Origin of the sequence: Paenibacillus sp. YN15 (genome assembly GCF_003285005.1) — a bacterium.
Taxonomy (GTDB): domain Bacteria; phylum Bacillota; class Bacilli; order Paenibacillales; family NBRC-103111; genus Paenibacillus_AR.
This window is the reverse complement of record NZ_QMFA01000010.1, coordinates 1-57,671: the sequence shown is the minus strand read 5'-3', so window position 1 is coordinate 57,671 and position 57,671 is coordinate 1. Positions and strand designations below refer to the sequence as shown.

The 57,671-nt window shown below is 56.8% G+C and carries 49 protein-coding genes and 1 riboswitch; of the genes, 20 read left to right on the top strand and 29 right to left on the bottom strand.

Features of this window, described 5'->3' with window-relative positions; genetic code table 11:
* Nucleotides 1-128 precede the first annotated feature (128 nt).
* From DQG13_RS10720 to DQG13_RS10690, 7 genes are all read right to left on the bottom strand, one after another.
* Nucleotides 129-1,217, bottom strand: coding sequence for a sensor histidine kinase (locus DQG13_RS10720; RefSeq protein ID WP_258525619.1), 1,089 nt, complete (start codon nucleotides 1,215-1,217; stop codon nucleotides 129-131).
* Nucleotides 1,214-1,894: a response regulator transcription factor gene (locus DQG13_RS10715; protein WP_113019750.1), complete on the bottom strand. Its 681-nt coding sequence runs from the start codon at nucleotides 1,892-1,894 to the stop codon at nucleotides 1,214-1,216. The genes DQG13_RS10720 and DQG13_RS10715 overlap by 4 nt, the downstream gene beginning before the upstream one ends.
* Nucleotides 1,895-1,954: 60 nt before the next feature.
* Entirely contained in the window at nucleotides 1,955-2,770 is an 816-nt protein-coding gene (locus DQG13_RS10710; RefSeq protein ID WP_113019749.1) for an ABC transporter permease, read from the bottom strand.
* Entirely contained in the window at nucleotides 2,767-3,795 is a 1,029-nt protein-coding gene (locus DQG13_RS10705) for an ATP-binding cassette domain-containing protein (protein ID WP_113019748.1), read from the bottom strand. The genes DQG13_RS10710 and DQG13_RS10705 overlap by 4 nt, the downstream gene beginning before the upstream one ends.
* 120 nt (nucleotides 3,796-3,915) lie before the next feature.
* A complete protein-coding gene (locus tag DQG13_RS10700) occupies nucleotides 3,916-4,230 on the bottom strand; it encodes a DMT family transporter (RefSeq protein ID WP_113019747.1) in 315 nt (104 codons plus the stop codon).
* Nucleotides 4,231-4,233: 3 nt separating this feature from the next.
* A complete protein-coding gene (locus DQG13_RS10695) occupies nucleotides 4,234-4,569 on the bottom strand; it encodes a DMT family transporter (protein WP_113019746.1) in 336 nt (111 codons plus the stop codon).
* An 83-nt stretch (nucleotides 4,570-4,652) separates the two neighbouring features.
* Nucleotides 4,653-4,752, bottom strand: a riboswitch (guanidine-I (ykkC/yxkD leader).
* Nucleotides 4,753-5,088: 336 nt separating this feature from the next.
* Nucleotides 5,089-5,742, bottom strand: coding sequence for a universal stress protein (locus DQG13_RS10690; protein ID WP_113019745.1), 654 nt, complete (start codon nucleotides 5,740-5,742; stop codon nucleotides 5,089-5,091).
* Between the two features lie 265 nt (nucleotides 5,743-6,007).
* On the opposite strand from DQG13_RS10690, the gene DQG13_RS10685 reads away from it, so the two are divergent.
* The 14 genes from DQG13_RS10685 to DQG13_RS10620 all read left to right on the top strand — a co-directional run bounded on the left by DQG13_RS10685 (nucleotide 6,008) and on the right by DQG13_RS10620 (nucleotide 24,500).
* On the top strand, nucleotides 6,008-8,401 hold the full coding sequence (locus DQG13_RS10685) for a Na+/H+ antiporter subunit A (protein WP_113019744.1): 2,394 nt from the start codon (nucleotides 6,008-6,010) through the stop codon (nucleotides 8,399-8,401).
* Entirely contained in the window at nucleotides 8,398-8,829 is a 432-nt protein-coding gene (locus DQG13_RS10680) for a Na(+)/H(+) antiporter subunit B (RefSeq protein ID WP_309472228.1), read from the top strand. Before DQG13_RS10685 ends, DQG13_RS10680 begins: the two co-directional genes overlap by 4 nt.
* Complete coding sequence (locus DQG13_RS10675; RefSeq protein WP_113019743.1) at nucleotides 8,829-9,167, top strand: Na(+)/H(+) antiporter subunit C; 339 nt, start codon at nucleotides 8,829-8,831, stop codon at nucleotides 9,165-9,167. Before DQG13_RS10680 ends, DQG13_RS10675 begins: the two co-directional genes overlap by 1 nt.
* A complete protein-coding gene (locus DQG13_RS10670; protein ID WP_113019742.1) occupies nucleotides 9,160-10,638 on the top strand; it encodes a Na+/H+ antiporter subunit D in 1,479 nt (492 codons plus the stop codon). Before DQG13_RS10675 ends, DQG13_RS10670 begins: the two co-directional genes overlap by 8 nt.
* An 80-nt stretch (nucleotides 10,639-10,718) precedes the next feature.
* Nucleotides 10,719-11,201, top strand: coding sequence for a Na+/H+ antiporter subunit E (locus DQG13_RS10665; protein ID WP_113019741.1), 483 nt, complete (start codon nucleotides 10,719-10,721; stop codon nucleotides 11,199-11,201).
* Nucleotides 11,201-11,485, top strand: a complete 285-nt coding sequence (locus tag DQG13_RS10660; RefSeq protein ID WP_113019740.1) for a Na(+)/H(+) antiporter subunit F1 — start codon at nucleotides 11,201-11,203, stop codon at nucleotides 11,483-11,485. Before DQG13_RS10665 ends, DQG13_RS10660 begins: the two co-directional genes overlap by 1 nt.
* Nucleotides 11,463-11,903 carry a monovalent cation/H(+) antiporter subunit G gene (gene mnhG / locus DQG13_RS10655; protein ID WP_113019739.1) on the top strand — a complete coding sequence of 147 codons (441 nt, stop codon included), beginning with the start codon at nucleotides 11,463-11,465 and terminating at the stop codon, nucleotides 11,901-11,903. Before DQG13_RS10660 ends, mnhG begins: the two co-directional genes overlap by 23 nt.
* A gap of 381 nt (nucleotides 11,904-12,284) precedes the next feature.
* The gene (locus tag DQG13_RS10650) at nucleotides 12,285-12,941 is read left to right on the top strand and encodes a transcriptional regulator (protein ID WP_113019738.1); all 657 of its coding nucleotides are present in this window, start codon (nucleotides 12,285-12,287) and stop codon (nucleotides 12,939-12,941) included.
* Nucleotides 12,942-13,526: 585 nt separating this feature from the next.
* Nucleotides 13,527-14,963 (top strand): SWIM zinc finger family protein, encoded by a 1,437-nt coding sequence (locus tag DQG13_RS10645; protein WP_113019737.1) that lies wholly within the window; start codon nucleotides 13,527-13,529, stop codon nucleotides 14,961-14,963.
* A 23-nt stretch (nucleotides 14,964-14,986) separates the two neighbouring features.
* Nucleotides 14,987-16,828: a HEAT repeat domain-containing protein gene (locus tag DQG13_RS10640; protein WP_113019736.1), complete on the top strand. Its 1,842-nt coding sequence runs from the start codon at nucleotides 14,987-14,989 to the stop codon at nucleotides 16,826-16,828.
* On the top strand, nucleotides 16,825-17,949 hold the full coding sequence (locus tag DQG13_RS10635; RefSeq protein ID WP_113019735.1) for an AAA family ATPase: 1,125 nt from the start codon (nucleotides 16,825-16,827) through the stop codon (nucleotides 17,947-17,949). The genes DQG13_RS10640 and DQG13_RS10635 overlap by 4 nt, the downstream gene beginning before the upstream one ends.
* Nucleotides 17,946-20,333 (top strand): DUF5682 family protein, encoded by a 2,388-nt coding sequence (locus DQG13_RS10630; protein WP_220094359.1) that lies wholly within the window; start codon nucleotides 17,946-17,948, stop codon nucleotides 20,331-20,333. The genes DQG13_RS10635 and DQG13_RS10630 overlap by 4 nt, the downstream gene beginning before the upstream one ends.
* Complete coding sequence (locus tag DQG13_RS10625) at nucleotides 20,333-21,538, top strand: VWA domain-containing protein (RefSeq protein ID WP_113019734.1); 1,206 nt, start codon at nucleotides 20,333-20,335, stop codon at nucleotides 21,536-21,538. The genes DQG13_RS10630 and DQG13_RS10625 overlap by 1 nt, the downstream gene beginning before the upstream one ends.
* An 877-nt stretch (nucleotides 21,539-22,415) precedes the next feature.
* Nucleotides 22,416-24,500: a CBM96 family carbohydrate-binding protein gene (locus DQG13_RS10620; protein WP_181592690.1), complete on the top strand. Its 2,085-nt coding sequence runs from the start codon at nucleotides 22,416-22,418 to the stop codon at nucleotides 24,498-24,500.
* A gap of 91 nt (nucleotides 24,501-24,591) precedes the next feature.
* On the opposite strand, the gene DQG13_RS10615 is transcribed toward DQG13_RS10620, so the two are convergent.
* From DQG13_RS10615 to DQG13_RS10590, 6 genes are all read right to left on the bottom strand, one after another.
* A complete protein-coding gene (locus tag DQG13_RS10615) occupies nucleotides 24,592-26,154 on the bottom strand; it encodes a glycoside hydrolase family 3 protein (RefSeq protein WP_113019732.1) in 1,563 nt (520 codons plus the stop codon).
* A 19-nt stretch (nucleotides 26,155-26,173) separates the two neighbouring features.
* Nucleotides 26,174-28,009, bottom strand: coding sequence for a heparinase II/III family protein (locus DQG13_RS10610; protein WP_113019731.1), 1,836 nt, complete (start codon nucleotides 28,007-28,009; stop codon nucleotides 26,174-26,176).
* Between the two features lie 20 nt (nucleotides 28,010-28,029).
* Nucleotides 28,030-29,700 (bottom strand): extracellular solute-binding protein, encoded by a 1,671-nt coding sequence (locus DQG13_RS10605; protein ID WP_181592689.1) that lies wholly within the window; start codon nucleotides 29,698-29,700, stop codon nucleotides 28,030-28,032.
* A 32-nt stretch (nucleotides 29,701-29,732) separates the two neighbouring features.
* The gene (locus DQG13_RS10600) at nucleotides 29,733-30,608 is read right to left on the bottom strand and encodes a carbohydrate ABC transporter permease (RefSeq protein WP_113019729.1); all 876 of its coding nucleotides are present in this window, start codon (nucleotides 30,606-30,608) and stop codon (nucleotides 29,733-29,735) included.
* 15 nt (nucleotides 30,609-30,623) lie between these two features.
* On the bottom strand, nucleotides 30,624-31,583 hold the full coding sequence (locus tag DQG13_RS10595; protein ID WP_113019728.1) for an ABC transporter permease: 960 nt from the start codon (nucleotides 31,581-31,583) through the stop codon (nucleotides 30,624-30,626).
* 157 nt (nucleotides 31,584-31,740) lie between these two features.
* Nucleotides 31,741-33,972, bottom strand: coding sequence for a helix-turn-helix domain-containing protein (locus DQG13_RS10590; protein WP_113019727.1), 2,232 nt, complete (start codon nucleotides 33,970-33,972; stop codon nucleotides 31,741-31,743).
* A gap of 296 nt (nucleotides 33,973-34,268) precedes the next feature.
* On the opposite strand from DQG13_RS10590, the gene DQG13_RS10585 reads away from it, so the two are divergent.
* The 3 genes from DQG13_RS10585 to DQG13_RS10575 are packed head-to-tail and all read left to right on the top strand — an operon-like array spanning nucleotide 34,269 to nucleotide 35,932.
* Nucleotides 34,269-34,583, top strand: a complete 315-nt coding sequence (locus DQG13_RS10585; RefSeq protein WP_113019726.1) for a PadR family transcriptional regulator — start codon at nucleotides 34,269-34,271, stop codon at nucleotides 34,581-34,583.
* Between the two features lie 12 nt (nucleotides 34,584-34,595).
* Nucleotides 34,596-35,240: a hypothetical protein gene (locus DQG13_RS10580; protein ID WP_113019725.1), complete on the top strand. Its 645-nt coding sequence runs from the start codon at nucleotides 34,596-34,598 to the stop codon at nucleotides 35,238-35,240.
* 59 nt (nucleotides 35,241-35,299) lie between these two features.
* Entirely contained in the window at nucleotides 35,300-35,932 is a 633-nt protein-coding gene (locus DQG13_RS10575) for a DedA family protein (RefSeq protein ID WP_113019724.1), read from the top strand.
* A 69-nt stretch (nucleotides 35,933-36,001) separates the two neighbouring features.
* On the opposite strand, the gene DQG13_RS10570 is transcribed toward DQG13_RS10575, so the two are convergent.
* The 10 genes from DQG13_RS10570 to DQG13_RS10525 all read right to left on the bottom strand — a co-directional run bounded on the left by DQG13_RS10570 (nucleotide 36,002) and on the right by DQG13_RS10525 (nucleotide 47,416).
* Complete coding sequence (locus tag DQG13_RS10570) at nucleotides 36,002-37,549, bottom strand: FAD-dependent oxidoreductase (RefSeq protein WP_113019723.1); 1,548 nt, start codon at nucleotides 37,547-37,549, stop codon at nucleotides 36,002-36,004.
* 414 nt (nucleotides 37,550-37,963) lie between these two features.
* Nucleotides 37,964-38,548, bottom strand: coding sequence for a GrpB family protein (locus DQG13_RS10565; protein WP_113019722.1), 585 nt, complete (start codon nucleotides 38,546-38,548; stop codon nucleotides 37,964-37,966).
* Between the two features lie 53 nt (nucleotides 38,549-38,601).
* A complete protein-coding gene (locus DQG13_RS10560) occupies nucleotides 38,602-39,477 on the bottom strand; it encodes an SDR family oxidoreductase (protein WP_113019721.1) in 876 nt (291 codons plus the stop codon).
* 28 nt (nucleotides 39,478-39,505) lie between these two features.
* Complete coding sequence (locus DQG13_RS10555) at nucleotides 39,506-40,660, bottom strand: GNAT family N-acetyltransferase (protein ID WP_258525617.1); 1,155 nt, start codon at nucleotides 40,658-40,660, stop codon at nucleotides 39,506-39,508.
* On the bottom strand, nucleotides 40,635-42,005 hold the full coding sequence (locus DQG13_RS10550; protein ID WP_309472227.1) for a F390 synthetase-related protein: 1,371 nt from the start codon (nucleotides 42,003-42,005) through the stop codon (nucleotides 40,635-40,637). Before DQG13_RS10550 ends, DQG13_RS10555 begins: the two co-directional genes overlap by 26 nt.
* Nucleotides 42,002-42,898 (bottom strand): MBL fold metallo-hydrolase, encoded by an 897-nt coding sequence (locus DQG13_RS10545; protein WP_258525616.1) that lies wholly within the window; start codon nucleotides 42,896-42,898, stop codon nucleotides 42,002-42,004. Before DQG13_RS10545 ends, DQG13_RS10550 begins: the two co-directional genes overlap by 4 nt.
* A 74-nt stretch (nucleotides 42,899-42,972) precedes the next feature.
* Nucleotides 42,973-43,980: an NAD-dependent epimerase/dehydratase family protein gene (locus DQG13_RS10540; RefSeq protein ID WP_113019719.1), complete on the bottom strand. Its 1,008-nt coding sequence runs from the start codon at nucleotides 43,978-43,980 to the stop codon at nucleotides 42,973-42,975.
* On the bottom strand, nucleotides 43,977-45,206 hold the full coding sequence (locus tag DQG13_RS10535; protein WP_113019718.1) for an ATP-grasp domain-containing protein: 1,230 nt from the start codon (nucleotides 45,204-45,206) through the stop codon (nucleotides 43,977-43,979). Before DQG13_RS10535 ends, DQG13_RS10540 begins: the two co-directional genes overlap by 4 nt.
* Nucleotides 45,196-46,191, bottom strand: coding sequence for a beta-ketoacyl-ACP synthase III (locus DQG13_RS10530; protein WP_113019836.1), 996 nt, complete (start codon nucleotides 46,189-46,191; stop codon nucleotides 45,196-45,198). The genes DQG13_RS10535 and DQG13_RS10530 overlap by 11 nt, the downstream gene beginning before the upstream one ends.
* Nucleotides 46,192-46,564: 373 nt before the next feature.
* A complete protein-coding gene (locus tag DQG13_RS10525; protein WP_113019717.1) occupies nucleotides 46,565-47,416 on the bottom strand; it encodes a helix-turn-helix transcriptional regulator in 852 nt (283 codons plus the stop codon).
* Between the two features lie 135 nt (nucleotides 47,417-47,551).
* Here DQG13_RS10525 and fabF point away from each other — a divergent pair, with 135 nt between their 5' ends.
* Complete coding sequence (gene fabF, locus DQG13_RS10520) at nucleotides 47,552-48,790, top strand: beta-ketoacyl-ACP synthase II (protein ID WP_113019716.1); 1,239 nt, start codon at nucleotides 47,552-47,554, stop codon at nucleotides 48,788-48,790.
* Between the two features lie 153 nt (nucleotides 48,791-48,943).
* Here fabF and DQG13_RS10515 read toward each other — a convergent pair whose 3' ends face one another.
* Both DQG13_RS10515 and DQG13_RS10510 read right to left on the bottom strand, forming a co-directional pair.
* On the bottom strand, nucleotides 48,944-50,593 hold the full coding sequence (locus DQG13_RS10515; RefSeq protein WP_113019715.1) for a DUF4179 domain-containing protein: 1,650 nt from the start codon (nucleotides 50,591-50,593) through the stop codon (nucleotides 48,944-48,946).
* On the bottom strand, nucleotides 50,550-51,110 hold the full coding sequence (locus DQG13_RS10510) for an RNA polymerase sigma factor (RefSeq protein ID WP_113019835.1): 561 nt from the start codon (nucleotides 51,108-51,110) through the stop codon (nucleotides 50,550-50,552). The genes DQG13_RS10515 and DQG13_RS10510 overlap by 44 nt, the downstream gene beginning before the upstream one ends.
* Nucleotides 51,111-51,448: 338 nt before the next feature.
* On the opposite strand from DQG13_RS10510, the gene DQG13_RS10505 reads away from it, so the two are divergent.
* A complete protein-coding gene (locus DQG13_RS10505) occupies nucleotides 51,449-52,249 on the top strand; it encodes a class I SAM-dependent methyltransferase (RefSeq protein ID WP_113019714.1) in 801 nt (266 codons plus the stop codon).
* Between the two features lie 258 nt (nucleotides 52,250-52,507).
* On the opposite strand, the gene DQG13_RS10500 is transcribed toward DQG13_RS10505, so the two are convergent.
* From DQG13_RS10500 to DQG13_RS10485, 4 genes are all read right to left on the bottom strand, one after another.
* Complete coding sequence (locus DQG13_RS10500; RefSeq protein WP_258525624.1) at nucleotides 52,508-52,837, bottom strand: ABC transporter permease; 330 nt, start codon at nucleotides 52,835-52,837, stop codon at nucleotides 52,508-52,510.
* 173 nt (nucleotides 52,838-53,010) lie between these two features.
* The gene (locus tag DQG13_RS10495) at nucleotides 53,011-53,640 is read right to left on the bottom strand and encodes a TetR/AcrR family transcriptional regulator (RefSeq protein WP_113019712.1); all 630 of its coding nucleotides are present in this window, start codon (nucleotides 53,638-53,640) and stop codon (nucleotides 53,011-53,013) included.
* Between the two features lie 152 nt (nucleotides 53,641-53,792).
* Nucleotides 53,793-56,174, bottom strand: a complete 2,382-nt coding sequence (locus DQG13_RS10490; RefSeq protein ID WP_113019711.1) for an ABC transporter permease — start codon at nucleotides 56,172-56,174, stop codon at nucleotides 53,793-53,795.
* Nucleotides 56,175-56,178: 4 nt separating this feature from the next.
* Entirely contained in the window at nucleotides 56,179-56,880 is a 702-nt protein-coding gene (locus DQG13_RS10485; protein WP_113019710.1) for an ABC transporter ATP-binding protein, read from the bottom strand.
* Nucleotides 56,881-57,048: 168 nt separating this feature from the next.
* On the opposite strand from DQG13_RS10485, the gene DQG13_RS10480 reads away from it, so the two are divergent.
* Nucleotides 57,049-57,603: a TetR/AcrR family transcriptional regulator gene (locus DQG13_RS10480; RefSeq protein ID WP_113019709.1), complete on the top strand. Its 555-nt coding sequence runs from the start codon at nucleotides 57,049-57,051 to the stop codon at nucleotides 57,601-57,603.
* The last annotated feature ends 68 nt before the right edge of the window (nucleotides 57,604-57,671 follow it).

Below are 57,671 nucleotides of genomic sequence, written 5' to 3'. Positions count from 1 at the left end.
ATTACAGCCCATCGGCCGGCCTCGGGCCCAATTAAGCGCCGCTCAGTTCCGCAATATGCCGAAATGGTCAAATTATCGCGTTTAAGGGTCGCTGAGTTCCGCTATGCTTTCTCCTCCCCCGCCTCCGATCAGGACTTGCCCTCCCCGCCCGCTGCCGGAATCAAAACGGTAAACGCCGCTCCCTCCCCCGGCTTGCTGGCCACGGTGATGGAGCCGCCGTGCATCTCCACAATTTTGTGGGCGATGGATAGTCCCAGCCCGCTGCCTCCGCCGGACCGGGTGCGGGACCTGTCCGCCTTGTAGAACCGCTCGAAAATGCGGGCCTGGTCCTCCTCGGCAATGCCCGGCCCGTTGTCCGCAATCCACACCGCCGCCTGACCGCCCTCCCGGGCAACAGAGACCGTGATCCGCCCTCCCGCCGGGGTAAATTTAATCGCATTATGCAGCAGATTCAGCCACACCTGGCTCATCAAATCCTCATCCGCGGCAACCTCCACCGCCTCCGGCTCCAGGTTCATATCGATTTCCTTGGCTTCCCATTGCGGCTCACAAGCCAGAATCAGGGAAATCAGCTGCTTATCCAACCTGTAGATGCCGGGGTGCACAGAGGACTGCGCCGAATCCAGCACCGCCAGCTTCATCAGATTGTCGCTGAGCTTGGAGAGGCGGACGCATTCCGTCTCGATAATATCCAGATACCGTTCCCGCTCCTCGGTATCCAGAGCGCCGCTTCTGAGCGCTTTGGCAAAGCCCATAATCGAGGTCAGAGGCGACCCGATCTCATGGGAGACATTGGAGATAAACTCCTGGCGCAGCTCCTCCATCTCCTTCAGATTGGCGGCCATGTCATCAATGCTGGTCACCAGCTGCGCAAAAGGATGCCGCTCCCGCTCATGCTTTCCCATTTGGCCCAATATCGGAGCCAGCTCCACCTGGAAGTCTCCCCGGGATATCTGGCGCATGGCCTCAATAAGCTCGGTAAACAGCTTATGCTCATTGGGCCGCAGGAACGGACCGATAATGCCGATGGCCACCCCGAACAGCATAAACCCCAGAACCGCATTGATGAGAAAAGCCAGCAGCCCGTGGGGCTCCCAGCCTAATGCGGCATAAATCCTCTCCGAGGCCATGTATGCCCCTGACCAGCACAGCAACAGAAAAGCGATGACCATGAGCACATTCAGGGCAATATGAAGGAAGCCGGGACGGTCTCTCACGGCTGAACCACCTCCAGCCGGTAGCCCAGGCCGCGGATCGTGCTGATCCGGAAGGTATGGCTGCTCTCCGGGAACCGCTCCCGCAGCCGCTTGATATGCACATCCACCGTCCGCTCATCCCCTTCGTAATCATAACCCCAGATTTGCTCAATGAGCTGGTCCCGGGTAAAGGTTTTGCCCGGATAACCCGCCAGCTTGAACAGCAGCTCAAACTCCTTGCGGGGCAGGGTAATCTCCTCCGCCCCGTCCATACATTGAAAGGTATCCCGCCGCAGAACCAGATTCCCCAGCTGCACCGTCTGGGAGGACAGGATGCGGTAGCGCTTCAGCAGCGCCTTGACCCGGGCTACCAGCACCATAGGATCGAAGGGCTTGGCGATATAGTCGTCGGTGCCCAAGGCAAACCCCTTCACAACCTGGGAGGCCTCTCCCTTGGCGGTCAGCATCAGCAGCGGAAGATTCTCCTGCTGCTCCCTTAATTCGCGGCACAGCTCCCAGCCGTCCATCCCCGGCATCATAATATCCAAAATGACCAGGTCCGCGGGAGTATCGGCCAAAACGGCCAAAGCCTCCCGGCCATCCGAAGCCTCCAGCACCTCCCAGCCCTCCAGCTTGAGAAAATGCCGGACCATCTCGCGTATATGCATATCGTCATCCACTACCAGTATCCGGGTCATGCAGCCACCTCCATTGAAACCTTGCCTGATGCGCTCCCGTTTGTCAAGCCCGCGGATAAACTATGCTTTGCGCATGTATGCCCGCACCGTCATAGGGGCAAAGATAGCCACAATCACGGCTGCGCCCACAAGGGAGATGACCAGATCGCTGCCCACGCTTCCGGTATTGGTCAGCTCGCGGACGGCGCTCACCAGATGGGAGATAGGATTGATATTGGCGAACCACTGCAGCCATTTGGGCATGGTTTCCACGGGCACATACGCATTGGACAAAAAGGTCAGGGGAAACAGGATGATCATGGACATCCCCTGTACGCTGGAGGCAGTCCGGGCAATAACGCCAAAGAAGGCAAAGATCCAGCTGATGGCCCAAGAGCAGCCGATGACCAAAAGCCCGGCCAGCACCACATGCTCAATGCCCCCGGCGGGACGGTAGCCCATCAAATACCCCATCACAAAGGTCAGCACAGTGGCGATGGTATAGCGGATCGTATCCGCCAGCAGAGCTCCCGCCAGCGGCGCAATGCGGGCAATGGGCAGGGACTTGAAGCGGTCGAACACCCCTTTGTCCATATCCTCCCTCAGTTGAACGCCGGTAACCACAGAGGTAGTGATCACCGTCTGGACCAATATCCCGGGAATAATAATGGGCAAATAGCTGGCCACATCACCCGAGATGGCTCCGCCGAAGATATACGTAAACATCAAGGTGAAAATAATGGGCTGAAGGGTGACGTCAAACAGTTGCTCCGGCGTATGCCGGATTTTGAGCAATCCCCGGTAGGCCATCGTCAGGGAATTGCGGATCGTTTGCCTAAGGCTGGTACGGTTTTTCAACTGCCGGATGGCTCCTGGCGTAATGGTGGTCTGGCTCATACATTTGCCCCCTCCAATTGATGTGATATTGCGGGCTGTCCGGAAGGCTGAGCGGCGGTTGCATCCCCGGTAATAGTCAGGAACACTTCATCCAGCGTCGGCTTCTGCACGCTCATTTCCGCCAGATGGATGCCTTCCTCCCGCAGGGCAATCAGCAAATCCGTTACTCTGTCGGGGTCGGACATGGGCGCGGTTATTCTTCCGGCCTCTGCGGAGATGGCGGCCCGTACCTGCAGCACCTGCTCCACTCTCCGCCGCGCGCGCTCGGTTTCCGCCGAATCCACTACCCGCAGCTGCAGGGATGCGGTGCCCACCGACATTTTCAACTCGTCAACCGTTCCTTCGGCAACCACATGGCCCCGGTCAATAACGGCAATCCGGTCTGCCAGCTGATCCGCTTCATCCAGATATTGTGTGGTCAAAAGAACAGTGGAGCCCGTTTTCACCAGACGCCGGATGGTTTCCCACATTTGGGCCCGGGTCCGGGGGTCCAGCCCGGTGGTGGGTTCGTCCAGGAAGATCAGCGGCGGCTGGGCAATCAGACTGGCCGCCAAATCCAGACGCCGCCGCATCCCGCCGGAGAAATTCTTCAGCGGCCGTTTTGCCGCCTCCGTCAGGCCAAACTCCTCCAGCAGCTCCGCCGCCTTCCGTTTGGCATCCGCGCGGGACAGCCCCAGCAGCCGGGAGAAAATCACCAGATTTTCCGTAGCGCTCAAGGAATCGTCCACGGAAGCATATTGCCCCGTCACTCCGATAAGCTGCCGCACAATCTGCGGCTCCTTACCCACATCATGCCCAAAAACCTGCGCCGACCCGGCGTCCGGCGCCAGCAGCGTCGCCAGCATCCGGATGGTGGTGGTTTTGCCGGCTCCATTGGGCCCCAGCACCCCGTAAATACTGCCGGTTTTCACCCGCAGATCCACTCCGTCTACGGCCCGGTTCGCCCCGAAGACCTTGACCAGTCCGTTGGCCTCAACAGCCCAATCCCCGATGCCGGGGTTTGCTTCTCTCCTCTTTCTATCCATGCCAATTCCTCCTTGATCCGTTGATATTGGCATGGTAACGCAGGTTTATGAACTGAGTATGAACAACGTCTAAGCTTCCGGCAGCTCTGTCAGCCGTTCAGTGTAAAACCGGCGGCGCGTTTAGCCAACCAGCTTTAACCCTACTGCGGAAGCCAGAACGGTGGCGATGCAAAGGATTCGCGGCAAGCTTCTGGGCTCTCCGTAGAGCAGCATTCCCGCCGCGGCGCCGCCGGAAGCCCCGATTCCGGTCCACACCGCATAGGCTGTGCCCATAGGCAATTCCTTCATGGCCTGGGACAGGAAGAGGAAGCTCAGTCCAAATCCGCCCGCCATAAGCAGAAACGCCCTCCAGCCCCGCTCCTTGTTCAGCTTATTAATCATAGCTACGCCCGCCATCTCAAATAATCCGGCGAATATCAGGAAAATCCATGCCATGGTTTATCCCGCCTCCTTTTTTGTTTTGGGGCTCAGCAGCTTTAATCCGGTCACTCCGGCCAGCAAAGTGCCGATCAGGAGGATTTTCAGCACATTGGCAGGCGCATCGAATAATACCAGCTCCGCTACCACCGTACCTGCGGTTCCCAGCCCGACAAATACCGCGTAGACGGTTCCCACCGGAAGCGCCCGGGAGGCGCGGATCATCAAATAGAAGCTGACGATGATGGCAATGACGGTGCCGCCAATCTCCAACACTCCCTCCGCATGCTTCATGCCGATGACCCAGCCCACCTCGAACAGCGCCGCCAATCCGACGGATGCCCAATTTTTGTCCATGGTTTCTCCTCCTTATGATGTCCATCCTTGACCGCGCCCCGGAACACAGAAAAACCCGGAAGAATAAACTGCGGATGCAGCTATTCTCCCGGGCTTTTGTCCCTCCGTGGAAGCAGTCCGAAGACTGCCGCTTTCTCTCGGACCAGACCAGCAGACTGCTGCGGAACCCTAGAAAGCTATTATGCGGTTGATGTCCATTATACATAGCGGGGGAGGGGTGTCAAGGGTTTTGTTATCCACTGAGGACAAGCAGAATCTGGCTAACGAATCTCTCTCACGCTATTTCACGAAAACGGGCATGAAAAAAAATCTAACGAATCTCTATCGCCTTATTCGCCGGTTTGAACGCATTTCGGCGCACATTCGGACAAATAGCGATCCTACGATTCGTTAGATTTCAAACAGGCTCACCTATAGGCAAATAGCGATACCCAGATTCGTTAGAGCTTCTCCCATTTGACTTTTCGCACAGCCTCTCCCCGAATCTCCGCGGCTGGCGCGAAGCATCCCTATATCTCTTTATTTGACGCGCTCGTTAATATCCCTTACATAATCATCGACCACAAGGACTTCAACGGTTTCATTGTCCTTCAGGAATTTAAAGATTCCGTTATTGAAGTCGGTGCCCACCTCTTTATAGAAAATGCCCTCATACTTGTCCAGGTGCGTGTGGTTGAAGCAGAGCCTGAAGCCCTCAGGCCCCTCCTGGAGATAGGCGCGGACCCCTTTTTCGTAGAAGCCCTCCTGAACGTTCAGCTCCCGGGAAACGGATACAATATGAAGATCAACGAAGGAGATATCATGCAGCAGCAGGTTTACAATGGAGCCCTTCGTGATTTCCTCCCACCTGCTCTGGGCAGTCTGCCCCAGTACGATCTGTGTAACATTTTTTTGCTTGGCTACCTCGCTAATCACTTTTACCACAGGACGTTTTTCATTGTACTTGATAATGAACTCCTCCGCCCCAAGCTCCTCGGCAATCTTCTTCCATGCGGAAATGTAGTGGCTTTTTTCAATATCCCACTCGTCTTCGGGTTGCCGGTCAACGGTCAGCACATATAGCGGACAGTTCAGCATTTTGGCAATTTTGCCGCCTCTGCGGATGAGCCGTTCGCCATTTGGTCCATAATAAACACAGACAAGTATGCATTCATCCATACTTCCAGTCTTCATGGTTTTAAACTCACCTCTGCCTAAAGATAGCACTAGACTACACATAAAGTTTGATGGTGTCAACTCACATAGGGTATAATTAATCCTACAATGCATCAATACGTAGTATGATTAAATATGGAGATCATAAAGGAGAGGAAGATACATGTTGCCAAAGCAATGGATTTTATCAGGAGAGCCATCTCCAAAAGACCTGTCAGGGGCCGGCGAAGCTGCCCCCGTAACCATTTACAACAAAACTTAAAGAATAAGGAGCGGCTTATAGTTGAACCTACTGCATATCGCGATTCTGATCCCTTTTTTTTGCGTCCCGTTCGTCCCTCTTTTGGCTAAATATGCGCACCGCATACATACCGGCTGGTTTGTTATGGCTGTCCCCGTGGTTCTGCTCGTCTTTTTTGCAAGCTATTATTCCTCCGGCCACCCTCTTGAGCCTGTGCTTTACACGGTCTCGTGGATACCGTCTCTTGGCATTGACTTCTCCGTCTATCTGGATAGTCTCTCCCTCCTTTTTGCTCTGTTGATAACGGGCATTGGCGCTCTGGTTGTGTTCTATTCCATCTTCTATATGTCCAAAACCCGGGAGAAGCTGCATCTCTTTTATGCCTATCTGATGCTGTTCATGGGAGCTATGCTGGGCTCCGTGCTTTCCGACAACCTGCTGACCCTGTATGCATTTTGGGAGCTGACCAGCGTTTCCTCCTTCCTGCTCATCGCCTTTTGGTACCACCGCAAGCGGTCGCGCTACGGGGCCCAAAAGTCCATGTTTATCACCATGACCGGCGGCTTCTTCATGCTTCTCGGGTTCATCATCCTGTCATCCGCCGGCGGAACCCTCAGTATCCGCGAGCTGATTGCCTCTAGCGGCCAACTGGCGCAGCATCCTTATTTTCTCCCGGCTATGTTCTTCATCCTGCTGGGCGCTTTTACCAAGTCGGCCCAATTTCCGTTTCACATCTGGCTGCCTGACGCCATGGAGGCTCCTACTCCCATCAGCGCCTATCTGCACTCCGCAACCATGGTCAAGGCAGGCGTCTATCTGGTAGCCCGTCTGACCCCCATCTTCGGCGGACATATGGAATGGTTCTGGACCATTACCATTGTAGGGCTGATTACTCTCTTGATCGGCTCCATGAAGGCCATCCGCCAAAGCGACCTGAAGGCGCTCCTCGCCTTCTCCACCATCAGCCAAATCGGTCTGATTATGTGTTTGCTGGGCATCGGCTCCATCGCCCTTAACAGCCAATACAGCGATAGCTCCCTGATGTTTGCAGGCGCCGTACTGGCAGGTGTGTTCCATCTGATCAACCACTCCATCTTCAAAGGCTGTCTCTTTATGATGATTGGCATCCTTGACCATGAGACAGGCACGCGGGATATACGCCGCTTAAGCGGATTGATTCATGTAATGCCCGTTTCCTTCACTCTGACCATGATTGGCGCATTCTCCATGGCAGGGCTTCCTCCTTTTGGCGGTTTCTTAAGCAAGGAAATGTTCTTCAGCGGTGTGCTGACCGCTTCCCGCACCATGAATGGCTGGTTTATATTTATTCCCGTCATTGCCTGGCTGGCAAGCGTCCTGACGTTTGTTTATTGTATGATCCTGATCTTCAGGGTGTTTATGGGCCCTCACCAGCCCAAAGAAGGGGAGCGCATTCCCCATGAGGCCCCTCTGGGTATGCTCATCTCGCCGATGATCCTGGCGGCATTCGTTCTGATCCTGTTCTTCTTTCCGAATATTATTGCATCCTCCCTGTTGGAGCCTACGGTTAAGGCAATCCTGCCGCAGGTCTTCGCCAATGGAGCGGAGTGGCATGTACATATTTCCGCTTGGCACGGCTTTAACACCGAAATTATGATGACGCTGGGAATTATCCTACTGGGTACTCTACTGTACCGATATATAACCCGATTTATTGATATCTACGACAGCATCCCGCTTAGGTTCAGCCTTAACCAGGCATATGACAGCGGCCTTACCGGAATGGAGCGTCTTGCCGGGAAGATTACCGGCTTCTACATAACCGGCTCCACCACCCATTATTTATCCTATCTGTTCGTGTTCATCATTGTTATGGCGGGAGGCTCCTTGTTTGTGCAGGGCGCGTGGAGTCTGGACCTGTCAGGCAACGCGCCGATCCAGATGTATGAATATTTGCTGGGCTTTACCACAGTTGCGGCAGCAATCCACATGCTGTTCACGAGATCCAGGCTGATCTCCATTATTGCGGTCAGTGTAATCGGCTATATTGTTTCCCTGTTCTTCATCATCTTCCGGGCTCCGGATTTGGCTCTGACACAGCTTGTGGTGGAAACCATCTCCACCACCTTGTTCCTGCTGTGCTTCTACTTTCTGCCGAAGATCAGCAAGTATATTACACCCATGAAATTCCGCGTCACCAACGCCATTATTGCCGTCGGCGTAGGCATGACACTGACATTGATCGGGCTTTCCACGCAAAGCCATCATATGTTCGAGTCCATTGCCGAGTTTTACAAGGATTCCTACAAGCTCGCCGGCGCCCGCAATATGGTCAACGCCATTCTGGTTGATTTCCGCGGCTTCGATACCATGCTGGAGAGCGTTGTGCTCTTCACGGCGGGAATCGGCATCTTCACGATGATTAAACTTCGCCAGGCAGGGAGGAAACAGCCATGAAATTGAAATTTACGGATGTCTTTCTGCAAACGGCCGCCAAAATATTGGTGTTCATCATTTTGATCTTCTCCGTGTACGTGCTGTTCGCAGGACACCATAATCCCGGCGGCGGCTTCATCGGAGGCCTGATCACTTCTTCGGCGCTGGTGCTGCTTTATCTGGCATTCGACCTTCAGTCCGTGCGGAACATCATCCCTTTCCCGTTCAACCGGATTGCCGCCGCGGGTGTGATTACCTCCGTGCTGACCGGCACGGTTTCCATGCTGCTGGATCTTCCCTTCCTGTTCCAGTCCTTCACCTATGTGAATCTTCCGCTTCTCGGCAAAACGGAGATTGCTTCCGCCCTGGCCTTTGATCTGGGGGTATACATGACCGTTGTGGGAACAACAATGACGATAATCACGAGTATAAGCGAGGACAAAAAATAATGGAGACGTTCATTATCATTATTTCCGGCATTCTGTTTACTGTCGGAACCTATCTTATTCTGAACAAAAACCTGCTGCGGATCATTCTGGGGCTTACGGTCTTTTCCCATGCCACCCATCTGATGCTGATGGCCATCAACGGCTTGAAGAAGGGAGCGGCCCCTCTTTTGGGCGAAGGGGCTTCCAGCTATACCGACCCTGTGCCCCATGCGCTGATCCTTACCTCCATCGTCATCAGCTTTGCCCTGACCGCATTTCTTCTGGTGCTTGGCTACCGCACATACGTGGAGCTGGGTACTGACAATTTGAAGCAATTGAGAGGTAGCATGCATGACTAATGTTTTAATTCTGCCGATTATTATTCCCCTCCTCACCGGCATGACCATGATCTTCTTCCGCCGCCGCATCCGTCTGCAGCAAGGGCTGGCTGTCATCGGTTTGCTCCTGACCATCGGGGTGTCCGTCTTCATCATCCACCGGGTCTCCGCCCACGGCATCCTTGTTTTGGATGTGGGAGGCTGGGAGGCTCCTTATGGCATCAATCTGGTGGCAGACATGTTATCGTCCCTGCTTGTCCTCGCCGCCACCACCGTCAGTCTGATGTGCATGCTGTACACCTTCGGCTCCATCTCCCATGAGCATAAGCTTCATTTTATTTATCCTTTTATGCTCATCCTGCTTTGCGGTGTGAACGGTTCTTTTTTGACCGGCGATATCTTCAACCTGTTCGTCTTTTTCGAGGTCATGCTGATTTCTTCTTATGTCCTGCTGTCTCTGGGCGGCAAAAGGCTTCAGCTCCGTGAATCCATCAAATATGTCATTATTAATGTTGTTTCCTCCACTATGTTCGTCATTTCCATTGCCTACCTGTATTCCATTACGGGAACGCTGAATATGGCCCATCTCTCCGAACGGATCGCCGCCATTGGACAAGACGGATTGCTGACCACGGTCAGCTTCCTGTTCCTCTCCGTATTCGGCCTCAAATCAGGCTTATTGCTGTTCTTCTGGCTGCCCGGCTCGTATAGTGCACCCCCGCCTGCCGTTTCGGCGCTGTTCGCGGCGCTTCTCACCAAGGTAGGCATTTACGCCATTATCCGCACATTCACGCTGCTGTTCTATCATAAGCCGGAGATTACCCATACGGCAATTCTTTACATGTCGGTGCTTACCATGATATTGGGTGCGCTTGGCGCCGTCTTTCATTGGGAGATCAAAAAAATTCTCGCCTACAACGTGGTTGTTGCCGTTGGCTTCATCCTCTTCGGGGTGGGGATGGCCACCACGGACTCCATGACCGGCGCTATCTTCTATCTGATTCACGATATGCTGGCCAAGGGGCTGATCTTCATCCTGGGCGGAGCGATTATTTCCATCTTCGGCTCGGATAAGCTCAAGGATTTCAGCGGACTGCTGCTCTTCCGGCCGGTGCTGGGTTGGCTGTTCTTTATTGCCGCCCTTGCCCTTGCAGGCGTTCCCCCGCTAAGCGGCTTTGTGGGCAAGGTTATGATTCTCAAGGGCGGGATTGCCGAGGGACATCTCGCCATGTCGGTTGTGGCGATTCTGACCAGTCTGATGGTGCTGTATTCCGTTGTAAAAATCTTTATCCACAGCTTCTGGGGCGAGACCCTCATGAGCGAAGGAGACCAGAAGGAAACTGGCAACAGCGCCTTATTGCCCGGCTTCATATTGGTGTTCCTCATCGTGGTAATGGGCTTGAGGGCCGAGTGGGTGCTTTCTTATGTGGAGCAAGCTGTCGACACCGTGATGAACCCCTCCGTTTATATCGATGCCGTTTTCAAGCGGTAGCTGAAGATACAACCTAAAGAGACTGCGGCGAAATAAGGCACCGCTCATTTTTGCGCAGCTCCTAAGCAGTAAAGGACGTGATGGAGATAACGACTCAACTTTTACTCAACCTGTTGATCGCTTTTGTGTATATGCTGCTTAATGAATCCTGGAATGTGGTGGTTTTTGGCATAGGCTACGCCATCGGCTTCATCATTATTTTTCTGATGCGGCGCTTTTTTCCCGAATCCTTCTACGGCAAAAAGATCATCTCCATTGCCAAGCTGATTGGCCTGTTCATTGTGGAGCTGTTCAAATCCACCGTGGTGGTGGCTTTGCTGGTGACGCGGCCGAAGCTGAACATCCAGCCGGGGATATTCCGCTCCGAGACCATTCTGAAAACGAACTTCGAAATTACCCTCTTGTCGGCATTGGTAACCCTGACGCCAGGCTCTGTGATCATGGAGATCGACCCCAAGGCGGGCGTCTTGTTCATTCACGCTATGGATGCCAACGACTACCGCAACAATATAACCAAAACCATGCGCAAGTTCGAAAACGCCATTATTGAGGTGATGCGGTAATGTTTGATAACATTATGCTTTTGTCCATGTTTCTGCTGTCCATTTCTCTTGTCGCCGCTTTATACCGGGTAATTGTGGGACCCTCCATACATGACCGCATATTGGCCCTTGACACCATGGGCTATATCGTTATCGGCATTATTGCGGTTCTCTCGATTATGCTGAGCTCCCATGCTTATCTGGAAGCGATCCTGCTTATCGGCATATTGGCATTCTTGAGTACCATTGCCCTGAGCAAATATATGGAAGGCGGGGCTGTCATTGAACGCAACAACGATCATTGAAATTATCGTCTCGATCCTGGTCATTACCGGAACCCTGATGAGTCTGATCAGCTCCCTGGGGATTCTCCGCCTTCCGGACGTATACAACCGTGCTCACGCCTCAACCAAAAGCGCAACCCTCGGCATCCTTAGCATTCTATTGGGCACCTTCTTCTATTTTCTGTTTACGCATGGCGTTTCCAGCATCCGATTGCTGCTGGGGATCGCCTTCGTCTTCCTGACTGCCCCTGTAGGGGGACATATCATTATCCGGTCGGCGCACCGCTCCAAGGTGCCATTGGCGGACACCAGCGTTCAGGACGATCTCCAGGATTATCTGGACAGCCAGCAGGCAGCCGAAGAGCAGGCCGAGATTGCCCGCGGCAAGGAACAGGGGTTGGAGACGGGCGGGGGAGGAGGCGGAGGAGGGGGAATCTAACGGCGGGGAGAGCCGTTATTTCTGCGAAAAAGCCACCCCGGAAATTCTAACGGCGGCCAGAGCCGTTATTTGAAGGCATTCGCCTGCGCGGCGCCCATTTCAGGCAAAATAACGGCTTCTGCCGCCGTTAAAAATCCGGAAGCCCTGTTTTGGGGCAAATAAGGGCCCCCACTTCCGTTAGCCTTCGCTTCGCCCCGCGCGGATGTTATTGCCCTGTAACTTGCTGATGCTTACCAGCCCATTTATGCTATAATACCTGTATCGACTTTTCAAAAAAAACTATTGATGGCGTGAAGCACATGCCGCTTTGGTACGGCCGGTTGAACAAACGGGCTGGTATTAAGGCGGCTTTTTCGCGTCCAGGGAGGCTGAAGAGGTGTGATGAGCAGCGCATTTCAATTGATGTATGAGCAATGGCTGGCCAAACAGATCAGGGAGGAGCCCAACCCCCGCAGAAGAGAGCTGCTGGCGAAGGGGTTAAGCCATGGAACAGAGACATTTTTGCGTGCTGTCTGGTTTCCTGCCATTGGAAATTTCGATTTCTTATATCCGGAATATGAAGTCCGGGATATGAATAACGGCTGCCGTTATCTTGATCTGGCTTATCTGCCGGGAGCCGGGGCGAAGGGCTGCATTGAGATTCAGGACTACCGGACTCATGCACGGGATATCGACACAGGCCGGTTTAAGGACCTGTGTTTGAAGCACGCCCTGCTGGCTTTGGATGACTGGCTCATTCTGCCTGTAGCCTACCTGTCCATCAGGGATGACCCGGCGGTGTGCAGGCAGCTGACGCTGGCGTTTGCCGGCAGGTTTCTTTCCACATCCGCGCCGCCCGGATTGGGATGGAGCGAAGCGGAGACTGTGCGTTTTGCCCGCAGGCTGGCACGTCCGTTTATGCCCAAGGAGCTTTCTTCGCATCTGCAAATGTCGGAGCGCCAAACCAGACATCTTCTCCACCGGCTGGTTGAGCACGGGGCTCTGGCCGTGGCCAGCGGCAACCAGCGTTACCGCTCGTATAAGCTGCGGCAGCAATAAGCCGGGTGGTGCGGCGCATTTTCTAAGGGGGGTAACGGCGCATATTTTTGCGGGGGAATCTAACGGCGGGGAGAGCCGTTATTTCGGCGAAAAAGCCGTCCCGGAAATTCTAACGGCGGCCACGGCCGTTATTGGAGACATTTCGCCTGCGCGGCGCCCATTCCAGGCAAAATAACGGCCTCTGCCTCCGTTAGAAATCCGGAAGCCCTCTTTTGGAGCAAATAGGGGCTCCCACTTCCGTTAGGGCGTGTCTGATAACTCCGAGGGGAGCAGATTTTGCCGAATTTTCGTTCCAGGCAAGACACTTTCGCGAAGGCGTACCGGGGGTACGTCAAGCGGAAGTAACGAAGCATGGGGCGAAAAGGCGGTAAACGATGCCCTCAAGCGGGTTTTCAGACACGCCCTAGCCTCCGCTTCGTCCTGTCCCGCGCCGCCTCTCGCCCCCTCGCCCGTCATGTTTGGAGGGCCTATTATATGAGTCTTGCGTCCGAATTGATAGAATTTTGGAACAGTGTTACACTTTTTAATAGGCAAGCACTGGAAATTCCACTTTTTTTAAGCTGATTGACGATTGGAGGCATCCATGTGATTGAAGTTACTGCGGCGTATGCCGACTCGCTGGCCCCCAACAGCGCCACCATCAAGAATGCCCAGGGGCTGGTGCAAAAGAAAAAATTCGTCGGACTGTACAAGTCCGATACCGGCGACCTGCTGTTCGGCGAATGCCAGGGCAGCGGCAGCTCCAACTACTCCACCTCCGCCGACTTTGCCCAACCGGAAAAGCCGGTCTTCCGCTGTACCTGCCCCAGCCGTCAATTCCCCTGCAAGCATTCCCTCGGTCTTTTATATGCGTATATCAACGGTCAAACCTTCACGGAAGCGCCGGTTCCCGAGGAGCTGGCAGCCAAGCGGGAAAAAGCCGAGAAGCGCGCCGAGAAAAAGGAACAGGAAGCGGCCAATCCCGCCCCGCCGAAACCCAAAAAGACCAACACCTCCGCTCTTTTGAAAAAAATCAACGCCCAGTTGGAAGGGCTGGAGCGGCTGGACAAGCTGCTCGCCAACCTTATCGGAGGCGGACTGGGCACCGTGGACCAGAAAACACTGGCCCTGATTCAGGGGCAGGTAAAGGAACTGGGCAACTACTATCTTTCCGGGGCGCAGAATGAACTCCGCCGCCTGGCCCTGCTGCTTGAGGACAGCAGCCGCTCCGGCTATGAATATGCCATCGAGCAGTTGGCCTCCATGCATGCGCTGATCAAAAAAGGCCGCTCCTACCTGCAAGCGAGAGCGGACAGCAAGGGCGAAGCTCCCCCCGATACCGAAACAGAGCTGGAGGAATGGCTGGGACGCGCCTGGCAGTTGGCCGAATTAAAGGAGTTGGGATTGGTCCGGGAAAAAGCCGAGCTGATGCAGCTGGCATTTGCCAGTTGGGATGATGTTGGCCGTCAGGAATTTGTGGACACCGGCTTCTGGCTAGAGCTCTCCACCGCCAATATCCACCGTACCGTCCAGTACCGGCCCTACAAGGCCGCCCGGCACATCCGCGAGGACGACAGCTTTATGGAAGTGGTCAAATCCAAGGAGCTGTATGTCTATCCCGGCGGACTGAACCGGCGGGTCCGCTTCGAGGAATGGACCTCCCGGCCGCCTGAAGCGGCCGACTGGCAGGCTGTGGCCGACGGGGCGTGCCGCTCCTACGGCGAAGCCCTGAAGACAGTGCGGAACCAACTGAAAAATCCGCTGGCCCAACGCTCTCCCGCCCTGCTCCTGCACGTGGCTGAAACCAGAGCCACCGGTCAGGGCGGTTATGTTATCCGCGACGGCAGCGGGGCGGAGCTGGCGCTGGAGAATACAGGCGAGCTGGGACGCGGAACAGTGGAGCTGCTGCCTTTTGTCCCGGTGGAACTGCTGCAGGATGCCTATCTGCTGGTGCTGTTCCGCCACCGTCCGGAGCTGGGACGGCTGGCCGTGCAGCCCCTGACCGTAATCCACCGGGACCGTATGGTCCGGCTGCTGTACTAATCGGAGGGACAGGAGGAAACACAATGAGCAACGCGTTACTGATTGAGCTGAAGCAGGAGACCGACCGGCTTTACATTGCCGGGAGCGAGCTGGCGGCCGGCGACTTCCGGCTGAAGCGGCTGCTGCCCCGTTTTGAGGCTCTGGCAGCCCAGGCGCCGGTTTTCGGCAAGCTGGCCGAGCTGATTCGTCAGCTGGCAGAGGAGCAGCCCGGCGGCGGCCAAGGGCCGGGTTCGGCCTGGAGGCTTCAGGAGCTGGGGCTTCTGCTCGGCTCCATTCTCGCCACCCAAAGCGGCGCCCAGCCCCTGGAGGAGACCGCTCCGCTTCCCGCCGCAGCCGGCCTGAAGCTGGACTCGAAGCTTACCTGCCGCCAACTGGCCCCCATCGAGCAGGCCCTCACCGAAAGCGGCGGCGGCCGCTACGAAATTGTCACCGAGGCCTTCCAGCAGGGGCATTTTTCCGATATCCGCCTGTTCCCCCTGGCCATCAATGCCCTTGGCGATCCGTACCCGGAGCTGGCGGATTATGTGGAGAAGCATATCATTCCGCTGTATGGGGCGGAAGCCATCCCTTACCTGGCTGACGGCTTCGATCCCCAGGGCGGCAAGCGTGAGGCCCGCAAGCTGCAGCTGCTGGCCCGGCTGGGCGGACGGCCGGAGCTGATCCTGGCCGCAGCGGAGGAGGGCAGCGATGAGGTGCGCGCCGCCGCCGTCAGAGCCTTGGGCAGCCTGCCCGGCCAGACGGCGCTTCTTATCAGCTATACCCGGGACCGGAAAAAGAGTATCCGGGAGGCGGCTTATCTGGCGCTGGCGGAGGCCGGGGGTCAGGAAGGGGCGGAGACGCTGTACGGGGCTTTTTCCGGCAAGGACAGCGAGTTGGCGGCCCAGGCCCTATCGCGGCATCCGTGGCCGGAATTAAACCGCCGCCTCATTCCCCTGCTGCGCGTGGATGTGGAGAAGGCAATCGCCAGCAACTGGAGCGCCGAGGACAAGGAGCGGGCCGCAGCATGGGGCCGCATCGAAAACTATCTGGCGGCGCTGGGCGACAGCCGGGAGCCGGAGCTTGAGGAGGTTTTTGCCCAGGTGGTCCGCAGCAGCAAGGCCTTCCAGATTCCGGTCTGGGAGAGGCTGCTGGAGCGGGCGGCGGAATATCTCGTCCATTCCCGCACGGCGGAGACGCTGGAGCTGTTGTTCGGCCTGGAGGAGCGGTATCCCGCGGGCTTGCGCTTTGCCTTCCGGGCGGCGGCAGAGCTGTTGGCGCCCAAGGAGCTGTTCGACCGTTACGGGGACACCTGGACCGACAAGCTGAAGGAAGCCGTCGGCCGCAAGAAATCCGCTCCCCGCACCGCCCAGATTATCCGGGTTATGGAGAGCCTGGTCAGCCACCGGGAGCAGCATACGTACCGGACACTCCTGGCCGACGGCAGCCTCCGGGAGTACACCCGGATGGAAATGTCCGCTTCCCCGGACATCGCCGCCGCATGGGACTCCCGCTGGCTGGATTGGGCCATCCGCCATGACGCCCCTGAGCTGGTTGCCGCTTTTGCCAGACCGGGGCATAAGAGCTGCCGGGATTATCTGACAGGCAAGCTGCTGGCCAAGCCGGACCGCCATTCGCGGGGCGATGCCACGGTGCTCCTGCAAGGGCTGGAGCGGGCAAACGAGGACCCGGAGGTATTCCGGGAGCTCTTGATGCAGCTTCTTGAGCAAAAAAACATGCAAACCTACTATTCCCTGGACGGATATATCTTCGAGCAGCTGCTGAAGCTGCCTCCGTCTTACGCCGAGCGGCTCGCCAAGCTGCGTCCCGCTTACCGCTACGAAAGCGCAAAACAAATTGAATATGTCCTGGAGGAGATGGCAAAATGACCAAACCGGCGGCAAATCCGAATACAGCGGCAAACAGCGGCGCCGAACTGCTGCGGCAGCCTGCGGAAACCCTTTACGCGGAGGAACTGGAGGAGCTGCGCAAAACAGACGGGGGCAAAGCCCCGGCCGGCTGGAGCATGTCCCCCCGGGCGGTGCTGACCTTTATCACCGGCGGCAAAGCCGGGAAGAAAATCATCACCCCCAAGTACATGGGCAATAACCGTCTGGTGGAAATGGCCATCGCCACTCTGGTGACGGACCGGGCTCTCCTGCTCATCGGCGAACCCGGTACAGCCAAGTCCTGGCTGTCGGAGAATCTGGCCGCCGCCGTCAGCGGCAGCTCCGGCCTCATCGTGCAGGGCACCGCCGGGACAACGGAGGAGCATGTGCGGTACTCCTGGAACTACGCCATGCTGCTGGCCAACGGCCCCTCCCCGGAGGCGCTGGTGAAAAGCCCGGTGATGCGGGCCATGGAGGACGGGCGGCTGGCCCGGTTCGAGGAAATTTCCCGCTGCGCCTCGGAGGTGCAGGACGCCCTGATCTCCATCCTGTCGGAGAAAACCATCTCCGTTCCCGAGCTTGGCGTGGAGACGGGCGCCCGCAAGGGCTTTTCCATCATCGCCACCGCCAATACCCGGGACAAAGGGGTCAATGAAATGTCGGCGGCCCTGAAGCGCCGCTTCAACATCATTGTGCTGCCCGCTCCGGCGGATATGGAGACGGAGGTGGAAATCGTCCGCAAGCGGGTGGCGGAAATCTCCGCTTCCTACGAGCTGCAAGCTTCTCTGCCTGCGGAGGAGGCGCTGGTGAAGGTAGTGACCATTTTCCGGGAGCTAAGGAGCGGCATGACTCTGGATAAAAAGGAAAAGGTCAAGTCCCCGGGCGGCGCTATCTCCACCGCCGAGGCCATCTCCCTGCTGACAGGCAGCATGGCGCTGGCGGCCAGCTTCGGCAACGGCGAGCTGCGGGACGAGGATCTGGCCGCCGGGCTTCAGGGGGCCATTGTCAAGGATGACGATAAGGACCGGCTGGTCTGGAAGGAGTATCTGGACCAGATTATGAAGAAGCGCGGCAGCAGCTGGCGCGGGCTTTACCAGGCCTGCATGGAGCTGAACGGATGAGCGCCGGGCCCCAACTGAACAGGACAACGGCGGCGTCTGTGCCGGAAGCGGAGGCCCCCCATCTGTTTGGGGTCAGACATCTTTCCCCCGGCGGAGCCTTTCATCTGCTCCGCACACTGGAGGCTGTCCGGCCCACTCTGGTGCTGATCGAAGGGCCCTCCGACGCCTCGGCCTTTATTCCCCATCTGGTTTCCTCTGCCGCCCGGCCTCCTGTGGCCATATTGGCTTACACGGAGGAGCTGCCGGTGCGGACGGTAATGTGGCCGTTGGCGGAATATTCCCCGGAATACCAGGCCATGAAATGGGCCTGCGACCGGGGGGTGGAGGTCCGTTTTATGGATTTGCCGTCGGATGTGACCCTGGGTCTTCAGGAGCCTTCCGCTCCCCGGGAGGGCATCACTCCGCCGCTTGCTGAGCCTGCGGGGGGCGGGGAGCCTTCCGAAAACAGCGACGGCCCCGCCGTTCCCCGCCGGAACCTGTATGAGGAGCTGGCCGCTCTGGCCGGGGAGCCCAGCTATGACACCTACTGGGAGCGGCACTTCGAGCATAATCTGAACCCGGAAGCGTACCGCAGCTCCATGCTCACCTTCTCCCGCCACATGCGGGAGCTGACCGAGGACGGGGAGCGCCGGGAGCGCAGCGGGGAATTTGCCTACAATGCGGTGCGGGAAGCCTACATGAACCGTTGTCTCCGGCAGGTTGCGGCGGAAGGGTATAAACCGTCGCAGACGGTGGTGGTTTGCGGCGCGTACCATGCCTCCGCGCTGACGGCGGAGGCTCCCGCTATGACGGACAGGGAGCTGGCGCAGCTGCCCCGCCGTTCCGCCAAGCTGGCCTTGATGCCCTACTCCTACTACCGGCTGTCCAGCATGTCGGGCTACGGGGCGGGCAATGCCGCTCCCAATTATTTCGCCATGATGTGGCAGGCCATGCAGGAGGGCACCCTCTCCCAGCTGCCCTACCGCTACCTGGCGGAGGCCGCCCGGCAGCTGCGCCGGGCGGGCACCCACCGCTCCACCGCCGAGGTGATCGAGGCGGTGCGGCTGGCCGAGGCGCTGGCCTCCCTCCACGAGGGCAGCGCGCCGGTGCTGGCGGACCTGCGGGATGCGGCGCGGACGCTCTTGGGCCAGGGCGACCTGGGCACGGTGGCCGAGGCTTTGGCCCGGCTGGATGTGGGCACCGCCATCGGCCGATTGCCGGAGGGGGTGGGGCAGACGCCCATCCAGGATGATTTTTCCCGGCAGCTGCGGGAGCTGAAGCTGGATAAATACCGGAGCACCGTTGCCGCCGGACTCACCCTGGACCTGCGGGAGAACCGCAGAGTAACCACGGAGGAGGCCGCTCTGCTGGACATGCGGCGCTCCCGGTTCCTGCACCGGCTGGCCTGGCTGGATATCGGCTTTGCCCAGCATAAGCCCAGCGGCCAGCAGGACGCCTCCTGGAAGGAGGAGTGGGCGCTGCAATGGACCCCGGAGAGCGAGATCCGCCTGGTGGAGGCGGTGCTGCTGGGGGAAAGCGTGGAGCTGGCCGCCGCCTTCAAGCTGCGGCAGAGCATGGAGGCTTGCAGCAGCATCGGCGAAGCGTCGCAGCTGATCAACATGGCCAGCTTATGCGGCCTGACCGCCCAGATGGAGACGGGCCTGGGCGTGCTCCAACGGCTGGCGGCCGACAGCCGCGATGTGGCCGGAATGGCCGCCGCCGCTGCGGAGCTGGCGGTGATCCTTGGTTATGGCACCCTGCGCCGGGTGGAAACCGGGCATCTGGGTCCCATGATGCGGCAGCTCTTCGTGCGCAGCTGCCTGTACCTGCCCGACGCGGCAGGCTGCAGCGACGAGGCTGCGGCGGGGATGGCCCAGGCCATGGGCCAGTTGGATGCGTTGGCCCGGGAGCATGAGGAGTGGGCCGACGGTGAGCTGTGGTATGCCGAGCTGCGGAAGCTGGCGGACCGGGATGACCGCAACCCCAAGCTCTCCGGCCTGGCCTGCGCCATTCTGCTGGAGAGAAGCCTCATCACAGCCGAAGAGGCCGGGGCGGAAATGTCCCGCCGGCTGTCGCCGGGCATTCCGGCAGAGCTGGGAGCCGGTTGGTTCGAGGGGCTGTCCATGCGCAACCGCTACGCCCTTTTGTCCCGGCCGTATCTGTGGGAGCAGTTGGATGCTTATATTGCCGGGCTGGACGAGGAGCAGTTCCGCCGCGCCCTGGTTTTCCTGCGGCGGGCCTTCAGCACCTTTTCCCATAAGGAGAAAACCATGGCCGCAGAGCTGCTGGGCGAGCTGTGGCGGACGGATACGGAGCAAACCGCCGAGGTGGTAACGGGAGAACTGGGAGAGGAGGAGAAGTCGATGCTGCAAAGCTTGAATGATTTTGACTTCGGGGATTTCTGATGGCGGCCCCCGAGGATAAGCTGCCGATTACCCGCTGGAGGCTGATTCTGGGCAGCGGCGGCGAGGAGCGGCTGGCCGAATATGCAGGCGGCGCCATTCCCCTCACCGAGGAAGAGCGGATCATGGATCAGGCCCTGGCGGCCATCTATGATGATACGGGAGGCGAAAGCGCAAGCTCCGGCTCCTCCGGCGGTTCATCCCGCCGGGGAGCAGGCTCGGGCCGCTCCGCTCCGGTGCTGGCCAAATGGCTGGGGGATGTGCGCTCCCTTTTTGCCGAGGACACGGTATCCATCATCCAGAATGACGCCATGGAGCGCAAGGGCTGGAAGCAGCTGCTGTTTGAGCCGGAGCTTCTGGCCACTGTCAAGCCGGATATTCAGATGGTGGGCACCCTGATGACCCTGAAGGGCAAAATCCCCGAAAAAACCAAGGACACCGCCCGCCTGCTGGTAAAGGCGGTGGTGGATGAGCTGGTCCGCCGGATGGAGAATGATATCCGCCGCGCGGTAACCGGCGCCCTGAACCGGAGGAAGCATACGCCCCTTCCCTCCCTGTCGGGCATCGACTGGAAGCGGACCATCCGCCGCAATCTGAAGCATTATGACCGGTCGCGCGGCATCCTGGTGCCGGAGAAGTTCTATTACTTCGACCGGGCCCGCCGCAGCAAGGAATGGACGGTTATTCTGGATATCGACCAAAGCGGCTCCATGGCCGATTCCGTCATTTGGGCCTCTGTGGTGGGCTCTATCTTCGCCTCCATTCCGGCTCTGTCCACCCGGGTGGTGGTATTCGACACGGAGGTGGTGGACCTGACGGAGGCCTGCGCCAATGATCCCGTGGATATGCTGTTCGGCATCCAGCTGGGCGGCGGCACGGACATTCACAAGTCCGTCCGGTATTGCGAACAGTTTGTGGAGGAGCCGAAGAAAACCCTGTTTATTCTCATTTCCGACCTGCTCGAGGGCGGCAGCCAAGCCGGGCTGATCCGGCGGATGCGGGAAATGCGGGAATCCGGCGTCCGCACTCTCTGCCTGCTGGCCCTCTCCGACAGCGGCAAGCCCTACTACGATGAGCAGGTGGCCCGGCAATTTGCCCGGGACGGCACTCCCTGCTTCGCCTGCACCCCCGCCATGCTGCCCGCCCTGGTGGAGGGCGCCTTGAAGGGGGCGGACTTGGGCGAGCTGGCCAAGAACCTGAACGCTTAAGCAGGCATAGCCTGCCCGGCTAAACGCCGATTGCAGGGTCATATCCGGTCCAAAGAAGCCGTTCTCCACAGCAGCACTGCTGCGGGAGAGCGGCTTTTTTCGGTGTATCCACTTTAACAGGAGATTTGGAGGAGCCTCGTCCTGCTTTCTCTTTTATGTAAGCGCCAACAAAAGTCTGCTAACGGGACATTTGCGGAAAATTTGCCCATTTAGCAGACATAAAATGTATGTTATTGTGTGAATTTATCTGTTATTTGCTTATTTGGCGTAACTTAGAAGAAAAATCATGTACGCTATTTTGGAAAAAAGCAACCATTGGCTCCAATAGCGTACATTTGCTGCCCGCTATCATCACCGTCAGTTGCGAGCCCAGCGGACGAAAGGCGTCCGGCTTCCCAGCGCCGCACACCAGATTCAATCGCCCGCGGAACGTCGCGGAGACCTCAGACAATGGAGCCAATTCAAAGAAACTCCATCCGATTACTTTACTCTTTTCCGGCCCGGCACAGTGTATAGGCAAAACTGGAATAATACACCACATCCACACCAAACAGGAAGCACATTGCACTGTTAGGTAATTTGTCATTTCAAGTATAGACCTGTGCTCAAATACGGCAACAGGGCGCCTGCCTCCGCCATAACGGAGGATTGGTGTTTTCGATTATGGAGTTAAGTAATGGATATTGCTATGGATAACATATTCCACTAGGATAAACATGTCTGCCAATGGTTCGCCTGCAGCGGCATGGCGGATCAGCTATGCGGCTCTGCCGTGATTGGAGAAGGGAGGTTTGGATGCAACCATTTTGAATGGCAGCCGGAGGACCCGGCGCCGGTTTTGGGATTCAATCACATGAAGGAGAGGATGATTATGGTTATGGGATTTCAGTTTTGGAAACAAACAGCCGCTCTTGCAGCCGCTTCCTTCCTGGCACTTGCCATAGGTGGAGAGGCTTTGGCTTGGGAATCCACCAAGGTGTACTACAATAACCAGGGGCAGCTTCAATACGCCGTGGATTCGGACGCCAACAGGATAGTGGACTTCAGCTATGCAGGGTATCACCGGGGCGAGAGGGATATTCCCGACAGCTCGGCTATTTCTCCGGTTCTTAACGTATCCCCGGTAACGGGAGACAATACAACCGCTCTTCAGCAAGCTCTTAACACAGTGGCTGCCTGGCCTCTGAACGCCAATGGCATTCGGGGAGTGGTCCTCCTTGCAGCAGGGGATTATCCGGTACATGGCACTCTGCGAATAAATGCAAGCGGTGTCATTTTGAAGGGTGCGGGCTTTGACGATGATCCGGCATTAAATACTGTGCTCCGCCGTCCTCTTCTCACCACCACCAACAAAAATCCTGTGCTTGTGGCAGGAGGAAACCTGTCGTCCAACTGGAGTGGAGGCGATACGCCGCAAAACCGCAGAGACATTACGAGCAGCATCGTCTCTGTTTGCAACCGCAGCTTCACGGTGGCCAGTACGGCCGGGCTTGCCGCAGGAGACAATATCATTATCAAGCACCCTTCCACCCAGGCCTGGATCGATTCCGTGGGCGGAGGAGGCACAGCCGGTGATCCCTCCTGGACAGTAGACTCCTTGCCTCTTGTGTTCAACCGGTATATCACCGGCATCTCGGGGAATACGGTGACGATTGACGCTCCGCTGACCAACAAGCTGAACCGGTCGCTGTCCCAATCGTATCTGTACAAATACGACCGGGCAGGACTGCTTACGGAAATTGGGGTGGAGAATCTCCAGATCACCATCGATACCGCATCCCCCACTAGCGAGAATCACGCCGAGGATGCTCTGGTGTTCAATACGGTTGAGGACAGCTGGGTGAACCGGGTGAAGGTAAAGCACTTTGTCAATAAAGGCATTGTCCTCCAAACCTCCTCCCGTGTTACGGTTCAGAATTCCTATTCCGTTGAGCCCCATTCCAAGGATGAAGGAGGGCGGCGCTATAATTTTGGGGTGGAATCGGGACAATTAAACCTGTTCGTCAACAATTTGGCCCAGCAGGGCAGACATTCCTACTTCGGCAACGGGGCAACCTGGGATTCGGGAAATGTATTCCTGGACAATACGGCCAAGGATTCGTATGATGTCAGCGAGCCGCACCGCAAATGGGGCCACGGCTTCCTGTATGACAACCACAAGGAGCTGGACCTCCGGGGCACCAACAAAATTGTCCTGGGCTTGTACAACCGGGGGGATTACGGCACCTCCCACGGCTGGTCCGCAGCCAATTCCGTCCTGTGGAATTGCGATGTGGGCAAGGGCAAGGCGATCATTGAGCATCCGCCTACAGCGGAGAATTACGCCATCGGCTGCAAAGGCAACATCTCCGGCACAGGCGGCCCCTTCCGATCCGTTATTCCCACCACAACGGGCTTTATCGAGGGGACAGGCCAGACTCAGCTGTCCATTCCGTCTCTTTACCGCGTCCAACTGGCGGAGAGACTGGGATATACGTATCCCGCTGTGGCCGATGCCTTCGTCCGGGCGGGAAGCTTCTCCGCCACCAATTACGGCAGTGCGGCAAGCATGGAGCTGAAGAACTCGGACAACTCCAAATATGACCGGGATATCTACCTCAAGCTTGACTATACAGGCTATTCCCGCGGACAAATCGGTAAAGCCTACCTTATGTTTTATGTGGACTACAGCGAGCCGAAGCAGCCCTTATCCTTCTACGGACTGGCAAATGACAATTGGTCCGAGGATACCATTACGTGGGATACCGCACCAAGCGCTGCCGGCGCAATAGTTACCGGCACAGTGGAGGTATCCGCAACGGGGTGGTACAGCGTCGATGTGACGGATTACATCAAGAGCCAGACCGACAAAATGGCCTCCTTCAAGGTTACGGACAGATCACAGGCGAATGTGCTGGCCCGTATCTCCAGCAAGGAGTCCACTGCTTACGGCAAACCGTTCTTAGTCATCAGCCCGCAATAGTGGAAAAAGAAACAGCCATCCGGTAACCGCTCTGCAAGCGGCAGCCGGATGGCTCTTTTGATGGGCAGATGGAGAGTTTAATCCGCTTATCCTAATACCGGATAGGCAGCTTCCCTTCCGGCCTCAACCGGCCGGAAAGCACCTCCACACATGCCTCAATCCACAGATAGCCTCCATAGCAGAACAACAGCTGGGGCAGCGCAGGAAGGTCCTTGGCGGCGGCCGGATTGCCGAAGACAACGAAGGTGCCGATCTTGGTCTGCATGGCGCGCACCATAGACAACAGCGGGTCCTGGTAATGGGCGATGCCGGAGTAAGCCCGTTTAACGGCATTGGCTACGATATGCACCTGCTCATAGGCCAGGGATTTATGCAGCAGCTCTTCGTTCTGCGAGGCTGAGGGGAAGATGGGCAAAAATGCAATATCGCTGTTGGGGAAGCGTTCCTTCAGCTTGTCCGCCAGCATTTCCACCGGCGTATGGGCTGCCGACAATTCCCCCTCCACCTGGGTGAATTCCTGTGAGACAATGACAAATAAAGATTTCCATGAGGGGTTAATAGCTTGGAAGGCTTCTCCGTCAGAGCGCAAGGCAGTCATGGAGCGTTGGCTCATGGAGCTAAACAGGGAGGCCGCCTTGGCAACATCCAGCTCCCGGAGAGGCACCTGCTCCAGATACTCCTTCATCTGCAGAATGCGGATGACCCTGCGCTCAATTTCAGCCAAGGGAATCCTGCCATCCTCCACCGTCCGGACCACATACTCAAGCCCAAGCTCATCCGGCAGCCGGTTATTGGCCAGAATCATATCGTGGCCGCTCAGGATGGCTCCGGGATAGAGGATCTCATCCTGATACAGATATTGAATCCCCTTCATGCTCAGAGAATCGGTAATGGTGAGGCCGTTGAAGCCAATTTCCTTCAATAATTCCATCTGTTTGGATGAAAGCGGCATAGGCAGCTCGGAATCAATCTCGTCAATACGAATATGCCCGGTCATGATTCCCGCCAGCGATGCCTCTTGAATGGCCTGCCGATAGGGGAGCAGGTCTTCCTTCAGGAGGGTTTGCTTATCCGCTTTATACTTGGACAGCTCCAGATGCACATCCTGATTCCCCCGGCCGAATCCCGGGAAATGCTTGGCAAAGGGCAGCAGCCCTGCATCCTGATAGCCCTTCACTACTGCTGCGGCCAGTCTGGCGGCCTGCTGCGGATCTCCGCTCAGCGGGCGTGTGGAGGTGGCTTGGCTTTCCGGGTTGAGAGCAACGTCCAGCACAGGTCCGAATACGGCATTAACGCCCTGACGCCGGGCATCCAAGGCCTGGTAATAAGCCCAGTTGTACGCTGTCTCTTCATCGTCAATGGCCCCCAAAGCCATGGCCGAGGGCCAGCTCAATGCACCCGAGCAGTGGCCTACCTCCAGGTCCTGGGCCACCAGCAGAGGCGTCTTTGACAGGCTTTTCAGTTTCGTGATCCGTTCCCCGCTCACATGGTTGGCGGCATAAAATCCCCCTACATGCCCTTTGGCTATGGAATCCTCAATCGTATCCCGGCTCTCCCGGGAGATAATAAGCTGTCCGACCTTCTCCTTCAGGCTCATGCTGTCCAGCGTGCTCCTGACCCATAGGCTGGGTTCCTGTGAAAAAATATGATCCATTTGGGTCTATCCCTCTTTTTTATGAAATATCGATCCGGAAAACACCACTGAATAGGATTTCCTTAGCGGGCTGCAGCAGTCTTAGCGCAACCCGGTAAGCCATGCCGGGGGATTTCCCCAAAGGAAGCTCCTCCACTTGCGGCTGCCAGACCTGCGAGTCGTAGACAAGCGTCACTGTCCCCGTGGCTCCGGTCCAATAAATGCGTCCCCCGGAGCTGTCCACCCCAGGCTTGAAGACACTGATAAAAGCCTCCTCCACCTGCCCGGGTTTCTCCACAAATGCAAAACGGTCCTGCAGGTTCAGAACAGCTGCCCTCTCCCCGTCCTCCATGCTCCAGTCGAAGCGCCGGATATATCGCTGCAGAGAGGCTACAGGATAAGCTGCCGTTGCGTCCAACGCCAGCCGCACCCGTCCAGGGGAAATGTCCTTCTCCAGCACCAGAGCCCCGCACTCTCGGCCCGCCTGCTGCTCCATTCCTTCGATCACAGGCACGGAATGGCCCCGGCCGGAGGGCTCCGGGAAGGTATACCGCTTCCCGCCGAAATACTCCTTGCAATAAGCTCCGGAGCCCAAATCCGAGAGCAGGCTCTCCCCTTCCGCATGGATGATGAAGTGACCCACATCATTATGGTTATGAGGCTCCCCGTTATGCCCGCCCTTAGCGGAAAAAGCCACCATGGCTCCCTTGCGGCGGTGGCGGCTGACCACCCATTGCAGCTGCTCCAGCTCCCACTCGCCTTCGGAAGCAGGCCGGCCCATAAGCGCGGGACTGGACCACAGCAAATTGCGGGACACATAGGCATACCGGTAGCAAGGGTCCTGGTGAAAGGAGGTAATGCCCTTCATATAGGGAACAGACAGCCCGTAACGCTCGATCAGACGGGAGACCAGGCCCGTATGCAGCTGAGTTCTGCCGGAGCTGTCGGAATAATTGACAAAATGTCCATCCGACAGCATGACGGCCATGGGAAACTCAGCGATCCGGCGGAGCTTGGCGCCATCCATAAGCCGGATTCGGCCAAGGGTATACCGCTCCAGCATATCGGCGAAATAAGTGTAGTAGCCAAACCCGAAAATCCAATAGCTCAGTCCCTCGGGACAGCCTCCATCCTCTTCAAAACCGGCCAAATAGCTGCTCAACGCATCAAGAAGCCGTCCCAAGAGCTCCGCCAGATGCTCCCGGTCATCCATTAACAGCAAGGCCGTCATTCCCGCTGATCCCGCACAAACCGCTGCCCAATTGTTGGTGGCCCGCTCCCAGCCAAACTGCGCGCGCCCGGGACCAAGCGGGTCCAGAATACGCCTGAAGATCTCCGCCGTTACCCGCTCTGCCACCCGGGAATCAAGCCTGCCCTTCAGCAGAAACAGGGTCTCTGCCAGCTGATGGCCTGTAATCGCAGCGAACAGATCGACAATTTGTTCCGGGGGATGGGTCCTCTTAAGGCCAACCGTCAGCTCAACGGAATGATGGGCAGGTACACACCAGGTAAACTCGTTGCAGATTTCCCAGAGAAGATCCTCCAGCGCCGTCAGATGTTCATCCGTTTCGTCCAGCAGGGTGGCCAGCAACAGGGCCAAAGCCCGGCGGCGTCTGTCAAAATAGGGCAGCTCATATTCTCCCCGGGTGCCCTTCGTCTCAAACAACCGGAAGTCCGAAAGAAGAAGGGGAAGCAGCGGCTCCCCCTTCGCCCTTGCGGCTTCCTCCCGTATTTCATCTGTCAGATGCGCATAAGCGGGATGGCCGGCGGCCTGGCGCAGCGTTTCGCGCCAGCCGCTCCCAAAAGGAAAGCCCTCGGCTTCTCTTCCTGCCCCCGGCTCCAGCACAGCCTCCCTGATCATCGGGAATGGAATCATGTGCAAGTCCCTCCGCAAGACTATTTTTGGTTTTTCTTGCTGTCGGCGAGAATCTGATACACATCCTTTGTCAGGAATGCATGCTCCTTATTCTCCGCATACCACTTGGCATAGAATTCCTCCAGCTTCTTGCCGTTCAGCTTATCCCATGCCGATTTCGCATCAGCCATTGCCTGATCTACGCTGTAAGAAGACCCGCTGACAATAGCCTTGGTCACGGCTTCTCCCAGCTTGCCTTCATCCAGCTTCGCTCCCCGAAGGTCATTGCTGATGGTCTGCAGTTCGGTAGGAAGCGTGGGCATATGCTCGCTCAGAGCAAAGGCGGGATACGGACGGTCCGGCGATTCATAGACGGTTTTGTTCTTAAAGAATTCCAGGTAATCCTTCTTGTTCTGCGTATCCGGCTTCAGCTTGGTCTCCAGGGAGCTGCACTTGCCTTCAAAAGAAGTGGAGGACATCATCCAATAATCCCCCGTATAGCCGAGCTCCTTGGTGTTCTTCTCCGCGTCGATGGGAATGGCGCAGCCGTTGTCATCCAGCGTATGGTGCACCCCTTCCAGCCCGTTCCTTAGTGTCAGCATGGTGTCCTTCCGGGACATGAAATCGATGAATTTGATCGCGGCCTCCGGGTCCTTGGCCTTAATATTGATGACGGTAGTCATTTGAACCGGATTCCCCAGCTCCATGGAGAACTGGCCAAACTGCGTTTTGGGAAGCGGCAGGGTTAAAATTTTGGCGGTGGGCACATTGCTCTTCAGGGTTTCATAATTGGTGTAGCCGGCATCATTGTACGCATGCTGCATCGTATAGATGCCCAGCTTCCCGGCCAGCCAATCCTTCTTCGCTTTCTCGCCGTTCTTGTCGGTAAGAAAATCCTTGTCAACCACACCCTGGTCGAACAGCTGCTTCTTGAAGCTCATGGCCGCCTTGAACCGGTCCCAGTTCCAGCTGATGGTATCATTCTCCAGCACAAAACCGACATTGCCGAACATATTGTCTATTGTTACACCGGAGAAGGAGGACAGGGAAATGCCGAAGGTATCCTTCTTGCCGTTGCCGTCGGGATCATTGAAGGTGAACGCCTTGGCCACCTCCAGCAGCTCCTCCGGCGTCTGCGGAACAGACAGGTTCAGCTTCTCCAGCCAGTCGGCACGGATTATTACGGCGTACAGCGCCCCCGTATTCTGGAGCCGTCCGGTTTCATAAAGCTTCCCGTCCGGCTTCGTGCCCACCTTCCTGAGTGTGGGATATTGCTCCATCAGCTGCTTGTAGTCCGTACTGTATTTCTCAATCAATTCGTCAATGGGCTGAATTTGCTTTTGATCGTACAGCTTGTTGCGGTAATTGGTATCATATTCATTGATAATATCAGGCGCCGTATTGGAGGCGAATAAAGTATTGAATTTCTGGGCAGACTCGTTGCGGGGCACCAACACATACTTCACATTTACCGGACCGTTGGCATTGATCCAATCCGTCCAGCGGTTCTTCTCCATGGTTCCTTCCTCTGCCGGAACCCGTCCCCGTTCGTAGGCGGATACGGTAATGGTCGGTTTGGGCTTTTCAGTTGCTCCCTGTCCTGTAGCGGAAGGGGCCGTCTCTTCCTTCGAGCTGCAGGCCACCATCGACATGGCGCCCAGCAGGAGTGTTGCTGCGGCAGCTGCGCTTTTCTTCCCGTTGATTCTCAACATAGCTGTTCCCCCATATAAATTCATGTTTGGAATTAACCTTTGACAGAACCGAGCATAACGCCTTTCACAAAATATTTCTGCAGGAACGGATATACCGCCAAAATCGGCACCACCATCACAATAATGCCGGCCGACTTAATGGATTCCGGCGTAATGGCCTGCACATCGTCGGGTTGCAGGTTGTTCAGCTCCTGGAGCATGGACTGGCTTTGCACCATACGCTGCACCATGACCATCAGGTTGATTTTATTGGCATCATTGATGTAGATCAGCACATTCATAAATGCGTTCCAATAATGCACGCCGTAGAACAGCCCGATGGTGGCCAGCACCGGCATGGAGAGGGGCAGGATAATCTGCAGAATCAGCCTGATTTCCCCGCATCCGTCCATCCGCGCCGATTCCTCCACTTCCTCGGGGATGTTCTGAAAATAAGTGCGCACAATCATCATGTTGTAGGTGCTCACCAGGCCTAGAAGCCAGATGGCCCCGTAGGAATCCACCAGCCCCAGGGATTTGATGGTCAAAAAAGTCGGAATCAAGCCCCCCGAGAAAAGCATGGTGAATACCATAAACAAGGTTACCGGTCTTCTTCCCGCAAAATAACGGCGTGACAGCGGATAAGCCGCCATGATGGTAAAGAGCATGCTCAGGCACACCCCCACCACCGTAATGAGCACGCTGTTGCGGAAAGCAGCGATGACATTCGTGCCCTCAATAAGAGTCCCATAGGATTTCAAATTGAAGCCCTTGGGCCAGAAGGAGATGAAACCCGAGTCAATCGCCTTGTTATCGCTTAGGGAAACGGCGACAATGTGGATCATGGGCAAAATGCAGCTTAAGGACAGCAGCCCCAAAATGATGGCGTTTATGCGGTAGAACCATTTTTCAGCCAATGTATGCTTCATGTTTTTCCGGCCTCCTTACCACAAGCCCTGATCGAATTTGCGCGCGATTTTGTTGGCGGAAATGACCAGCACAAAGGCTACGAGGGATTCAAACAGACCGATTGCGGTTGTCGTGCTGAATTCGGCATTCAGAACGCCATTTTTGTAGATGTACGTGCTGATGACCTCGGATACATCGGTGACCACCCGGTTTTGCAGCATAAACACCGGGTCGAAGCCCACCTCCATCACCTTGCCCAAGGCCAAAATCAGGGTCAGCACAATCGTGCCGCGAATGCCGGGCAAGGTAATATGCCAGATTTGCTTCCACTTCCCCCCGCCGTCTATGCTCACCGCTTCAAACAAGCTGGGATCAATCGTTGAAAGCGCCGCCAAATAGATAATGGCGTTGAACCCCATGTCCTTCCATATCCCGGCTCCTACAAAAATGCTGATCCAAGAGCCTTCATTGTACAGAAAGGCATAGCTCTCTCCTCCCGTCACGAGCTTCAAGACGGAATTAACCAAGCCTGTCTCCTGGGAGAAGACGGTCAGCACGATACTGCCCACAATTACCCAGGAAAGAAAGTGGGGCAGGTATACCAGAGTCTGCACCAGCTTCTTGTACCACATCCTCCGGACCTCATTCATCATGATGGCCAGCGCAATGGGAACGGGAAACCCGACTCCTACGCTTAAAATACTGAGCATAAAGGTGTTGCGGATAATTTGCAGCGTATCCGGATGATTCCATAAATACTCGAAGTTCTTCATCCCTACCCAGGGGCTGTGCAGGATGCCATCGGTGAAATTGTATTGCTTGAAAGCAATGACCAGTCCGCCCATGGGAATGTACTTGACGGTGATATAGAATGCAATAACAGGCGCCAGCATGGCCCAAAGAAACACATTCTGGCGCAGACGCTTGCTGCGAAGAGCTTGTGTCCACCTGCCCGTCAGCGCTATGCTGTTCCTCACCGGCGCATCGGCTTTCATGAATATGTCCACCCTTTCTCTATACAATATGGTTTCCTTCCGATCGGATGGCCTTATCGTAACGAATGGGGGACGTTTACCGCAATATCCATGAGTTAAGGGTGTAGCTAAAATCGCAAATAAGCCTTCCATTCATTTTTTAACCTGATATGCAATTTCACTCGGACACCGGTGAACCCGGGTGCTGCTGGTTTTTCCGGTATTCGCCGGGTGTCATGCCCACGGACTTCTTAAAGACGCGGATAAAGGACAGCGGACGAAGGTACCCTACTTGAAGGGCAATATCCTGAATGGGCGCTTTGCCTTCCGCCAACAGCTCCTTCGCCTTCTCGATTCTCACCTTTGTTACATAATCCACGAACTTGATCCCGAATTCCTCCCGGAACAACCGGCTTACGTAGTTGGGGTGCAGATTGAAATGCTCACTGACGGCCATCAGGGAAAAGTCGGGGTCCGCATAATTCTCTCCGATCCATCCCTTGACCTCCGACACCATAGGATGATGCGCCTTGGCTTGGCGGAGAAGGCCGATGGTCTCCACCGTTTCCTCCAGCACCGAAGCAAAAAGCCGGTTCAGCTCCTTCAGCGTCTCCAGCCGCTTCATGCCTTCATAAAGCTTCGGCATGGCATCCTGTGCCCACACCTGCTGCACATCCGCCGGGAGCTCCGATATCTCATTTTGAAGCTGATAAATCAGGTAATGAAGCAGCCGCGACAGCTCCGGGGAGGAGGGCTTGTCCGTCTCCAACTGACGAAAGAATTGCGCAAACTCGTCCCTCCAGCTTTCCTCGCCCAACCGGATCGACTCCGAGAGCTGCCTGGCTGACGCAAGGGTATGGACATAATCCGGCCGCTGGCCCTCCACTTGCAGCTCGTCCAGGGACAAAACGCGGTTGCTGCCGGCCACCGACTTGTACGACAGCGCCCTGACCGCGTCCTCGTAGGCTTCGGGAATCTCCTCCAGGTCCCCGGCTATGGGAGAAACGCCGATGGTGACCGTGAACCGGACATTTTCCAGGAGCCAGGCGGCAGTCTGTTGAGCCAAAGAATAAACTACCTCTTTCAGACCGGAGGCAGTCTCCTGGGGTTTCGCCACCAACAGGATGCCCAGCCTGCTGGAGCTCATCCATTCCGCCCACACGAGCACCCGCTTCTGCTCCGCAATCTCCTTGATGACAGAAGACACAATATATTTCAAGAGCAGTTGATCCCGTGAATGATAGGACGATGCAAACTCAATATGCCGGTCAATCTCCAGAACGGCCACCGCATACCCTTGTGCATCCTCAGGGATGCCCAACTGCTCCACTTCCTTGCCCGGATCACCGGGAGGAAAGCTCCCTTCCAGCCATTCCTTGAAATAATGGCGGGTGCGGTATTCGGACATTTCATCGTTTTGCCTCTCCAGGACGGCAGCCTGCTCCACAAGACTATCTATGGCCTTCTCGATAACAGCCAGCTGATTATCCCCGCCGGTCCACTGGCGCCGGAGCATGGAGCTTTGCTGCAGCCGGTTGATAATCATCTGGATGGGCCGGTAATTGCGCCGGCTTACATGCACAATCCAGACAATCCCCGCTGTCAGCGTCAGAAAGGCAATGAACATCCAAACCAGACTCAGGGTTGAAAATACTCCGTACGCGGACTCCCGGTGGAAGCCTCCCTTGATCGTCCACCGGGAGTACGGGGATACCAGCTCACTGACGACTTTGCCGTCCTTTTCCTTGCCGCTGGCCGCAAGCAGGGCGCCGTTGGCATCATGCAGAGTGACGTAATTCAGGGAGGAACGGACGGAATCCTTCAGAATCCGGTCAAGGGAATTCACGCCTACATTGATAATAATAAGCCCCTCTCTCCCGGCAGGGGGATTCATCCGTTTGACCATGGTGACCACGGGGGCAATGCTTCCGTCATCGCCGGGAATTTCCCTGAGGTCGCTCCAATACCCGCCGGCCAGCTCATCGGCCTTCTCCAGAAAGGCCAGATCGGGATGCTCGCTGACGGGAATTTTGGAAGCGGCGGTCAATATTGTGTTATCGCTTTTGCGGTAAAGAAGAACACTGTGCAAATCAGGCAGATACGACCCGATATCCCGCAGCATCCGGGCAACAGTCTGTTCGCCCAGGTAGTCTGCGACAGCGTTGCGCTGGAAAAAGGTCTCCACCTGCTGATTGTTCATCAGATCCTTAATAACCGTCCGCTCCACGTTCAGCAGAGTCTGATCTACGGCGTCCAGAAGCGCTTGGCTTTGAAACCGGTTGACTTTGCGTGTTTCCTGCATGGCAAGCTCGCTTATCGTCACGAAAAAAAGGAGAATAATCACCAGACTGGTGATGAGGAATACGGGCAAGTAGGAGAGCAGCAGCTGATGAAACCAGTTTTTTTTCATTGGGGATATCCACTCCTGGGTTAGGGGCTGATTGAATGCGCTTACGCTTACCTACAGAGTAACACAAGAATGCCTTATTTCCAATGCCATGTTGCACGGCCCCCGTTGCAGCGGGATGGGGTAAGACGGGTGGGCCAGCTGATTCAGATCCCCCGCCATAAACAGATCCTTATAGGGGTACCCGGCCATTCGGGAAATCTCCCGTATATTAAAGTACCTTGCAATGTTAGGTACTTTTGATTATAATGGGCTATGTACTCAATAATATTAGGTATGTTTGGGGGAGGTGAGCCCCTTTGAACGCGGAAATGCTGAAAGGCACCGTCGACCTGTTGATCCTGTCAGTCTTGAACACCCGGGACAATTACGGCTACGAAATTTCCAAAGCCATCAAAGAGCGCACGGAAGGGGCATTCGAAATTCAGGAGGCCACCCTGTATCTGGCCTTGAAGCGGCTGGAGAAGCATAACGCCGTCTCGGCGTATTGGGGAGACCAGAGCCACGGCGGCCGCCGCAAATACTACAGGTTGACCGGGGAAGGCAAGCAGCTTCTGGATACGCATATCGCCAGCTGGAAGCTGATGTCGGAGATTGTGAACCGGTTTATTTAAGGAGATGGATTCATGAGAAATTGGACCCGGAAGGCCTTCAGCCTGGCGGAGCTGCGCTACAGCCCGGTGCTGCTGCTGTCCATAGTGATCTGCGTGGCCGCCTTTTATATCGATGAGCATGTGAATCCCGGGGAGCAGCTGTGGCTGGCTGTTACCTATTATACGTCCTTTTCCCTGGCTGCCTTGTGGTGCGGAATCAATTATGTCGGGCATATCCGGATGAACAATCTGTACCGGAAACATGCGGATATCGGCGCCTATGTGGAGCAGTTGGCCATGAGTGCGGAGGATAAAACGGAGCTGCGCAACTTTCTGGAGGACTTCGCGGCAGATTTGGAGGAGCAGGGCCGGACCAGGGAAGAAGCGGCCAAGGAAGTGATCAGCCAATTTCAGGTCAGGGAGTTCCTGGCTATGTCCAAACACACCGTTCCTTTTGAAACCCACGGGCACCATTATTTGCTGGGCTGCGGCATTCTGCTCTTGGGGGTATGTCTCACCGCATTGGCAGCAGGCGCGTTATGGGGGCTGCCTTCCCTTGTCTGGTTGATCATCAGTTCGGTATCGGGAGTATACGGCGTCTCCCTCTTCGGGGTGTATGTGCTGTACAAGTTCCTGGACCGGTTCATATATAACAAGCTCAAGAAATACTTCTCGTAACCCGCAGCCAAATTCCAATTGACAAAGAGAAAGAAACCGATTAAAAGGAGTGGAGCATCATGGAGGAATGGATTTACAGCATTATGGATTCATTTGGGTATGCCGGGATTTTTCTGTTGATTGCGGTGGAGAATCTGTTTCCGCCCATCCCCTCCGAGGTGATTCTCACCTTGGGCGGGTTTATGACCACCACTACAAGCATGACGGTGCTTGGAGCCATCATTGCCGCAACCGCGGGTTCTGTGGCGGGGGCGCTTTGCCTCTATGGCGTGGGCAGGATCCTGTCCGCCGAACGGCTGGGGGAGATTGTCACCCGTTACGGGAAGGTGCTCCGCCTGAAGCCGGAGGACATCAAAAAGGCGGAAGCCTGGTTCGCCCGCCACGGCACCTGGACCGTGCTGCTGGGACGGCTGGTTCCCCTGATCCGCAGCCTGATTTCCATCCCCGCCGGCAGCGCCAAAATGAATCTGGTTTCCTTCCTGCTGCTGACCACTCTCGGCTCCCTGATCTGGAATACGGCCCTGGTCTACGTGGGCTCCATTCTGGGCAATTCCTGGGACAGTGTGCTGGCCTATATGGATATGTACTCCAATGTGGTGTACGCCATGCTGGCCTTGGGCATGCTGGTGTTTGCGGCTGTCTTTTACCGGTACCGGATCGCTAAAAAGAAGGTCACCCGCACCGACGGTTAGTATCCTGCGGGAAATGAAAGGGAGCTGCTCTTTGCGGAGCGGCTCCCTTTTCGCTGTTGTGCACCGTGTTTAATACCCCGAATCCTCGCTGACCAGATTGTCCAGCATATTGTAATGGCCCCGCTTTAGCGGTTTTTCCGCCGGGCCTTCCACCACTTCCCCTGTATAAGAGAACCGCGAGCCATGGCAGGGGCAATCCCAGGTCCGCTCCCCGGCATTCCAGTTCACCTCGCAGCCCACATGGGTACAGGTGGTATCCACCAGATGCAGCTTGCCCTCCCGATCCCGGTAGGCTCCCATCCGCTCCCCGTTCACCGTGATAACGGCGCCTTCATCCATGGACAGCTGTTCAACGGTCCGCTCCGGCTTTTCCAGCTTGCCTTTGACCAGATTTTTAACCACATTGGCAGTTTCCTTAATCAGCTTCTTCAGGCTGGGGTCCACTTGAAAACGGTCCGGCGTATACAGCTCCCGCAGGGGATTAGCCTTGTCCAGAACCAGATCGGCCAGCAGCCTGGCAGCGGCCGTTCCATTGGTCATCCCCCACTTCCGGTAGCCTGTGGCGATGAGCACATGTGGCTCGCCGGCTGTAATAGGACCGACATATGGCATGTTGTCCAAGGTCGCCAGGTCCTGGGTGGACCATTGGTACAGAACCTTTTCCACATCCAGACTATCCCTTCCGAAGCTCTCCAAGGCCTGATAATGCTCCCGGGTATCCTTGCCCTGGCCGGTCTTGTGGCCCTCCCCGCCGATGAGCACAAGCTTCTCCCCGTTATGCATCACAGACCGGAGGGAGCGGCTGGGTTTGTCCACACTCAGGTACATGCCGCCGGGATACTCGGTTTTCGTTTTGCAGGCCAGCACGTAGGAGCGGTCCGCATGCAGCCTTGCCGAATAGAGACCGATTCCTTCATAAAAAGGGAAATGGGAGCAGACCAAAATGCGCCTTCCTGTGGCGCGGCAGCCGTTCCGGGTGAGAACAGCAGGCTTCTCTTCGTGCTCCTCCACATTCACCGCTACAGTTTGCTCAAAGATAAGGCCCCCTGCATCCGTTACCGTCCGGACCAGATGCGCCAAATATTGCAGAGGATGAAACTGCGCCTGGTTGTTCATTTTGAGCACACGGGAGGTTTGGATTTGGAAGGGAATCTCCCGGAGCAAAGCGCCGTCGATGCCCAGCTTTTGATAAGCGGACCATTCCTTCTCCATTTTGCCCGCGGACTCTTCCGTAGTAGCATATAGATAGGCGTCCTGCCTGCTGAAATCGCATGGGATGTGATGGGTCTTGACGGTTTCCGCAATCCACTGCAAGGCCTCCGTTTGGGCTTGGTAATACAGTCCGGCCGCGCCCACGCCAAAATGGCTGATGAATTCATCGTAAATCAAATCATGCTGGGCGGTGATTTTGGCCGTAGTGTGTCCGGTGGTGCCGTTCAGCAGCCTGTCCGCCTCCAGCAATGCAACCTTAAGCCCTTCTTTGACCAAAAGATATGCCGCGGTAATTCCCGTAATCCCCCCGCCGACAATGACCACATCCGCCTCCACGTTTTCCTGCAACGGATGAAATTCCGGGATATCCGCCGTATCCCGCCAAAACGGCTCCAGTATTGCCATGCCAACCCCTCCGATTTCAAAAGATAATCTTAGGATTGGCAATTTATGGTTTGCTTAAACAGGAGGCGGGAGCAAACCCCTTCCTCGCTCCTCCTTCCATAAAATAGCGCTGGCGGCCTTACCGGTTCCGGCTCCCGTGCGGGGGCGGACCGACGATCCGTTATTTTGCGAAAAAGCACTCTTTTCCTCGTTTCGCGGACACAGGATACCTTATTTGTCCTCGTGAGCCTCCAATTGGGCTGTTCTCAAACGGATAGCGGATTCTGAGTCCGCTCAGATCAAAAAACGGCTGTTTGTGCTGAAATAACGGCTCCTCAGTCCGGCTAGAGCGCCAGTTTGGGGGGACTCGCCAGCCCGGTTGCCCCCTCCCCATAGAAAAAACGGCATTGCTGCCGTTTTAGCCGGATCATATGCCTATCCATTGGAGGGACCAGGGGTATATCTCCCCGGAAACTCCTTTCTCGCCCGTTCCGTGCAAGCCCGCACGAACTGCCCCTTCGCTTCCGTATATCCGTCCCGGTCATGGGGATACTGCGCCTTCAACGCTGTCTTCAGCGCAGCATATTCGGCTGCCGCCTCCGGATGCGCCAACAGATAGTCCCGGAAGTAAAGCTCCCCCCAGTCCCCGCTATGCCGGACATGGATATGGAAAGCCTGCCCCTGAAAGCCCTGTGGGGTGTAGCCCTTCAAGTACATGATCAGATCGCTCTTGGGAGTGTTGACCGCATAGCCTTCATCCTGCAGCCGCTCCGTCACAGCGTCCAAATCCGTATCCCCGGCGGCCTCCAGCAAAATATCCACAGTAGGCTTCGCCAAAAGCCCAGGAACAGAGGAGCTTCCAATATGGCTGATACGGACCAGCTTGCCGCCGAAGACGGACGCCAGAAACTCCTTTTCCTCTTCATAATGCGCCTTCCAGGCGGGGTTATGCTCCTCCAGCAAAACCGGAAACAACTCCGTCAGCCGCTTAGCCGTCACCCCGGAAAAATCCTGCCTCATCGCTCTGCCTCCTTTAGCCGTTTGGGAGAAATCCGATTCCCTCAGCTTCCTTTTTATGACCCAAGCGCCCGCCTGATAATCCCCTCGAACCACTTCCAGGGCAGCAGCGCCCTGCCCCAAATAGCCAGCCGCGAGCCGCTTCCCAAGGTGTAGCGCAGCCGGGGAGCGCGGGTGTCTGCCAACACGCCGATCAATTCCGCCACCTGCCTGGGATCGGGAGCCGTCTCCGCCGTCCGCCGGGAATATTGGGCAATCCGCTCCAGTCTCTCCCCGTAGGGAGAATCGGCGGGAGCGGCCATGGCGGCAAGCCCTTTGTTCCAAATGGGCGTACGGTACGCTCCCGGCTCCACCAGCACGACGCCGATGCCCAAGGGGGCCAATTCATGGCGCAGCGTTTCCGTGAACCCCTCCACCGCAAACTTGGAGGCCGCATAGGGACCATATCCCGGAAACGCCACCCGGCCGCTGACACTGCTGATGTTGATAATAAGTCCTTTTTGCTGGCGGCGCATAATAGGAATGACGCTTTGGGTTACAGCTACCAGGCCGAAAAAGTTGGTCTCCATCTGCTGCCGCCACGCCTCCATGGACACATCCTCCACAAAACCTCCTGCAGCGAACCCGGCATTGTTCACAAGAATGTCCAGCCGCTGATAGCTGCGGATTGTTTCCTCCACGGCCTGCCGGATGGACAGCGGGTCCGTTACATCCAGCGGAAGCACCCGAAGCCGCTCAGCCACCCCCGCTTCCTCCGCCAGCTTCAGCAGTTCCTCCGCCTTTTCCGGATTCCTCATAGTAGCCACAACCCTAATCCCTTTGCGGGCCAGCTCCAGCGCCGTTAACAGGCCGAAGCCGCTGGAGGCTCCGGTGATCAGGGCAACCCGCCCGCCGGAACGGGAAGCAGCAGCCGTTTCTGAACGTGCCGACATGTCGTCACTCCCTTTCTTTTTTTCCACATTATAGCTTCAGCTTCTTCATCAAGGGCACTCCGATCCCGTTCAAAAGCCGCTCCAGAAACGTCCAGCACCACCTTCTCCCCCAAGGCAAATGCCGGTCAAACACAACGGAATATTCAAAATCCGCCACCGCTCCCCGGTTCCGCTTAAACTCGGCGGCGCCGGCGCTTTCGTGAAGCAGCACACCATACTCCCGTGCTTGCCGGAGCAGGCAGGCGGACAGCATCCGGTAAAGGCCAAGGGATTGAGGCAGTCCGGTATCGTAGCCGAAGAGAGGGGTGGTCATCACGCCATTGCGGCAAAAATAACCCATCACCGCATCCAACCGTCCGTCCTTGCGCAGCCCGTGGAGGGTCAATATGCCTGTCTCTTTAGCGAGGGCAATGAACGCTTCAGTAAATTGGGGATTATCATAGGAATATTTGTCCAGATACAAGAGCTTGTACAGCTCCGCTATCCGGGGAATATCCACGTCTGTGATGTCGTCTCCGGAAACAAAGGCATAGCCTGTTTTGGCCAAAAGCTCCGCATCCCGCTTCAACAGCCAGCGGGATTTGGCATTGCCGAAATCCGGGTCCCCGGCCCGGTACAGATAGATCTGCCTGCTGGGCACCAGCTTGCTGCCCGCCGCCTGCAACGCGCCGATGATCTCCCCGTGCAGCGCGGGGCTAAGAGAACGCATCACCAACGCATGCTCCGGGTACCGCTCCTTGACCGCCTGCACCACAGCAACCGCCTGCGCTTCCGACATATGCGGGAACAGGTTGGTGGACAGGAGCCAATTGTTGATATGCACCACCCGGTTCAGATGCGAGCGTTTCATCAGACTGCCTAAGACATCCAGCAGAACGGCAAGAGCTTTTTCCAGCAGCGGACGGTTCAAAAGGGAAAGCTCCTGCTTGGCATAACGAACATAATGGGTGTATGGGGAGCAGACGTAGGAATTGCCGTATTCGGCATCATTTACTGTCAACGGGAGCGCCAGGTCATCCACCCGGGCCAAAAGAACGGTGGTGTCCGCATTGGGCATAAAGCTTGCCGCGCCGCGTACCATCAACGGCTCCAGATAGGCTCTGGCATAACGCCCATCCTCCGTATCCGGCCACTCCACCCGATGAAGCTCCTCACGGCTATAGAGGGAGACGCGGCTGGTCAATGGACCATCTCCTCTCCACCCGTCTCAGCTTCCGGGCTCCCTGATGGTGAATATAGTTGGCAAAGGTCAGGTCCGGCAACCGGCAGTCCAGCCTGCGCATCAGCGCTTCTATCGAGGCCGCAACCTGCCGCTCAATCTCCGGCCGGGAGACTCCGTCGGCAAGACGCAGCTCAATGGCAAGCTCCGCTCCCCCATGCTGGATCACCCGGTATTCCTCGATGACCGGAGAGGCGGCGAGAATAGCACGGGTGATGAAATCGGGAAAAACCGGCTTCAGCCTGCCGCCCCCGGCCTGCTCCACATAGAAAATATCATCGCACCGCCCCTCGATTCGTTCAATGGCCGTAAACACTGAACCGCAGGGGCAGGGATGCTCCGCCTCCGTCAGCACATCATTCAGCCGGTACCGGATAATGGGCTGGGTAGTCCGGGAGAAGTCGGTAATAATGGGAACGAACTTGCGTCCGCTGGGATCATCCTGCACATATTCCTTGCCGATATGGACCACATCCTCGTTCAAATGCAGCGTTCCATGCGGACAGGTGCTGGCGAGAAAGCCTTCGGTGCATTGGTACACCTGATGGATGGGCAAGCCGAAGGTTTCCCGGATCATCCCCGCGTCCACCGGGTCCAGCACCTCGGCTACCGAAATGATGCGGCGCGGAGCGGAAGTCAAACGCCCATTGCGCTTTTGCTCCGCCAGCTGCCGGAGGACAGAGGGCGGCGCGGCCCAGATGCCCGCCTCATATCTGTTCAGCCGCTCCACATGCTTCCCCGTCTCCTCCAGCAGATCGAAATAGTCGAATTGCAGCCTTCCGCTCCCGACGGATTCATACAGATTGCTGTTGGCCCTCAGGAAAAAGGCAACCTTCTCCGGCTTCCACAATGGCCCCGGCAGCACCTTCGCCAGCATAATGCCCGCCCAGGCGGCCTGCTCGTCGGGGCTGACCAGAAACAGCCCACGGCTGCCCGAGGTGCCGGAGGACAACCCCACGGTTATGCCGCCGATCTGCGGGGCGAAATTGCGGGTTCGTTCCGCCTCCAGCGCCGTCTCCATTGCTTCCTCCTTGCGGATGCCCGCCGTGTTCAGACGGTCGAAATGCTCCATCATAACCGCCTTGTCAATGACCGGAAACCGGTCCCATTCCGCCAAGGGGTTGTCCCCCCACAGCTCACGGTAAAAGGGGGAATGGGCTCTAACCAACCTGAGCCGCTTCTGCACCTGCCGCTCCTGCCAACGCTCCAGGGCTTCCCGGCTGGACCACTCCCGCCTGTAACGGGTGCGCATATAATGGGCGAGGAAAATGGCAAGCCTTCTCCCGCCCAAGCCGCCTGTGCCCATCATGCTCCGTCCTCCTTCCCATGCCGACGAAGCGCATCGCCGCAATGGCTGGGGATAATCCGCAGCTGCGGGAATTCCTCGTGGAGGCGGACAAGCCGCCGGAAGGAATCCTCATATTCCCCGGCATTAGCCATAATGATCCGCGCCGCCGCATGAGGCTTGCGGTTCTCCCGGAAAGCCCGGCTGGACCAGACGGCATCGGCGCAGAGGAAATATTCCCCATGGCCGGTCCGCAGCAGCAAGCCGGTTTGCCCGGCCGCATGGCCCGGCAGATCAACTGCAACCAGGCTGCCGTCGCCAAAAAGATCATACCCGCCCGCAAACGGAAACGCCTCCGGCAGCGGGTAAGGCTTTGCGTCCTCCATAAAGCTGGAGCGCGCTTCGAAGTCCTCCGGCAGCAGCCCGGACAAATACCCGGCTTTGACCGCAGCCAAAGGCCCCAGCTTTCTGACGGCAGCATACGCTTCGCGCTTGTATATAAACCGGGCATGGGGAAAATCCCGGAGTCCCGCCGTATGATCCGCATGAAAATGGGACAGCACCACATAGCCGATTTCCTCCGCCGCGATGCCCATGCGCTTCAACTGGCTTACTGCGCTGTCTTCCTCCCGGAAGGTCACAGGGGTAATCATCCGGTACAGCAGCTGCGGAAGCCGCCGGGTCTCCTCCACAAAACGCCGGGAATATCCGGTGTCGAAAAGGATATAGCCGTGGTCCGGATGGCGGATCAGTGCAAACCCCGCCGGGAAGGGAACCGCCTTCCACGATCCGCCCCGCAGCGTAAAAAACTCGGGATGGCGGCAATACCCCGCCGCTAACAGCTTCAGCTCTACAGGTACACCCGAAAGAAGCGTCCCGGAGCCTGAAAAAGCCGCCTTTTCAACTGTGTGTTCCACTGTAGGTTCGGCTGCATGTTTCGCTGTATGTTCTGCTGTATGTTCTGTTGTATGTTCCACTCTGTTTTCCAACGTCATCCTCCATCACCTTCCTTCCGCATCCACCATTCCGCAAACCGGCGCAGCCCCTCATGAAGACTCACCTGCGGCGCATACCCCAGCTTTTCCCTGGCCCGGGCAATATCAAGGGTTTGGCTTTGGGCCAAAACACTCACTGAATAACGGGTGAAGGTGGGCTCCCCCAGCATAGGCAGGAGCCGGTGGCTCCATTCCAGAAGCGCCGCCGCCCCATAGGCCACCGGGTACGGAAGCTTTTTCATCCGCAGAGGAGTCCCCAATATGGCGAACAGCTCTGCCAGCACATCCTGCAGCTTGGCCGGTTCCCCGTTGGTTATATTGTAGGCCTGGCCCAGAGCATCCTCCGGCGCCTGCCAGCCCAGCAGCATGGCATCCACCACATTGTCCACATACGTCAGATCAAGCATCACATTCCCTTCTCTGAAAAGAGGAATGCCCGAGGAGTCGTTTGCCCGCATCAGCCGGGGCAGAAGGGCCGTGTCTCCGGGACCGAAGATGGCCCGGGGACGCAGGATCAGTCCGGCCAGCCCTTCCCGGAAGGCCTCAAGCACCACCTGCTCCGCCTGGAGCTTGGTAGCCGCATAGGCATTGACCGGCCTGGGCGGAAGCGACGCGTCCTCCCGCACCCCCAACCGGTCCCGGTGCCCGGCAAAATAGATGCTTGGCGTAGAGATATGAATCAGCCGCCGGACTCCATGCTTCAGGCAGCCTGCGGCGACATGTCCGGTGCCGTCCACATTGACGGCGTGGAACTCCCGGTACGGTCCCCATGGAGAAGACAACGCCCCGCAATGAAATACCGCCTCTTGCCCTGCGCAGGCTTCCGCCACGGACTCCTTGTCCCGCAAGTCTGCCCGGATGAAGCGGATGCCCTGCGCCTCCAACTGGGCTCCGGCTGCAAGGCTCCGCCCAGTCCCGGTGACCTCCCATCCCATCCTGTTAAGCCTCATGCAGACATGCCGCCCCAAAAAACCGGTGGCTCCGGTTACCAAAGCCTTGGTCATGGCTCACCATTCCATTCCAGATCAATAGTTGTTGCTTCCGTAAGCGAAATTCCATGGGTCTTGCCAGTTCGCCACGCCTCCCGCAAAACCCGCAGCTGCTCTATGGCCGGGCCCATATCCGTCCGATGGAAAACCGCGTCGCGGGCAGCATGGAAGTCCTTCGCCCATCCGCGCAGCTGCCGGAGGCTGCGGATGCCGCTTAAGCCTGCCGCCAGCATGGGGACGGTGAGCATACTCCCGGCCTGCCCGGCAGGCTCCACCAGCACCCCGGCGCTGCGCAGCGCTTCCGGCTGAAGGAAGGCCTGCACCAGCCCGGCATTGCCTCCGAACAGGTGGACGCCGCTGGTTGCCCTGGGGTTGCATTCCAGAGCGTACAGGCCTCCGCCCTCCTCCTCAATGAAATCGAAGGCGATTTGCCCTGTAAATCCGATGGCCTTCACCAGCTTGCGCACCCATTCCAGAGACGGCTCATGGCGGATTGGCTCAAAATAGACGGTAGCCCCTTGCCCGATCCGGTAACGGCATGGATACGCCCCATGGGCCACCAGCTCCCCTTCATATGCGATGCTATAGGTGGCAAGATGGCGGCCCTCAATGCGCCGCTGAGCTACCCAAGGGGCTTCCGGAGATAAGTCCGGCATAACCCGGGACAATATCTGCCTGCGTTGGGCGGCGGAATCGTTTGAGCTGAGGAACAGAACCCGGGAGGCGAAACGGGAATAAACCGGCTTCAGCACCAGACTCTCCTCCGACCGCTGCCCTTCCGCGTATGCCAGCCATTCCTCACGATTCGCAATAAGCCGCGTTTCGGGCACAGACAGGCCCAACCGCCGGGCAAGAGCGGCAAACCGCCATTTATTATGCAGCTCCCCCAGCTCTTCAATGGGAGCAGCCCAAACGGCGCAATGTCGCTTCAACCGCTCCAGTCCTTTGGCTACGAAAAAAATCTCCTCGCAGGTGGGAATCAGCACATCCACCCCTTCGCGGGTCACGATAGCCTCCAGCGCTTCCAGAAAGGAAGCTGTTTCCCCATTGGGCGGCGGCACGGCAAAGCTTTGCTCCACAGCCCGGGATACGCGGCATAAATGACGGCGGGCGCTCTCCGCAACCAGCACCCGGTGACCGGCGGCATGGAAAGCCCGCGCCAGCTCCAGGGTACATGGCGCCCGTCCGCCCGTCAGCAATATGTTTCGGCGGCGGTTAGGGGGCGCAGCTTCAATAGACAAAGGTCATCCCTCCGAGAGACAACCCTGCGGCAGTACCCAACAGCAGCACCCGGCCGCCCCGTTCGATCCTCCCTTGCCGGATAGCCTCGTGAAGCGCCATCGGGATGGACGCGGCAATGGTATTGCCGTGGTTGGGCGTAATGTTCACCAGCTGCTCCCCGGTGATGCCCAGTTTTTTCTGCATCAGCCTAAGCGCCATGGCGCTTCCCTGATGGGGGATTACGGCTTGGAAATCCGCCATCCGCAGCTGCGCTTCCAACAGGAGCTCCTCCACAAAACCGGGCAGGAGCTGGGAAGCCATTTTGAAAATAGCCTGTCCGTTCATATGAAACAGGAACTCTTCCTCCGTTCCCGCATGATGCTCCCGGGGATGCATCCGTGTGCCGCCGCCGCGGATTTCGGACAGCGCCGCTCCTTTGCTGTATGTGCGCAGGGCCGACCCGATAATCCGCGACTCCCCGTCAGACGGCCCGATAATGACCGCAGCCGCTCCATCCCCGAACAATGCCGCACTCTCCTTTTCCTTCCAATTCAGACCCACGGAAGCGATCTCGGAGGACACCAGCAGCACATGCCGGTACCTCCCGGCCTCCACCAGGTACGATATCAGATCCAAACCAACCAGGAAGCTGAGGCAGGTAGCATCGATGTCGAAGGCGGGCACGCCGGACATCTCCTGGCCCAGCGCCCGCTGAATCAGCACAGCCGTACTGGGCAGCACCTGCTCCTTGGTGCCGCTGGTACAGACCAGACAATCGATGTCCGTGAAATCGAGCCCCGCTTCCGATAAGGCCGCCTCCGCCGCCCTCGCTCCCATATAAGACGCAGTCTCATGGCCGCTTGCGAAATGGCGGATCGTGACATCCGTCATTTTGCGGACCCATCCCTGCGGTGTTCCCAGGCGGAGATCCATCTCCTCATCTGTCACAATCCGGCTTGGCAAATATTTCCCAGTCCCCATAATTCGGACATATCGCGTCTGCATAGCCATCCCCCGCTCTCCATTTCCACGAAAGTCCTCTTTTGTTCAACCTCTGCCAGCGTCAATTGCTCTTGCGTCATGGTTCACTAATTCGACACTTTCCGGCAGAACCCTTTTTCGGGCTGATCCGCAACAGCAAAAGCCCCGGCCGGAACGATCCCGGTCAGGGTCTTAAGAAAAGCTTGAAATTTTAACGGCGGCCAGAGCTCTTATTCTGCCAAAAAGGAAAGCTTTCAAAATCTAACGGCGGCAGGCGCTCTTATTGTTGCGGAATTCGGGGAAAATCTCCCTTTTGAGTCCAAATAGCGGCCGTGGCCGCCGTTACAAATTTCCAGCTGCGTATTCGAGGCAAATAGCGGCTTCCGCCGCCGTTAGCTCAGTCTGCCGCCTGCCGCTCCTCCATCAGCTGCCGCAGCTTGGCCTCCGTGTTCGTGTCCGGCGCGGGGGTATACACGTTGCAGCGCAGATCGTCTGCGCCATATACCTTCAGGGAGGTAAGCTCGTAGACCATCTTCCCGGCGCGGGCGTGGCGGAATTCCAGATGCACCTCCGGCGCGTAGCTGACCTGGCTGCTTTCCCACATGGCCTTAAAATCCGGATGCTCCTCCATCATCTCCTCCAAAAACTGTTCATACCAGCCATCTCCCACATATTCGCCGTAATAGGAGCGGAACATGGAGAGGAAGCTGCTGGAGAATTGCTCCCAGTTCACTGCCAACCGCCGGAATTCCTTCCGGGTAAAAAGAAGGCGGATCATATTCCGCTCCTCCGGCGGAATACGCTCGAAGTCCAGAAACACATATGCGGCCGCAGGATTCCACCCGACGATATTGCACATCCGGTCGGAAACGATAACCGGGCAGTAGGTGAGCTCCGTGATGATTTTCCGCAGCGATGGACTCAACTGGACGGCTTCCCGCCTGGGGGGTACCGGTTCGCCTCCATTTTCAAACGCCAATGAATGCAGATATTTCCGTTCGTCGGCATTAAGCTGCAGGGCGGTGGCGATACAGTCCAGCACCGAGGTGGATACCTTGATGTCCCTGCCCTGCTCCAGCCAGGTATACCAGGTGGTGCTGACGCCGGCCAGTTGGGCAACCTCCTCCCTGCGCAAGCCGGGGGTTCTTCTTCTGGCGCCGGAAGGCAATCCTGCCGACTCCGGGTTCAGCTTGGCCCGCTGGTTTTTGAGGAAGACGGAAAGCGCATGTAGCCGGACCTGGGATGTCATAAGGAAGCCTCCTTCGATCACGGGGAAAATAGTAGTATTTATACTAGGATAAACGCTGTCTTGTAATAGGATATATTGAATGACATTATAACCTTAATACGGATCACTTACAATGACCAGGAGGCTGAGTTCATAATGGAAAGAGTCGTAATTACCGGGGGGGGCGTTATATCGCCGCTGGGCAATGATGTGGAGAGCTTCTGGTCCCGGCTCGTGCGTGGAGAATCCGGGATCGGGCTGATCGGCAGCTTCGACACTGCCAGGCATAAGGTCAAGATTGCCGGAGAGGTAAAGGAATTTGATCCTGCTGCAAGATTCGGCTTAAAAGAAGCCCGGCGCATGGACCGGTTCTGCCAGTTCGCCCTGGCCGCCGCGGAGCAGGCCTTCACCCAAGCGGGCTTCCGGGATGACGGCATCGACCGGGAGCGGATGGGGGTATATGTGGGCTCCGGAATCGGCGGCATCCAAACCTTGATGGGGCAGGGCGAGCTTCTGGCCGCCCGCGGGCCGGAACGGGTCAGTCCCACTCTGGTGCCCATGATGATCGCCAATATGGCGGCGGCCATGATCAGCATCAAATACGGCGCCCTTGGTCCTTCCCTGGCCCCGGTGACCGCCTGCTCCATCGGCAATACCGCCATCGGCGAAGGGTTTCACCGCATTCAAGCGGGCAGAGCAGATATTATTCTGGCGGGAGGCTCGGAGGCGGCGCTGACGGATATCTCCCTGGCCAGCTTCGCCAATGCCACCGCCCTCTCCACGCGCAATGGAGAGCCGGAGCAGGCCAGCCGTCCCTTCGACGCGGAGCGGGACGGGTTTGTGATGGCCGAAGGAGCCGGCATTCTGGTGCTGGAGTCGCTGACCCACGCCTTGCGCCGGGACGCCCGCATCCTGGCCGAGGTGGTGGGGTACGGCGCCAGCTCAGACGCCTACCACATGGTGGCGACGCCGGAGGACGGCAGCGGGGCGGCCCGGGCCATGCGGCTGGCTTTGGCCGATGCGAAGCTGGCGGCGGCGGATATCGATGTCATCAGCGCCCATGCCACCAGCACCGTCATCGGCGACCGTTCGGAGACAACGGCGATCAAGCGTGTGTTCGGCCAGGACGCCTGCCGCATCCCTGTCACGGCCAACAAGTCCATGACCGGCCACATGCTGGGAGCCTCCGGCGCAGCGGAGGCTATCGCTCTGGTGCAATCCCTGCAGACGGGCCTCATCCCGCCGACCATCAATCTGGATCATCCCGATCCGGAATGCGATCTGGATTATGTTCCCCATCAGGCCCGATCCGCCAAGCTCCGCTTCGGTCTGTCCAACTCCTTCGGCTTCGGCGGCCATAATTCGGCCATTGTGCTGAAGACTTATGAACCGTAAGGCAGCTTCCGCCCTTTGCTCTCCCATCCGCAAGACGTAGCACAAACAGCCTGCCCGTTATGGGCAGGCTGTTCCGCATTTTCATTCGGGGGCTCCCCCAAAAGTACCCGGAATTTGCTTCCAAACATCTCGTCACTTTTGGGTGATTGTTTATCACGGGCTAATTACAGTTCGCAATTCCTTGTCCGGATTTTCCGTGTAATACCAGAAAATATAAACATCCGCATCCTTGCCCGCAAACCCCGGATACTTGTCAGTGGCCTGATTGTTGCCGTCTCCTCCGAAGCTGACAGTCATCTTCTGGCCTACTTCCCGCTTTTCCCCGCTGAGCATGTAGGTCTGATTGACTCCACCGAAGCCCGGGGTCCCGCTTTCGCTTTGCACATATAGGCTGCCGTCTTGCCGGAAGTACGTCCAGAGCACGGAATAACCGCCTACATCGGTAGTGATGGTCTTTTTCTCTTCGCTGATCTCCCGGAGCGGGATAGGCGCTTTGGCATCCTTGCGCTCGACTCTTTCGTATCTGGCCACAAAACTGACGACGGATTGTTCGGTTATCCGCACCGCAGGCGGAACCTCAAACCGGAACACCGTCTCTTCCGGATTCGTGTGGGAGTCCGCTATCCCTCCCCGCAAAACAACGCCGTCCACCTCCAGCGAATAATTCATAAAGGGGAAACGGGCATATTTGTCATGGCTGGCTTTGATTCTGACCTGGGTGGGGGTCGTAATCATCCGGGTCAGTGTCATCTTCTGGTCCAGATGCTCCAGGGGAATGTTCAGCTCCCGCTTCACTGTGCCGCTTTCCATCCGCTGCTTATCCAGCTGCAAATCGAAGATCCAATCGGCGTTGATCCGCTTTGCCTCTTTACTGTAAAGCAGCTTATACGCCACCTGCTCCTGCTTCAGTTCGCTCAACAGGAATGACTGCTGCCCTGTATAATTCCCGTTTTCATCCGGTTTCCCAAAAGCGCCCGTACCAGCCTCGGACACCGGTACACCCCCGTGAAAAACACCGATGCGGGGGAAAGCCCACTTTTGCGCTTCCGGCTGATCGAAAGCGATGGCGGAATTCAACATCATTTTGTCACCCTGGATAAAAGGCTTTACGGTCAGCTGCCCGATGCCGTCCTGCCGGATGTCGAAGGTTTGCACCTGTTCCTCCAACGGCTTAAGGGATAGCTCCCGCTCTACAGGGGATATAGCCTGCACATTGCGGAATGTGAGCGTCACATTGGCCAAAGTCTCTGAAGGCGACCATTCCGATTCGAAGTAACCTCTCCAGGTTTTGGCGGCAGGGTCCCAATTCAGCTGCTTCCAGCCTTCTACAGGCTGGCCGTTGGCGTCCTTCAGCTCCACTTCCTCAATATTGAAGAACATCCCTTCCTCCGGCGTTTTGTCTCTGGTGTTCAAGCTGAACAAAATTACCGTCCGGTTTTCGTCTACAATGGCAGTTTCTACTGTAACCGTCACTTTCTCTCTGGTCACCGACTGTCCGATAGCTTGCCCCAACCCTTGCTCCAGAGCGGAACGCACCCCGGCCCTGTAGGACAGGATGGTATCCCACCGGTCGGCAACCGCCGCCACTACAGGAGCCGCCGCCAGCAAAGCCGCCAAAGCCCCGATTGCCGCTACTTTCCGCAGCGGTTTTCGCTTCTTCGTCTCCGGGGGTACGGGAAGAAGGGTTGCGCCGGGCTCCGGCAATTGATTCTCCAACCGGCTCCACATGGCGTCAAAATCTGGATAATCCATGGTTTCGTCATGATTTATACATTGAGCAAGCTTGGCTTCCGTCTTGTCCATATGGGTGCGCGTCCTCCTTTTCCAAAGTCATTCCTCCGGCTTCCATCATCGGGCGCAGCAGCTTCAGCCCCTTGTGCAGCCTGGATTTCACCGTTCCTTCGGGTATGGACAGAATGGATGAAATTTCATTCAAGCTGCATTCATGCAGGTACCGCAGAGATACTGCCGCGCGGATTTTCGCAGGCAGCCGTCCCAGCAGCCGCACGGTTTCCATAGCCGTTTCCCGCTCCTCGGCAACGGTCTCGGCCGCCTTGGCCGTTTCCGGCCGCCGCTGGAACAGGAGAAGCTGCCCATCCGTCCGGTGCCGGCTGCTTTTCTTCAAATGGTTCAGACAATGATTTACTGTAACCCGTAGCAGCCAGGTTTTGAGATACTCCACCTGACGCCAGTTGTGGCGGAACACCGTCACAAACACATCCTGGCAGACATCCTCCGCATCCGCTTTCTGCTGGAGCATGTACAGGCAGGTTTTATACACTTCTTTTTTGTAGGTTTCAAATAACTCCTTTTCGGTCAAGCGCTTGCCTCCTTCCAACCGGCTGCATAATAAACAATCCGAACCGGCCAAAGGTTCATTTTCCAAAAAAAACGCCCAGCCCGCCAGAAATAGGAACACGTCCAACAGCAGGATACTGCTCGCCTTGTATTTCTTCATATTTTATAAGAGGATGAAGAATTGAACAATCGCCGCGCGCCGGACAGTCCGGTGAATTTCTTATTCCCCCAGGGGAAGCCGGCCCAAGTCGGATATCGGAGATTTATAGAATATAGATTCCACTTTAGCCTTCTTGTTATGTTATAATTGATAATGATAATCATTATCCTACTGATATTATTAGGGGAGGTCTTCAACGGATGGGGTCATTTAAAGGAAACGTGGATTTTGCGAGAATACCCGGGCATTGGGTCCTTGCGAACTTGGGGAAAACGGTGCTCCGGCCGGGCGGTATCGAGTTAACGCGGATTATGCTGAATCGCCTGGACATCTCGTCCAAGGATGCGGTGGTGGAATATGCGCCCGGCGTAGGCAGAACCGCCAAGCTGACACTCGGCCGCAATCCGCGCTCTTATACGGCCATCGAGCAGGATCAGGAAGCGGCGGGCGTGGTGATGTCCTATTTGAACGGAACCAACCAGACCTGCGTGGTCGCCGATGCCCGGAACCCTCCTCTGCCGGACAGCTCCGCTACCGTTATCTATGGCGAAGCCATGCTGACCATGCAGCCGGATCGTCTGAAGGAGCAGATTATCCGGGAGGCCAACCGGATGCTGCAGCCCGGCGGCCGTTATGCCATCCACGAAATGTCGCTTCAGCCCAATGACATCTCTTCGGAACTGAAGGATACCATCCACAAGGATATTTCCAAGGTGATCCGGGTGGATGCCCGGCCCTTAACCGTGGACGAATGGAAAGGGCTGCTGGAGCGCAACGGCTTCCGCGTCATCGAGGTCCATACCGCCCCCATGCACCTGCTGCGGATGAAGCGGGTCATCTCCGATGAAGGCGTGCTGGGTACGCTGAAGATCGGATGCCGCTGCGCCACCCGGAGCGGCGCCTTCAAGCGGGTATCCGCCATGCGGCAGACCTTCCTCAAATATGAAGACAATCTGGGCGCGGTGAGTATTATTGCGGAGAAGGAGCAGAAGCAGGCTTAGGAGGCGGGCGCGAAACGATAGCGCTCAACAAATGACCACTATTAAGGAAACAAGCGGAGATTTTGCGAAATAAGGAACATGAAATGATTGCTAAGTTGATCAAAATCCCCATTGAGAGCTCAATTTAGGCGAATAGCAATCATTTCATGATCACTATATGGGACAAATGCTGCAGGGTTGGGCGGATAGCAATCCATTATTGGCGCTTACATGCCTCTGCGCTTCAGGACATCGGAGTTATCCGGGGAGCAGGCGCCCCTACCGCTGATCCGCCCGGCGCCACCACCCCAACGTCCCCGCTATCCCCAGCAAGCCAACAACAACCGGCGCCAGATAGCCGCGGGAGGCGCTGGCCGTGAATACGACAGGACCGCACAGCAGGAGCTGCATGCCGCAGATGATCAGGAGCTGAACGAAATAATGCTGCGCCACATCCATGGTAAGGCCCGGCATGCGGAACAGCACCCTCTCGAGCACCGCAAATCCGTACGTCGCCATCGTCATCACGAAACACCATATGAGGGCAGACACCAGCTTGGCCCAAACAATCCTTCCGCGGGATACGGGGAGCGCCAGCAGATCCTTCACCGTCCGGTCGGTATATTCCCGGCCGAAGGTACGGATAGCGATACATTCTGCACCACCGTGTGCGGCCCGTACCGTTTGGTCAGGCCAACCGTCCGGATCGGCTCCTCCATCCAAATTCCTCCTCTATTAACTAACCAAACGTTCGTTGAATAAAATAAGCAAAAAAAGACAGCTTACCGGGACCACAATGCTGCATAATAGTCAACGATACGCTGCCTTTGCTCCTGCCCAATGGCATGTCCGTTCATCATCCCCTGAATAATCAGGACTACAATATGGGATAAAAATTGGGAGGCTGCCATTTCGAAATCTATCACCCGAAGGTCTCCCCGGGCAGAAAGCCTCTGCAAATAGTCTTCCATGGCCCGGAACGACTGTTTGGTCAGCGCCTCCAAAACCTCCTTCTGCTCCTGGTCCAGCAGGTTTCTCTCCTGCACCAGAATAAGAAAGTACTCCCGGTCATGCTGAAGCTGCCCGGAAATTCCTTCAATCAGAGCCAGCAGAGTTTGGTCCAATGCCGGTTCCCCCGAGAATGTTTCCTCCAAAAAAGCAACAATCCGCGCAATCCGCTCTTCTTGGGCATGCTGCAAAACCGCCCTCAGAATATCCAGCTTGCCTCCCGGAAAATAATGATAGGTCAAGGCCTCCGCCATGCCGATGGCTTTATTCAATTCACGCATGGAAGTGCCATGATACCCTTTTTCGGCAAATAGCCGCTTTGCAATGGCAAGAATCTGCTCTCTGCGCTCTGCCGCTTGCATGTCGCGGTTGGTCATCCGTTTTGGGCTTCCTTTAACCCCCATACCTTCACCTCCTTTGTTTTCACTTAACGTTCGTTGAATAAATCATATTCTACCGGTCTGTCCTTTGTCAAATGGTGCAAAAATACAGCCGCCAAACATCAGAAGCCCGATGCAGAGCGGCTATTTGACATGCTAATCATAAGGAGCTTGCTCTACTCCACACTCTTCAGCGCCTCCACCATGACAATCCGGTTCAGCGTCCGATTGGTTATCCAATTGACGGCTACCGCAAAGCAGAAGGTGATGGCCGCAGTGATCAGATAGCTGACCGGCTCCACATGGACGGCGAAATGGATGGACGGCATATTGAGCGCCACAGTAAGAAAGCCGCTGATGAACCTGCCGACAGGCAGCCCGATGAGAATCCCCGCCGCGGTAAGCAGCAGTGTTTCTTTGTTCACATACTGGTGCATTTCCTTATCATAAAAGCCCAGCACCTTGATGGTAGCCAGCTCCCGGTTGCGCTCCGAGATATTAGTGGTGGACAGGGTGAAGAGCACCACAAAGGCCAATCCGCCTGCCATTACAATAATCAGGAGCAGCACCGCATCCATCAGGTCGAAGCCGTACTCCTCCAGCAGAGCGGCGGTGCTTACCGCTGAAACTACATGGTCATTGTCCAACAGCGACTCCGCATACGCCGCCTGCTCCTGATCGGATGCCGCAGACAGATGGGCCAGTAAGCCGTTGGGAGTAAAATCGCCGAACAAAGCCTCATACTGCTTCTCGGACAGGTAGACAGTATTGCCCAGGTAATTTTTTATAACCCGGGATACGGTCACCTCATGCTGCCTGAGCCCCATATCCTCCAGAGCGAGAGTGTCTCCCGCCTTCAAGCCGAGAATGCGCGCTGCATTCTGGGTAAGCAGCACCCCGTCGTCCTCCGGCTGAACCAGCTCTCCGTCCACACTCTCCAGGCGGATGTAATCCCCGATTGCCGCATCTTCGGGAACCGCCATAAGCTGCACCTTTTCCGCTTTCCCTTCGGCGTTGATCAGCTTCACGCTGTCCGCCCGCACATCCAGGAAATCCTCCGCCTTGCCGTCGGCGGCCAACTGCTGCACCAGGGCATCAAACTGTCCCTCCTGGGCAACGGCCAGCAGATCGTAGCGGTAAACCGTCTCATATTGCTTGATTCCCAGGTCGGCAATGGAATCCTTGATGGCGAAGCCGCAAAGGATCAGCGCGGTGCAGCCCATGATGCCGCCCACCGTCATAAACAGCCGCTTTTTATAGCGGAACAGATTGCGCACGGTCACCTTGTTCAGGAAGGTAAGCCGGTTCCAGACCGCCGATATCCGCTCCAGGAAAACCCGTGAGCCGGCCCGCGGCGCCTTGGGACGCATCAGGGAGGCCGGCGTTTGCCGAAGCTCGCTGCGGCAGGCCAAAGCCGTTGCCCCGAGGATGGCTGCCAGGAACAGGAGGACGCCGCCCACCCCATAAAGGATGTCGAAGCGCAGCTCATACTGGGGCAGAGTGTACAGCTCCTCCAGCACAAGGGAGATAAATTGCGGCAGGAGCACAAAGCCGAACAGATCCCCCAGCATTCCCCCAAGCAGGCAGGCCATAAAGGCAAACAGCAGATATTTGCGGTAAATGGCGGCGTTGCTGAAGCCCAGCGCCTTATAGGTGCCGATGAGCCCCCGCTCCTCCTCTACCATCCGGGTCATGGAGGTCAGACTCATCAGCACGGCCACCAGGAGGAAAATCACCGGGAATACCTTGCCCACCGCTTCAATGGAGGACAGGTCGTTGATCATGCTGGAATAGCTGTCCAGGGAGGTTCTGTCCTGAATATACCACGGTACGCCGGTATTGGAGCCGGTTTGCCCACGCTGGCGTTCAATCTCTTCGACGACCTTCCGCACAGCCTTTTCATATTCACCGGAAAAAGTGTCCAGCTCTTTTGCGTCCGCCAAGGTGGCGTAGATGGCTGTAAACATGGGGCTCTTGACAGTGCCGGCAGGCACAAAAAAGGTATAGTCGGTGGCGACAGTGGCGCGGAACACACTGGCCATGCCGGTGCTTTGAATATTCATGGGGTCCAGAACCACGCCGGTAATGGTATACGTATCATTGCCGATGGCGACGGCGTCGCCGATGGAGGCTCCGCTTTCCTCCATGTACTTGGGGGTGACGGCAATTTCTTTGGCTTGAGCCGGCAGCGCGCCCTCCAATATGTAAGGGGCGTTAATTCCCTTTGCACCAAGCACCTTCATTTCCGCGCTTTTCCCCGCACCCTCCACTTCCGTCTGGACGGTTTGGCTAAAAGCTCCTTCGGCCGCTTCCACACCCTTCACCTGGCTGACCGCCCTTACGTCCTCCTCTGTCAGCCCCGCGGGAGACATGATGCGGATATCAAACAAATTCTGCCGGTCGTAGAATTTGTCTGCGGAATAATACATATCCATGCAGGAGGCGTACAGACCTGTCAGCATACCTACACCCAGCGCCGTAATGATCGCAATGGACAAAAACCGCTTCCACCCTTTGCGGATGGAGCGCCAGATATCGTTCCGGTAAGCTCTGTTCATCCTCTCACCACTCAATCTGCTCGATGGGAGTCGGCTGCTCATTATGCACTATTTTGACCACCTGGCCGTTCTTGAAATGGATCACCTTATCCGCCATCGGCGCCAATGCAGAGTTGTGGGTGATGATCAGCACCGTAATGTTCTCCGTGCGGCACATGTCCTGGAGCAGCTGCAGGATCTGCTTGCCCGTGTTGTAATCCAAAGCGCCGGTGGGTTCGTCGCACAAAAGCAGCTTCGGCTTTTTGGCAATGGCGCGGGCAATGGATACACGCTGCTGCTCTCCGCCGGAGAGCTGGGCCGGGAAGTTGTTCTTCCGTTCGGATAGCCCCACCTTATCCAGAGTTTCGGAGGCGTCCAGGGAATCCGGGCGGACCTGGGCGGCCAGCTCCACATTTTCCAAGGCGGTCAGATTCGGCACCAGATTATAGAATTGGAACACAAAACCGATGTCCGTGCGGCGGTAACCCACCAGCTGCTTGCCGGTATACCCGGAAATCACTTCGCCGTCTACAACAACCTCGCCGGAAGTGGCCGTATCCATCCCGCCCAATATATTGAGGGCTGTGGTTTTGCCGGCGCCGGAGGCACCCAGAATCACGGCCAACTCTCCTTTTTCCACGGAGAAGCTGGCATTCTCCAGCGCGCGGATAACCACCCCTTCGGAGGCATACTGCTTTGCCACTTGATTAAATTCAATATAGGCCATCAGGTTCTCTCCTCTTGACTTTTGCTTGCTGATTCCCTATCGTAATAAACACCGTGTTGCTTTGTCAACCTGCAGATGGATACAAAACGTTGGTTTCCCGACACAATAACCTGCAAATGTCGGTTTCGATGCATATCCGGAAAATCTGTTGAGGGGAGGAACAGAAAGATGAAAGAAATGAAGCTGGACCGGAAAACCCGCTATACCCGCATGGTGCTGCAGGACAGCCTCATGGAGCTGATGAAGGACAAACCCATCAACAAAATCACCATCAAAGAGCTGTGCGAACATGCGGACCTGAACCGGACGACCTTTTACGCCCACTATACCGACCAGTACGACCTGCTGCGCAAAATCGGGGATGAAGCTTTGGCATGGGCCAAGGAGGCTGTTGCCATTCTTATCGAAAAAACCGATGAGCGTGAAACCATGAAGGTGCTGGAGAGCATCTGCCATTATTTTGCCCAAAACAGCAAACATCTTCAAATCCTCATGAGCGAGCAGGGGGACATGGATTTTCAGAAGGAGCTGCTGACCCTGATCTACCAGCAATGCGGCATTAGCACCTTGGCCGAAAACGGCGGGGACAGGGCGGAGCTGTATTTCCGGTTCGTCGTTATGGGAAGCGTCGGCCTCATCCAGCACTGGCTAAAAACCGGGCTGAAGCAGCCCCCCGAAGAAATCGCCGGAATTATCTATGATATGGCGGCGCTGCTGCGCTAAGAATCATGACCACCCGTCAAACGGGTGGTTTGCTCTGCGGCTATAAGCCTTTGTCACCGGCTAGCGTC

Bases quoted from the DNA above. Each gene is read 5' to 3' on its own strand.
- DQG13_RS10715 (WP_113019750.1), bottom strand. From the start codon at position 1,894: ATGACCCGGATACTGGTAGTGGATGACGATATGCATATACGCGAGATG.
- DQG13_RS10710 (WP_113019749.1), bottom strand. From the start codon at position 2,770: ATGAGCCAGACCACCATTACGCCAGGAGCCATCCGGCAGTTGAAAAAC.
- DQG13_RS10705 (WP_113019748.1), bottom strand. From the start codon at position 3,795: ATGGATAGAAAGAGGAGAGAAGCAAACCCCGGCATCGGGGATTGGGCT.
- DQG13_RS10700 (WP_113019747.1), bottom strand. From the start codon at position 4,230: ATGGCATGGATTTTCCTGATATTCGCCGGATTATTTGAGATGGCGGGC.
- DQG13_RS10695 (WP_113019746.1), bottom strand. From the start codon at position 4,569: ATGGACAAAAATTGGGCATCCGTCGGATTGGCGGCGCTGTTCGAGGTG.
- DQG13_RS10690 (WP_113019745.1), bottom strand. From the start codon at position 5,742: ATGAAGACTGGAAGTATGGATGAATGCATACTTGTCTGTGTTTATTAT.
- DQG13_RS10680 (WP_309472228.1), top strand. From the start codon at position 8,398: ATGAAATTGAAATTTACGGATGTCTTTCTGCAAACGGCCGCCAAAATA.
- DQG13_RS10675 (WP_113019743.1), top strand. From the start codon at position 8,829: ATGGAGACGTTCATTATCATTATTTCCGGCATTCTGTTTACTGTCGGA.
- DQG13_RS10670 (WP_113019742.1), top strand. From the start codon at position 9,160: ATGACTAATGTTTTAATTCTGCCGATTATTATTCCCCTCCTCACCGGC.
- DQG13_RS10665 (WP_113019741.1), top strand. From the start codon at position 10,719: ATGGAGATAACGACTCAACTTTTACTCAACCTGTTGATCGCTTTTGTG.
- DQG13_RS10660 (WP_113019740.1), top strand. From the start codon at position 11,201: ATGTTTGATAACATTATGCTTTTGTCCATGTTTCTGCTGTCCATTTCT.
- DQG13_RS10650 (WP_113019738.1), top strand. From the start codon at position 12,285: ATGAGCAGCGCATTTCAATTGATGTATGAGCAATGGCTGGCCAAACAG.
- DQG13_RS10640 (WP_113019736.1), top strand. From the start codon at position 14,987: ATGAGCAACGCGTTACTGATTGAGCTGAAGCAGGAGACCGACCGGCTT.
- DQG13_RS10635 (WP_113019735.1), top strand. From the start codon at position 16,825: ATGACCAAACCGGCGGCAAATCCGAATACAGCGGCAAACAGCGGCGCC.
- DQG13_RS10630 (WP_220094359.1), top strand. From the start codon at position 17,946: ATGAGCGCCGGGCCCCAACTGAACAGGACAACGGCGGCGTCTGTGCCG.
- DQG13_RS10625 (WP_113019734.1), top strand. From the start codon at position 20,333: ATGGCGGCCCCCGAGGATAAGCTGCCGATTACCCGCTGGAGGCTGATT.
- DQG13_RS10620 (WP_181592690.1), top strand. From the start codon at position 22,416: ATGGGATTTCAGTTTTGGAAACAAACAGCCGCTCTTGCAGCCGCTTCC.
- DQG13_RS10615 (WP_113019732.1), bottom strand. From the start codon at position 26,154: ATGGATCATATTTTTTCACAGGAACCCAGCCTATGGGTCAGGAGCACG.
- DQG13_RS10610 (WP_113019731.1), bottom strand. From the start codon at position 28,009: ATGATTCCATTCCCGATGATCAGGGAGGCTGTGCTGGAGCCGGGGGCA.
- DQG13_RS10605 (WP_181592689.1), bottom strand. From the start codon at position 29,700: ATGTTGAGAATCAACGGGAAGAAAAGCGCAGCTGCCGCAGCAACACTC.
- DQG13_RS10600 (WP_113019729.1), bottom strand. From the start codon at position 30,608: ATGAAGCATACATTGGCTGAAAAATGGTTCTACCGCATAAACGCCATC.
- DQG13_RS10595 (WP_113019728.1), bottom strand. From the start codon at position 31,583: ATGAAAGCCGATGCGCCGGTGAGGAACAGCATAGCGCTGACGGGCAGG.
- DQG13_RS10590 (WP_113019727.1), bottom strand. From the start codon at position 33,972: ATGAAAAAAAACTGGTTTCATCAGCTGCTGCTCTCCTACTTGCCCGTA.
- DQG13_RS10580 (WP_113019725.1), top strand. From the start codon at position 34,596: ATGAGAAATTGGACCCGGAAGGCCTTCAGCCTGGCGGAGCTGCGCTAC.
- DQG13_RS10575 (WP_113019724.1), top strand. From the start codon at position 35,300: ATGGAGGAATGGATTTACAGCATTATGGATTCATTTGGGTATGCCGGG.
- DQG13_RS10570 (WP_113019723.1), bottom strand. From the start codon at position 37,549: ATGGCAATACTGGAGCCGTTTTGGCGGGATACGGCGGATATCCCGGAA.
- DQG13_RS10565 (WP_113019722.1), bottom strand. From the start codon at position 38,548: ATGAGGCAGGATTTTTCCGGGGTGACGGCTAAGCGGCTGACGGAGTTG.
- DQG13_RS10560 (WP_113019721.1), bottom strand. From the start codon at position 39,477: ATGTCGGCACGTTCAGAAACGGCTGCTGCTTCCCGTTCCGGCGGGCGG.
- DQG13_RS10550 (WP_309472227.1), bottom strand. From the start codon at position 42,005: ATGATGGGCACAGGCGGCTTGGGCGGGAGAAGGCTTGCCATTTTCCTC.
- DQG13_RS10540 (WP_113019719.1), bottom strand. From the start codon at position 43,980: ATGACCAAGGCTTTGGTAACCGGAGCCACCGGTTTTTTGGGGCGGCAT.
- DQG13_RS10530 (WP_113019836.1), bottom strand. From the start codon at position 46,191: ATGCAGACGCGATATGTCCGAATTATGGGGACTGGGAAATATTTGCCA.
- DQG13_RS10525 (WP_113019717.1), bottom strand. From the start codon at position 47,416: ATGACATCCCAGGTCCGGCTACATGCGCTTTCCGTCTTCCTCAAAAAC.
- fabF (WP_113019716.1), top strand. From the start codon at position 47,552: ATGGAAAGAGTCGTAATTACCGGGGGGGGCGTTATATCGCCGCTGGGC.
- DQG13_RS10515 (WP_113019715.1), bottom strand. From the start codon at position 50,593: ATGGACAAGACGGAAGCCAAGCTTGCTCAATGTATAAATCATGACGAA.
- DQG13_RS10505 (WP_113019714.1), top strand. From the start codon at position 51,449: ATGGGGTCATTTAAAGGAAACGTGGATTTTGCGAGAATACCCGGGCAT.
- DQG13_RS10495 (WP_113019712.1), bottom strand. From the start codon at position 53,640: ATGGGGGTTAAAGGAAGCCCAAAACGGATGACCAACCGCGACATGCAA.
- DQG13_RS10490 (WP_113019711.1), bottom strand. From the start codon at position 56,174: ATGAACAGAGCTTACCGGAACGATATCTGGCGCTCCATCCGCAAAGGG.
- DQG13_RS10485 (WP_113019710.1), bottom strand. From the start codon at position 56,880: ATGGCCTATATTGAATTTAATCAAGTGGCAAAGCAGTATGCCTCCGAA.
- DQG13_RS10480 (WP_113019709.1), top strand. From the start codon at position 57,049: ATGAAAGAAATGAAGCTGGACCGGAAAACCCGCTATACCCGCATGGTG.